General features: G+C 63.9%; 56 protein-coding genes, 1 tRNA gene, 1 other RNA gene and 1 pseudogene (2 of these 59 running past the window's edge). 30 read left to right on the top strand and 29 right to left on the bottom strand.

Features of this window, described 5'->3' with window-relative positions:
- The 6 genes from WG907_RS05580 to WG907_RS05555 form a co-directional block, all read left to right on the top strand.
- Positions 1-494, top strand: the 3' portion of a protein-coding gene (locus WG907_RS05580) for a GH25 family lysozyme (RefSeq protein WP_340231660.1). It extends 154 nt beyond the left edge of the window; the window shows 494 of its 648 coding nt (coding positions 155-648); its start codon lies off the left edge, out of view; it ends in the stop codon at positions 492-494.
- Entirely contained in the window at positions 491-952 is a 462-nt protein-coding gene (locus tag WG907_RS05575; RefSeq protein WP_340231659.1) for a cytidine deaminase, read from the top strand. Before WG907_RS05580 ends, WG907_RS05575 begins: the two co-directional genes overlap by 4 nt.
- 5 nt (positions 953-957) lie before the next feature.
- Positions 958-1,512, top strand: coding sequence for a dCTP deaminase (gene dcd, locus WG907_RS05570; RefSeq protein WP_340231658.1), 555 nt, complete (start codon positions 958-960; stop codon positions 1,510-1,512).
- 34 nt (positions 1,513-1,546) lie between these two features.
- Positions 1,547-2,317: a metallophosphoesterase gene (locus WG907_RS05565; RefSeq protein WP_340231657.1), complete on the top strand. Its 771-nt coding sequence runs from the start codon at positions 1,547-1,549 to the stop codon at positions 2,315-2,317.
- Positions 2,318-2,492: 175 nt separating this feature from the next.
- Positions 2,493-5,351 carry a TonB-dependent receptor plug domain-containing protein gene (locus tag WG907_RS05560; RefSeq protein ID WP_340231656.1) on the top strand — a complete coding sequence of 953 codons (2,859 nt, stop codon included), beginning with the start codon at positions 2,493-2,495 and terminating at the stop codon, positions 5,349-5,351.
- A 19-nt stretch (positions 5,352-5,370) separates the two neighbouring features.
- Positions 5,371-8,520, top strand: a complete 3,150-nt coding sequence (locus WG907_RS05555) for an amidohydrolase family protein (RefSeq protein ID WP_340231655.1) — start codon at positions 5,371-5,373, stop codon at positions 8,518-8,520.
- Between the two features lie 21 nt (positions 8,521-8,541).
- Here the strand turns inward: WG907_RS05555 and WG907_RS05550 are convergent, their stop codons facing one another.
- Together WG907_RS05550 and WG907_RS05545 are read right to left on the bottom strand one after the other, a co-directional pair.
- On the bottom strand, positions 8,542-9,228 hold the full coding sequence (locus WG907_RS05550; protein ID WP_340231654.1) for an anti-sigma factor family protein: 687 nt from the start codon (positions 9,226-9,228) through the stop codon (positions 8,542-8,544).
- Positions 9,225-9,713 (bottom strand): RNA polymerase sigma factor, encoded by a 489-nt coding sequence (locus WG907_RS05545; RefSeq protein WP_340231653.1) that lies wholly within the window; start codon positions 9,711-9,713, stop codon positions 9,225-9,227. The genes WG907_RS05550 and WG907_RS05545 overlap by 4 nt, the downstream gene beginning before the upstream one ends.
- Before the next feature lie 141 nt (positions 9,714-9,854).
- Here WG907_RS05545 and WG907_RS05540 point away from each other — a divergent pair, with 141 nt between their 5' ends.
- Both WG907_RS05540 and WG907_RS05535 read left to right on the top strand, forming a co-directional pair.
- Positions 9,855-11,111, top strand: a complete 1,257-nt coding sequence (locus WG907_RS05540) for a S8 family serine peptidase (RefSeq protein WP_340231652.1) — start codon at positions 9,855-9,857, stop codon at positions 11,109-11,111.
- A 99-nt stretch (positions 11,112-11,210) separates the two neighbouring features.
- Positions 11,211-11,852, top strand: a complete 642-nt coding sequence (locus WG907_RS05535) for a hypothetical protein (RefSeq protein ID WP_340231651.1) — start codon at positions 11,211-11,213, stop codon at positions 11,850-11,852.
- Between the two features lie 105 nt (positions 11,853-11,957).
- Here WG907_RS05535 and ctrA read toward each other — a convergent pair whose 3' ends face one another.
- Together ctrA and WG907_RS05525 are read right to left on the bottom strand one after the other, a co-directional pair.
- Positions 11,958-12,665 (bottom strand): response regulator transcription factor CtrA, encoded by a 708-nt coding sequence (gene ctrA, locus WG907_RS05530; protein WP_340231650.1) that lies wholly within the window; start codon positions 12,663-12,665, stop codon positions 11,958-11,960.
- Between the two features lie 209 nt (positions 12,666-12,874).
- The gene (locus tag WG907_RS05525) at positions 12,875-13,768 is read right to left on the bottom strand and encodes a LysR family transcriptional regulator (protein ID WP_340231648.1); all 894 of its coding nucleotides are present in this window, start codon (positions 13,766-13,768) and stop codon (positions 12,875-12,877) included.
- A gap of 112 nt (positions 13,769-13,880) precedes the next feature.
- Here WG907_RS05525 and WG907_RS05520 point away from each other — a divergent pair, with 112 nt between their 5' ends.
- A complete protein-coding gene (locus WG907_RS05520; protein ID WP_340231646.1) occupies positions 13,881-14,606 on the top strand; it encodes a pirin family protein in 726 nt (241 codons plus the stop codon).
- A 90-nt stretch (positions 14,607-14,696) separates the two neighbouring features.
- Positions 14,697-15,296 (top strand): NAD(P)H:quinone oxidoreductase, encoded by a 600-nt coding sequence (wrbA, locus tag WG907_RS05515; protein ID WP_340231645.1) that lies wholly within the window; start codon positions 14,697-14,699, stop codon positions 15,294-15,296.
- 219 nt (positions 15,297-15,515) lie between these two features.
- Here the strand turns inward: wrbA and WG907_RS05510 are convergent, their stop codons facing one another.
- Positions 15,516-16,067, bottom strand: coding sequence for a nuclear transport factor 2 family protein (locus tag WG907_RS05510; RefSeq protein WP_340231643.1), 552 nt, complete (start codon positions 16,065-16,067; stop codon positions 15,516-15,518).
- 339 nt (positions 16,068-16,406) lie between these two features.
- Between WG907_RS05510 and WG907_RS05505 the strand changes: the two genes are divergently transcribed.
- A complete protein-coding gene (locus WG907_RS05505; RefSeq protein WP_340231642.1) occupies positions 16,407-16,886 on the top strand; it encodes a carboxymuconolactone decarboxylase family protein in 480 nt (159 codons plus the stop codon).
- Positions 16,886-17,746, top strand: a complete 861-nt coding sequence (locus WG907_RS05500; RefSeq protein WP_340231641.1) for a sigma-70 family RNA polymerase sigma factor — start codon at positions 16,886-16,888, stop codon at positions 17,744-17,746. Before WG907_RS05505 ends, WG907_RS05500 begins: the two co-directional genes overlap by 1 nt.
- A gap of 189 nt (positions 17,747-17,935) precedes the next feature.
- On the opposite strand, the gene WG907_RS05495 is transcribed toward WG907_RS05500, so the two are convergent.
- Complete coding sequence (locus WG907_RS05495; RefSeq protein WP_340231640.1) at positions 17,936-18,901, bottom strand: acyltransferase family protein; 966 nt, start codon at positions 18,899-18,901, stop codon at positions 17,936-17,938.
- Positions 18,902-18,970: 69 nt separating this feature from the next.
- Here WG907_RS05495 and WG907_RS05490 point away from each other — a divergent pair, with 69 nt between their 5' ends.
- Genes WG907_RS05490 through WG907_RS05475 form a run of 4 tightly spaced genes read left to right on the top strand, consistent with a single transcriptional unit; the run spans position 18,971 to position 22,978 of the window.
- Positions 18,971-19,651, top strand: a complete 681-nt coding sequence (locus WG907_RS05490) for an RluA family pseudouridine synthase (RefSeq protein ID WP_340231638.1) — start codon at positions 18,971-18,973, stop codon at positions 19,649-19,651.
- Between the two features lie 10 nt (positions 19,652-19,661).
- On the top strand, positions 19,662-20,087 hold the full coding sequence (gene arfB, locus WG907_RS05485; protein WP_340231637.1) for an alternative ribosome rescue aminoacyl-tRNA hydrolase ArfB: 426 nt from the start codon (positions 19,662-19,664) through the stop codon (positions 20,085-20,087).
- A gap of 9 nt (positions 20,088-20,096) precedes the next feature.
- The gene (locus WG907_RS05480) at positions 20,097-21,824 is read left to right on the top strand and encodes a hypothetical protein (RefSeq protein WP_340231636.1); all 1,728 of its coding nucleotides are present in this window, start codon (positions 20,097-20,099) and stop codon (positions 21,822-21,824) included.
- Positions 21,821-22,978: a glycosyltransferase family 4 protein gene (locus tag WG907_RS05475; protein ID WP_340231635.1), complete on the top strand. Its 1,158-nt coding sequence runs from the start codon at positions 21,821-21,823 to the stop codon at positions 22,976-22,978. The genes WG907_RS05480 and WG907_RS05475 overlap by 4 nt, the downstream gene beginning before the upstream one ends.
- A gap of 2 nt (positions 22,979-22,980) precedes the next feature.
- Here the strand turns inward: WG907_RS05475 and WG907_RS05470 are convergent, their stop codons facing one another.
- Genes WG907_RS05470 through WG907_RS05460 form a run of 3 tightly spaced genes read right to left on the bottom strand, consistent with a single transcriptional unit; the run spans position 22,981 to position 25,456 of the window.
- Positions 22,981-23,826, bottom strand: coding sequence for a class I SAM-dependent methyltransferase (locus tag WG907_RS05470; RefSeq protein WP_340231634.1), 846 nt, complete (start codon positions 23,824-23,826; stop codon positions 22,981-22,983).
- A complete protein-coding gene (locus WG907_RS05465; RefSeq protein ID WP_340231633.1) occupies positions 23,823-24,227 on the bottom strand; it encodes a GtrA family protein in 405 nt (134 codons plus the stop codon). Before WG907_RS05465 ends, WG907_RS05470 begins: the two co-directional genes overlap by 4 nt.
- A complete protein-coding gene (locus WG907_RS05460; protein ID WP_340231632.1) occupies positions 24,224-25,456 on the bottom strand; it encodes a glycosyltransferase family 2 protein in 1,233 nt (410 codons plus the stop codon). The genes WG907_RS05465 and WG907_RS05460 overlap by 4 nt, the downstream gene beginning before the upstream one ends.
- Positions 25,457-25,560: 104 nt before the next feature.
- Between WG907_RS05460 and msrC the strand changes: the two genes are divergently transcribed.
- Both msrC and WG907_RS05450 read left to right on the top strand, forming a co-directional pair.
- Positions 25,561-26,046 carry a free L-methionine (R)-S-oxide reductase MsrC gene (msrC, locus tag WG907_RS05455; protein ID WP_340231631.1) on the top strand — a complete coding sequence of 162 codons (486 nt, stop codon included), beginning with the start codon at positions 25,561-25,563 and terminating at the stop codon, positions 26,044-26,046.
- A 173-nt stretch (positions 26,047-26,219) separates the two neighbouring features.
- The gene (locus WG907_RS05450) at positions 26,220-27,329 is read left to right on the top strand and encodes an RcnB family protein (protein WP_340231630.1); all 1,110 of its coding nucleotides are present in this window, start codon (positions 26,220-26,222) and stop codon (positions 27,327-27,329) included.
- A 55-nt stretch (positions 27,330-27,384) separates the two neighbouring features.
- Here WG907_RS05450 and WG907_RS05445 read toward each other — a convergent pair whose 3' ends face one another.
- The 3 genes from WG907_RS05445 to WG907_RS05435 form a co-directional block, all read right to left on the bottom strand.
- Positions 27,385-29,904: a putative bifunctional diguanylate cyclase/phosphodiesterase gene (locus tag WG907_RS05445; protein WP_340231845.1), complete on the bottom strand. Its 2,520-nt coding sequence runs from the start codon at positions 29,902-29,904 to the stop codon at positions 27,385-27,387.
- 268 nt (positions 29,905-30,172) lie between these two features.
- The gene (locus WG907_RS05440; protein ID WP_340231629.1) at positions 30,173-30,985 is read right to left on the bottom strand and encodes an arginyltransferase; all 813 of its coding nucleotides are present in this window, start codon (positions 30,983-30,985) and stop codon (positions 30,173-30,175) included.
- A gap of 112 nt (positions 30,986-31,097) precedes the next feature.
- A complete protein-coding gene (locus WG907_RS05435) occupies positions 31,098-32,345 on the bottom strand; it encodes a threonine ammonia-lyase (RefSeq protein ID WP_340231627.1) in 1,248 nt (415 codons plus the stop codon).
- 96 nt (positions 32,346-32,441) lie between these two features.
- Here WG907_RS05435 and WG907_RS05430 point away from each other — a divergent pair, with 96 nt between their 5' ends.
- Positions 32,442-33,311, top strand: a complete 870-nt coding sequence (locus tag WG907_RS05430) for an NAD(P)-dependent oxidoreductase (protein ID WP_340231844.1) — start codon at positions 32,442-32,444, stop codon at positions 33,309-33,311.
- 143 nt (positions 33,312-33,454) lie between these two features.
- The gene (locus WG907_RS05425; RefSeq protein WP_340231625.1) at positions 33,455-35,125 is read left to right on the top strand and encodes an amidohydrolase; all 1,671 of its coding nucleotides are present in this window, start codon (positions 33,455-33,457) and stop codon (positions 35,123-35,125) included.
- A 445-nt stretch (positions 35,126-35,570) separates the two neighbouring features.
- On the opposite strand, the gene ssrA is transcribed toward WG907_RS05425, so the two are convergent.
- Positions 35,571-35,924, bottom strand: a transfer-messenger RNA (tmRNA) gene (gene ssrA, locus WG907_RS05420).
- 14 nt (positions 35,925-35,938) lie between these two features.
- Complete coding sequence (locus WG907_RS05415; protein ID WP_340231623.1) at positions 35,939-36,451, bottom strand: hemerythrin domain-containing protein; 513 nt, start codon at positions 36,449-36,451, stop codon at positions 35,939-35,941.
- A 115-nt stretch (positions 36,452-36,566) separates the two neighbouring features.
- On the opposite strand from WG907_RS05415, the gene WG907_RS05410 reads away from it, so the two are divergent.
- Entirely contained in the window at positions 36,567-37,157 is a 591-nt protein-coding gene (locus WG907_RS05410) for an anthranilate synthase component II (RefSeq protein WP_340231622.1), read from the top strand.
- A gap of 88 nt (positions 37,158-37,245) precedes the next feature.
- Positions 37,246-38,733 carry a DUF2142 domain-containing protein gene (locus WG907_RS05405; protein WP_340231621.1) on the top strand — a complete coding sequence of 496 codons (1,488 nt, stop codon included), beginning with the start codon at positions 37,246-37,248 and terminating at the stop codon, positions 38,731-38,733.
- A gap of 48 nt (positions 38,734-38,781) precedes the next feature.
- Here WG907_RS05405 and WG907_RS05400 read toward each other — a convergent pair.
- The 4 genes and pseudogenes from WG907_RS05400 to WG907_RS05385 form a co-directional block, all read right to left on the bottom strand.
- Positions 38,782-39,036 (bottom strand): annotated as a pseudogene (locus tag WG907_RS05400) (phosphatase PAP2 family protein); the annotation flags it as partial.
- Positions 39,037-39,450: 414 nt separating this feature from the next.
- Entirely contained in the window at positions 39,451-40,869 is a 1,419-nt protein-coding gene (gene lpdA / locus WG907_RS05395) for a dihydrolipoyl dehydrogenase (RefSeq protein WP_340231620.1), read from the bottom strand.
- 2 nt (positions 40,870-40,871) lie between these two features.
- The gene (locus WG907_RS05390; RefSeq protein ID WP_340231619.1) at positions 40,872-41,306 is read right to left on the bottom strand and encodes an acyl-CoA thioesterase; all 435 of its coding nucleotides are present in this window, start codon (positions 41,304-41,306) and stop codon (positions 40,872-40,874) included.
- Complete coding sequence (locus tag WG907_RS05385) at positions 41,306-42,637, bottom strand: pyruvate dehydrogenase complex dihydrolipoamide acetyltransferase (protein ID WP_340231618.1); 1,332 nt, start codon at positions 42,635-42,637, stop codon at positions 41,306-41,308. Before WG907_RS05385 ends, WG907_RS05390 begins: the two co-directional genes overlap by 1 nt.
- 185 nt (positions 42,638-42,822) lie before the next feature.
- Here WG907_RS05385 and WG907_RS05380 point away from each other — a divergent pair, with 185 nt between their 5' ends.
- On the top strand, positions 42,823-43,278 hold the full coding sequence (locus WG907_RS05380) for a universal stress protein (protein WP_340231617.1): 456 nt from the start codon (positions 42,823-42,825) through the stop codon (positions 43,276-43,278).
- A 163-nt stretch (positions 43,279-43,441) separates the two neighbouring features.
- Here WG907_RS05380 and rnr read toward each other — a convergent pair whose 3' ends face one another.
- Genes rnr through WG907_RS05365 form a run of 3 tightly spaced genes read right to left on the bottom strand, consistent with a single transcriptional unit; the run spans position 43,442 to position 46,753 of the window.
- Positions 43,442-45,769 carry a ribonuclease R gene (gene rnr, locus WG907_RS05375; protein WP_340231616.1) on the bottom strand — a complete coding sequence of 776 codons (2,328 nt, stop codon included), beginning with the start codon at positions 45,767-45,769 and terminating at the stop codon, positions 43,442-43,444.
- 53 nt (positions 45,770-45,822) lie between these two features.
- Positions 45,823-46,476 carry an MOSC domain-containing protein gene (locus WG907_RS05370; protein WP_340231615.1) on the bottom strand — a complete coding sequence of 218 codons (654 nt, stop codon included), beginning with the start codon at positions 46,474-46,476 and terminating at the stop codon, positions 45,823-45,825.
- A 58-nt stretch (positions 46,477-46,534) separates the two neighbouring features.
- The gene (locus WG907_RS05365) at positions 46,535-46,753 is read right to left on the bottom strand and encodes a hypervirulence associated TUDOR domain-containing protein (RefSeq protein ID WP_340231614.1); all 219 of its coding nucleotides are present in this window, start codon (positions 46,751-46,753) and stop codon (positions 46,535-46,537) included.
- 117 nt (positions 46,754-46,870) lie between these two features.
- Between WG907_RS05365 and WG907_RS05360 the strand changes: the two genes are divergently transcribed.
- The 4 genes from WG907_RS05360 (at position 46,871) to WG907_RS05345 (ending at position 50,365) form a co-directional block, all read left to right on the top strand.
- The gene (locus WG907_RS05360; RefSeq protein ID WP_340231613.1) at positions 46,871-48,049 is read left to right on the top strand and encodes a glycosyltransferase family 4 protein; all 1,179 of its coding nucleotides are present in this window, start codon (positions 46,871-46,873) and stop codon (positions 48,047-48,049) included.
- A 42-nt stretch (positions 48,050-48,091) separates the two neighbouring features.
- Entirely contained in the window at positions 48,092-49,405 is a 1,314-nt protein-coding gene (locus WG907_RS05355) for a replication-associated recombination protein A (protein ID WP_340231612.1), read from the top strand.
- The gene (locus WG907_RS05350; protein WP_340231611.1) at positions 49,402-50,262 is read left to right on the top strand and encodes a hypothetical protein; all 861 of its coding nucleotides are present in this window, start codon (positions 49,402-49,404) and stop codon (positions 50,260-50,262) included. Before WG907_RS05355 ends, WG907_RS05350 begins: the two co-directional genes overlap by 4 nt.
- A 28-nt stretch (positions 50,263-50,290) precedes the next feature.
- Positions 50,291-50,365 (top strand) — tRNA-Thr (locus tag WG907_RS05345).
- A gap of 56 nt (positions 50,366-50,421) precedes the next feature.
- Here WG907_RS05345 and WG907_RS05340 read toward each other — a convergent pair.
- From WG907_RS05340 to WG907_RS05325, 4 genes are all read right to left on the bottom strand, one after another.
- The gene (locus tag WG907_RS05340; protein WP_340231610.1) at positions 50,422-51,231 is read right to left on the bottom strand and encodes a tyrosine-type recombinase/integrase; all 810 of its coding nucleotides are present in this window, start codon (positions 51,229-51,231) and stop codon (positions 50,422-50,424) included.
- A gap of 20 nt (positions 51,232-51,251) precedes the next feature.
- Complete coding sequence (locus tag WG907_RS05335) at positions 51,252-51,548, bottom strand: helix-turn-helix domain-containing protein (RefSeq protein WP_340231843.1); 297 nt, start codon at positions 51,546-51,548, stop codon at positions 51,252-51,254.
- A complete protein-coding gene (locus tag WG907_RS05330; protein ID WP_340231445.1) occupies positions 51,548-51,874 on the bottom strand; it encodes a hypothetical protein in 327 nt (108 codons plus the stop codon). Before WG907_RS05330 ends, WG907_RS05335 begins: the two co-directional genes overlap by 1 nt.
- A gap of 380 nt (positions 51,875-52,254) precedes the next feature.
- Positions 52,255-52,401, bottom strand: a complete 147-nt coding sequence (locus tag WG907_RS05325; protein ID WP_340231444.1) for a hypothetical protein — start codon at positions 52,399-52,401, stop codon at positions 52,255-52,257.
- Positions 52,402-52,544: 143 nt separating this feature from the next.
- Between WG907_RS05325 and WG907_RS05320 the strand changes: the two genes are divergently transcribed.
- Positions 52,545-53,429: a hypothetical protein gene (locus WG907_RS05320; protein ID WP_340231609.1), complete on the top strand. Its 885-nt coding sequence runs from the start codon at positions 52,545-52,547 to the stop codon at positions 53,427-53,429.
- Here the strand turns inward: WG907_RS05320 and WG907_RS05315 are convergent.
- Together WG907_RS05315 and WG907_RS05310 are read right to left on the bottom strand one after the other, a co-directional pair.
- The gene (locus WG907_RS05315; RefSeq protein WP_340231608.1) at positions 53,379-53,675 is read right to left on the bottom strand and encodes a hypothetical protein; all 297 of its coding nucleotides are present in this window, start codon (positions 53,673-53,675) and stop codon (positions 53,379-53,381) included. The genes WG907_RS05320 and WG907_RS05315 overlap by 51 nt on opposite strands.
- A gap of 16 nt (positions 53,676-53,691) precedes the next feature.
- On the bottom strand, positions 53,692-53,922 hold the full coding sequence (locus WG907_RS05310; protein WP_340231607.1) for a hypothetical protein: 231 nt from the start codon (positions 53,920-53,922) through the stop codon (positions 53,692-53,694).
- 97 nt (positions 53,923-54,019) lie between these two features.
- Here WG907_RS05310 and WG907_RS05305 point away from each other — a divergent pair, with 97 nt between their 5' ends.
- On the top strand, positions 54,020-54,223 hold the full coding sequence (locus WG907_RS05305) for a hypothetical protein (RefSeq protein ID WP_340231606.1): 204 nt from the start codon (positions 54,020-54,022) through the stop codon (positions 54,221-54,223).
- Here the strand turns inward: WG907_RS05305 and WG907_RS05300 are convergent.
- Positions 54,210-54,518: a hypothetical protein gene (locus WG907_RS05300; protein ID WP_340231605.1), complete on the bottom strand. Its 309-nt coding sequence runs from the start codon at positions 54,516-54,518 to the stop codon at positions 54,210-54,212. The genes WG907_RS05305 and WG907_RS05300 overlap by 14 nt on opposite strands.
- 50 nt (positions 54,519-54,568) lie before the next feature.
- A complete protein-coding gene (locus tag WG907_RS05295) occupies positions 54,569-54,790 on the bottom strand; it encodes a type II toxin-antitoxin system HicB family antitoxin (protein WP_340231604.1) in 222 nt (73 codons plus the stop codon).
- A 19-nt stretch (positions 54,791-54,809) separates the two neighbouring features.
- Here WG907_RS05295 and WG907_RS05290 point away from each other — a divergent pair, with 19 nt between their 5' ends.
- Positions 54,810-54,910: the 5' end (the start) of a phage antirepressor KilAC domain-containing protein gene (locus tag WG907_RS05290; RefSeq protein ID WP_340231603.1), read on the top strand. It continues 142 nt past the right edge of the window; the window shows 101 of its 243 coding nt (coding positions 1-101); it begins with the start codon at positions 54,810-54,812; its stop codon lies beyond the right edge, outside the window.

Below are 54,910 nucleotides of genomic sequence, written 5' to 3'. Positions count from 1 at the left end.
TCGCCTATATCCGCGCGGCCCGTGGCGCGGATATGCGCGACCCCGCTTTTGCGCGCAACTGGGCCGGTGCCCGCTCGGCCGGCATGCGATATGGCGCGGCGCTCGACTTCAGCCTGTGTCGCCTCGCCTCCGATCAGGCGACGCGTTTCGTCACGACCGTTCCGCGCGACAATGCCGCGCTGCCCCCCGTGATCCGGCTCAGCTTCGATCCTGCCTGCCCGTCCAGGCCCGGGCGCGATACCGTGCTGTCGGAACTGAACACGCTGGTCAACCTGGTGGAAGCCCATGCGGAAAAGCCGGTGCTGCTTAATGTCGCGCCGGCATTCGACGCGCGGTACGATGTCGGATCGGGGATCAACCGCACGCTCTGGCTTGATGGCAATTTCTTTCCACCCGACTATGCCAGCCGCAAATGGGTGATGTGGACCGCGTCCGACATGCGCCATGTCGACGGGATCGAGGGTCCGGTCAGATGGGATGTCGTTGCGCCATGACATCCCGCGACCCCGACATCGATCTGCTGATGGCAGCAGCGCGCGCCGCGATGGCCCATGCCCACGCGCCCTATAGCCGCTTTGCGGTTGGCGCTGCCCTGCGCCTGACCGACGGCTCGATCGTGACCGGCTGCAATTTCGAAAATGCGAGCTACGGCCTGTCATTATGTGCAGAGACGGTCGCGCTCGCCAACGCCAACACGCAAGGCCGCCTGGCCGATGTGAGGGCCATTGCCGTCGTCGGCGGCGCGCTGGACGGTAGCGAAAGCGCAACCGTTACACCTTGCGGCCGCTGCCGCCAGATATTGCAGGAGGCAGAACAAATGGCCGGTCGCCCCATTGCCATCTATTGTGCTGGAGCGGTTGGCGGCGCCATAATCGAACATGACCTTGCCACCCTTCTCCCCCACGCTTTTGGTCCGTCGGACCTTGGCATACCGCCCATCAGGAAGAGCTGAAACCCATGTCTATCATGTCCGATAAATGGATTCGCGAGCAGGCGCTGAACCGCGGGATGATCGAACCCTTTGTCGAGAGCCAGCGCCGCGAGAATTGTATTAGCTATGGCTTGTCCTCCTATGGCTATGACGCCCGGGTTGCGGACGAATTCAAGATTTTCACCAATATCGACAGCGCGATCGTCGACCCCAAGGACTTCGCGGCGAACAGTTTCGTCGATCGCCAGACGAGTTGCTGCATCATCCCGCCCAACAGCTTCGCACTCGCCCGCACCGTCGAATATTTCCGGGTGCCGCGCGACGTGCTGGTCATCTGCCTTGGCAAATCGACCTATGCCCGGTGCGGGATCATCGTGAACGTCACCCCGCTCGAACCGGGTTGGGAAGGGCATGTGACGCTCGAATTTTCCAACACCACGCCACTGCCGGCCAAGATCTACGCCAATGAAGGCGCGTGCCAGTTTCTGTTCCTTCAGGGCAACGAACCCTGCGAAGTCAGCTATGCTGATCGCGCGGGTAAATATATGGGGCAGCAGGGCGTGACATTGCCCCGCCTCTGACGGCATGCGATCAAGGGGGCATGAGCGACGCGCCATGCCCTTCAAGCTGAACTTTTCCGGATTCAAAAGGGTTCGGAAGGAAGTAGCCTTGCCCAGCGTCGGGGATGCTCGGGTGTACGCAATCGGCGACATCCACGGCCGTATTGATCTGCTCGACGAATTGCTCGCGATGATCGCGCGGGATGACGCGGCCCGCCCACCGATGACCCGCTACCTCATCCTGATGGGTGATCTGGTCGATCGCGGACCTGATTCCGCAACCGTCGTGCGCCGCGCGATCAACCTGTCTCAATCGGCAAGCAATGTCCGGTTTCTCAAAGGCAATCATGAGGAAGTCTTCGTGCTGGCCGCGCGGGGCGACGTGCAGGCTGCGCGCTTTTTCCGTCGCATCGGGGGGATAGAGACGCTAGCCAGCTATGGCCTCGACGAATCGGAGAGCAGCGCCATGGACGATGACGCCCTCGCCAGTTGGATGCTGACGCATATTCCCCGCGCCGATGTCGATTTTCTCGACGGTTTCCAGACCATGATCGAGATTGGCGACTATCTGTTCGTCCACGCCGGCATCGACCCCAAAAAACCAATCAGCAGGCAGGAGACAGGCGATCTCCTCTGGATTCGGCAGCCTTTTCTCGACCACACTGCCCGGCATGAGCGCATGGTCGTCCACGGGCACAGCATCACCCAGATGCCCGATGTGCGTGAAAATCGCATCGGCATCGACACCGGGGCCTATGCCAGCGGGCGGCTGACTGCCCTCGCACTCGAACACAATCGACGCTGGTTCCTGCACACCGGACTCTGACCGATTATTGTGCTCTGCAACATTGTGTCGTTGAGATGCGCGCTGACCATATCTCATATCCGGTTGAGAAAAGCTCCATATCCCCACCCCGCCTGAGCGCCATAGAGGATTGGCGATTTCGTTTCGTTTTATTGGACAGAACGGCAAACATGTCGTCCAGCAGGGGTAAAAATCGATGCGTATTCGCCATGCTTTAGCCGGGGTCTCGATGGCCGCGTGCCTCCTTTCTCCCGCCGAACTTATCGCAGCCGCGAAGTCGGACATAACGCTCTCGCAACGTCACAATTTCGATATCGAGCCTCAACCGCTCAGCAGCGCCCTACGCGCGCTTTCGACCCAATCTGGCGTGCGCATTCTCTTTCCCTATGACGAGGTTGCCGCCATCCGCAGCCGCCGCATCCAGGGTTGGCTTTCGACCGAAGGCGCGCTTGATCGCCTGCTTGCCGGCACTGCGCTCAAACAATCGGCAGCCGGCGCGGGGGTCATCGCGCTCGCCGTGCCCTTCAATCGCAGCGCCACGCGCCGAAGCCCGACGGCGGTGCAATATGCCCAAGCGTCCGCCGGTAACAGCGCGACGTCGATGTCGCCTGCGCCTGCTGCCGAAGCCGAAGAAATGGCGGCGCCGATCATCGTCACGGGCACGCGTCAGACCACCCGCACAGTCGCCGAAAGCCTCGCGCCGATAGACGTGCTGGGCGCCAAGGATCTGGAATCGAGCGGCAAGCAGTCCGTCCGCGACCTGCTCGGCACGCTGGTCCCCTCGATCAACGTGTCGAACAATGGCGCCGGCGCGAGCTGGGCCGTCCGTACATTGTCGCTGCGCGGCCTCGGCGGCGATCAGTTGCTGGTGCTGGTCAACGGCAAACGTCGCCACAACACCGCTACGCTCTTCATCAACGGTGCGACCCAGAATGGCCAGTCGCCGCCGGATCTCGACCTTATTCCCGGCAACGCCATCCAGCGCATCGAAGTGCTGCGCGACGGTGCATCGGCGCAATATGGCTCGGACGCGATCGCCGGCGTCGTGAACGTCATCCTGAAAAACGATACATCCGGCGGCGCAGCGATGACGCTGGGAAGCACCGCCGACAATGGCGGCTGGCAGGGGCGCTTTCAGGTGGACAAGGGTTTCGCGCTCGGCTCTGACGGTGGCTATATCCACCTGTCGGGCGATGGGGTGTTGCAGGATAATACGATTACGAAGAGCAGTCCCATCACCACGCTCGTTTTCTATCCCGGGCTGGCGACCGACGCGATCAATGTGAACGCCAACCGCATTCGCGCCAAATACGGCCAGCCGCAGGTCATCGGCGGCAATGCCGGCTATGACGCGATGCTGCCGGTCGGCGAGAGCCTCGAACTTTACAGCTTCGGCACATTTTCCAAGCGTCATGCGGCCGGTTGGCTGACCTACCGCAATCCGGCGGCCCTCAACAATATCATCGAAATCTACCCGGAAGGCTATATTCCGCGCATTCAGGTATACGACAAAGATTTCCAGTTCGCCGGTGGGCTGCGCGGTGAAGTGGGCGGCGGCATCCATTTCGACCTGAGCAGCACCTATTCGCAGAATGAGGTCAAATATGGTCAGACGACCTCGCTCAATCCGTCTCTGGGTACGACCAGCCCGACCCGCTTCTATCTAGGCAAGATCAGGGCCGACGAGTGGACTACCAACCTGGACCTTAGCAAGGAGATCGAACTCGGCCTGGCTGAACCGCTCTCTGTCGCGGTAGGCGCTGAATATAAGAAAAACAAATTCCTGATCGCCCCCGGCGACCCCGTTTCCTATATCGACGGGGGGTATAAGTCGCCAGTTGGAAGCTGGCTGGCCGGCCAGACGAGAACGGGCGTCGGCTCGCAGGGCGTGACCGGCTTCCTGCCGTCTGGATCAGGCACATGGAGCCGCAACAACTGGAGCGCCTATATCAACCTCGAGGGCAAGATCATCGAGGGCCTGGAATTCGGCCTCGCCGGTCGGCATGAGGATTATTCCGACTTCGGCACCACCAATACCGGCAAGGCATCGATCCGCATCGAGCCCACACGGGGCATCGCGATCCGTGGCACCGCCAGCACCGGTTTCAGAGCACCCACGCTGCAACAGCAGCATTACGCGTCATCGTCGACGATCACGGTGACTCGGGACGGGGTCAGCCAGTTGCTGCCCGTTCAGGCGCTGCCGGTCGAGGGAGCCGCCGCCAGAGCGCTTGGGGCGGTTCCACTAAAACCGGAAAAATCGACCAACTTCTCGGCCGGTCTGGTGCTGACGCCGATGCACAACCTCAACATTACGGTCGACGCTTACCAGATCAAGATCAAGGATCGCATCCTGCTGAGCGAAACGCTCAGCGGCACGACCGTGCTCAACGTCTTGCAGGCGGCTGGGATCAGAGGCATCGCTGGTGGCCTCATCTTCTCCAACGCCGCCGACACGCGAACGCGAGGTCTGGACATCGTCAGCACCTATCGTGCTCCTCTCGGCAATATGGGCGTCGCGACGTTCAGCCTCTCGGCGAACTTCAACAAGACGGTCTTTACCCATATCGACCCCGTACCGGCCGTGCTGGCCGCCTCCGGGCTTCCCCTTATCGGTCGCGCCAAGATCGGCGATCTGAGCGAAGGAACGCCGCGCAATAAGTTCATTGCCAACGTCCTGTGGGAATGGGACGATTTCAACCTGAACCTGCGCGCGACCCGCTTCGGCAAGATCGTGCAGCGGCAAGCGGGCGAAGTCTGGCATTATGAGAACTTCACTGCTTGCCCTGCACCCGTTGGTGGCGCCGCCCCCCTTCCCGGCTGTTCTCGGGGCTATGTCGACGAAACGCTTAAGCCAAAGACCATCCTCGACCTCGAAGTCGGCTATAAACTGGCCAAGGGCGTCAAGCTATCAATCGGTGCGAATAACCTGCTCAACACCTATCCCAACAAGATCAAGCCGGTGAACCAACTCGCAGGCGGTCTTTATAATCAATATGCTCCCTACGGCATCAGTGGCGGCTTTTACTATGGCCGGTTCAACCTCGAATTCTGACGACAACGGAGAAGATGCGATGACGGGCAGGATTAAGCTCAACCGCCGCGAAGCGATCGCGGCGGGCGGGATCGGGCTGCTCGCTGCGGGTGGCGGCGCGGGTACGATGGCCGCGCCCTACCCCGGTGCTCCGGCGTCGGGCAAGGATAGCATCGTTACCGTCCAAGATTGCACCAATGTGGCCCTTTCGCTGTCGCCCGACGGCAAGAAAATCGCCTTCGACCTACTCGGCATATTATGGACGATGCCGGCAGGCGGTGGCCCCCTTACCCGGCTGAGCGGCGATTTTGACGATCTCGCACAGCCCGACTGGTCGCCCGATGGCGCACGCATCGCCTTCCAATCCTACCGCACCGGTAATTTCCACATCTGGTCGATAGCCGCCGGTGGCGGCGAAATGCGCCAGCATACTGACGGGCTGTTCGACGATCGCGAGCCGCGCTGGTCCCCCGATGGTCGAACCATCGCCTTTGCCAGCGACCGGGCCGATGGCCGCTACGCCATTTATCTGCTGGATGTCGCGAGCGGCGCGGTCACCCAGCTTTCCAGGGGCACGACCAATGACAGCGAGCCAGCCTGGTCGCCTGACGGCAGGCGCATTGCCTATGTCCAGAGTGGCACGAAACTGGTGACGGTCGACATTGCGACAGGTGCTTTGACGGAAGTGATATCGGTCCCGGCTTCCGCAGACCGGTTCAATCCCAACGGCATATTGGCACCCGCCTTCGCGCCAGATGGCGCGCTCGCCTATACGCTGTTGAAACCGGGCGCACTGACGCTGATACTCGGCGACAAGAATGTCGTCGCGGGCGAAGACCTCTATCCCTTCCGGCCCGGCTTCACGAAGGACGGCGCGATCCTCTATGGGTCGGGTGGCAAGCTACGCCGTCTCAAGGGCGACAAGGCATCCATCATCCCGTTCACGGCAAAGGTCCCGGTCACGACACCGGACTATCGCAAAAAGACCCGCGATTTCACCTCTACCGCGCCCAAAGCCGTTGTCGGCTTAGCCGCTCCGATGCTCTCCCCCGACGGGAAGCAGATCGTCTTCGCCGCGCTGAACGATATTTACCTTATGCCCATCGGTGGCAGCCCCGCAAAGCTCGTCGGCGACCCCTTCCATAAATGCGACCCCGCCTGGTCGCCCGATGGCAAGACCATCGCTTATTCGAGCGATCGGGGCGGCACGCTGGACCTGTGGCTGCATGACATTGCCACCGGCAAGGAAAAACAGCTCACCAACATTCCCGACAAGGCCGTAGCGTGGAACAGCTGGTCGCAGGACGGTAAGCTTATCGCCTTTCTCGATCAGGAAGGCGCGCTCCATAGCGTTGAGGTCGCTACTGGCCTGGTGCGCAAGCTGTTCGACGGCATATGGGAGCCCGGCCGTCCGAGCTTCGGCCCCGACGCAAAGACCATCGCCTATGCGGCGTTCAAACCCACGACCGGCCGCTATCGTGAAGGTTCAAGCCAGATCCTGTCAGTCGATCTGGCGACCGGCAAAGGGACTTATCGCCCCGCGATCGAGGGCAAGTCGCTCGGCACGCGCGGTCATGACGGACCTGTCTGGTCACCGGATGGCAAGTCCATGGCCTTCGTGTTCGCCAGCACCTTATGGGTCGCACCGGTCGCGCCGGACGGCGCATTCACGGGACCGCCAAGGCAGATCACCACCGAACTCACCGACGCGCCGAGCTGGAGCGGCGATTCCGGGTCCCTCCTTTATCTGAGCGGTGGCAAGCTGCGCCTCGTATCCGCCGCCGGTGGGACGCCACAGACCATTCCATGCCGCCTCAACTGGGCCAATGCCAGGCCTTCGGGTCGCACCGTCATCAGGGCCGGCAAGCTCTGGGACGCCATGTCACCGGCTTACAAGACCGGCATGGAGGTCGTGATCGACGGCAACGTCATCGCAGCGGTTGCTTCGCACGACGGCAAGGCCCCGTCCGACGCCAACGCGAAACTGATCGACGCGCCGGACCTGACGCTGCTGCCCGGCCTCATCGACATGCACACCCACCGGCAGATGGCAGGCTATGGCTATGGCGACCGGATGGGGCGGCTATGGCTCGCCATGGGCATTACCGCCACTCGCTCGCCCGGTTGCCCCGCCTATCATATGGTCGAGGACCGCGAGGCGATCCAGAGCGGCAAGCGCATCGCGGCGCGGCACTATGCCACGGGCGAGGCAATCGATGGCGGGCGAATCTTCTACAACTTCATGCGGTCGGTAACAGAAAAGGGCCAGATGGCGCTGGAACTGGAGCGTGCCCGCGCGCTCGATTACGACATGGTGAAAACCTATGTCCGCCTACGCCACGATACGCAGAAGGAGGTGGTCGACGCCGCCCACCGCATGGGCATGCACCTGTCGTCCCACTATCATTATCCCGCGCTGCACAGCGGCATGGATTGCATGGAGCATATCGGCGCGACCAATCGCTATGGCTATTCGCGCACCGTCACCTCGCTGGGCGGTGGATATGGAGACGTCAACGACCTGTTCAGCGCCGCCAAGGCAGGCCGCACGCCGACGCTGTTCGCGGCGACCGCCCTGCTCGGCATGGATGACAGCATCGCGCATGATCCCCGCATCACCACGCTCTATCCGGCCTGGGAAATGGCCAAGCTGACGGCGCGGGTGAAGGCGATGAAGGGCGACGGGGGCAAAACGCTTCTCGCGTCGCTCGATCGGCAGGTCGATCAGATCAAGGCGATGCTCGCCGCCGGCTGGCACCCGCTTTCGGGCACCGATGCGCCGATCGACCTCACTGCGATCAGCCTGCACCTCAACCTGCGCGGCATGGTCCATTGCGGCATCTCCCCCCACGATGCGCTGATGATGACCACCCGCTGGTCGGGCGAGTTTCTGGGCGAGCCCGTCGGCCGCATCGAACGCGGCATGCTCGCCGACCTCATTCTGGTCGAGGGCGATCCGCTAAGGGACATTGCGGCGGTCGCCAATGTCAGGCAGGTGATCGCCAATGGCGTCGTGCACACACCAGAGCAACTGATAGCGCCCTTTGTCACCGCAGAACCGCAGGCCGCGTTGACCCCGGTTCTGCCGGCACTGGCGCATAACCACCAGCATTTCTGGTGGCATGACGCGGAGTATGTGGAAGCGAGCCGAGCGGCCTGTTGCGCCGGGCATGCGGTGGCGCACGCCTGACAGGCATAATTGTAGGAACAATCAACGCCACCCTCCAGCCTGCGCCCTTTCTTCTTGCGTCGCGTCGACCGGCTCGCCGTCGCGTAACGCGTCGATCGTCGAGATCAGCCGGGCATCACCCGATGACGCCTGGCGATAGTTCATGCTTTCGGCACTACCGGGCAAAAGTTGCACTACCTGCCAACCACTGCCGCTTCGGCAGGCCACGCCAGAGATAGCAACGCTATCAAAACTGCGGCACCAACCGCCACCTCTGCGCCTGAAGGTGAGACCGACGTGGATCGGCGCGGCCTCCGGCAGACTGGCAAGTTGGGTTTCGAGCGCCCTGGCAAGCTGGCCTTGCGCTATCGGTACGCCACCCCTGACCGTTATCGGTCCTTGATCTTTCATTCCGCCGATCCCCAGACCCAGCGCCAGACTGGCTGCTATCGCCCCACCCGTCGCCCATCCGCGCCAGCGCGGCACCGCCCGAACCAGCGGCACGACCCTTCCCTCGTTACCCAGCATCGACCGCAGCACGTCAGGGATCGGCTCCCGCGCGATTGGTTCATAATGCGCCGCCAATCGCGCCCGCAACCGTCGATGCATGTCCAGCCGGCGCGCCAGCGCGGAATCGTCGGCGATGGCGCTGTCCACCCGCTGCCGCGTAACCTCGTCGAGTTCGCCATCGACCCAGGCGATCAGCGTTGCCTCGTCGATATCGGTCATGCCGCCTCTCCCAATATTTCGATCAGTGCACCCCGCCCACGCACCAGTCGCGACGTTAGCGTGCCCATCGGCACGCCCAGCACCGCTGATGCTTCTTTATACGACAGTCCTTCCACGAGAACGAGTGCGATCGCCTCCCGCTGTTCGTCGGGTAACGCCTGCATGGCACGGTCGACCTCCGACAGCATGACATGCGCCTCTATATCCCGATCGCCCGCATGGCCGACATGTTCGCCTGCTTCTTCCGGCGCGAACGTCTTCATCGCGCGCTGGCGGGCGCGGCTCTCATCGATCCACAGATTGCGCATGATCCTATACATCCAGCTGTCCAGTTTCGTACCCGGCTGCCACTGATCGCGCGCGCGCAATCCCTTTTCCAGCGCGGCCTGGCACAGATCTTCGCCGTCTGCGCGATCATGCGACAGACTTGCGGCGAAACGTCGCAGCCGCGGCAGGATAGCCAGCAGATCGCCTTCGAACGACATCGGATCTCCGTTACTTCATTGGGGATAAAACGACAGCCCCCGCCCGTTTCATCCGTGACAACATATAATGCGGAAATCTTTTGCAAAATGGATCATGAAGCACAGACAGACGCCAGCGTCGGCGCGGTCCACAGGAATGACATGAAAATTGCGCGTAACCTGATCATCGCTAGTCTCGGTCTGGCCACGCCATGCGCCCATGCCCAGTTGTTGCCTTCGTCACGCGGCACACTCGGCCAGATGGATGCTATCTTGCCCGATGCGCTGGCGCGCGCGGCTGATGTACTTGAAAGGGCCCCCATAGACGGACAATCGCCTGCCTTGTTCGAGGATAGTCTGCTAGCGGCGCGCGCCGCGCGCGTCACCGGCCTACTGCGCCGACACGGCGATATCGTGGAATTGGACGACAAACGGGAACCTGCGCGACGCGGCGAAATCCTGCTAACGGGGGCTGACGCGTTTAGCCTCGAAGCGCTGCGAAAGGCCGGCTATGGCGTAAGCAGCGAGACCATCGAGGGCTTGGGCATCGCGATAGCCCGCCTGACCGTGCCGGACGGGGTGGACCTTTCGCAGGCGCTGCGCCGAGTCCGCAAGCTCGCGCCCCTCGCGGTGGCCAGCGCTGACAATCTCTATTTCCCCAGCGGTATGGCGATCGATTCAGAGGGCATGCTCGCAACCAGCACGTCCGTGAACGGTCGTGCTATTGGCATGATAGACGGTGGCGTAGCAAGCCATCCCGCGCTGAGCGGACCGATCGGACAGCGTGGTTTCGCCCAGGGCGCGCCTCGTCCGAGCACCCATGGCACCGCGGTCGCCTCCCTGATCAGCGGCCTCAGGATCGTAAGGGGCGCTGCCCCTGGCGCTCCCCTACTTGCCGCCGATGTCTATGGCACCGACCCGGCCGGTGGTGGAGCCTTTGCTATCGCCCGCGCCCTGGGCTGGATGGTGGCCAGCAAGGTCACGGTGGTCACCATCAGTCTGGTCGGCCCCGACAACCCGCTGCTTGCCGGCGCTATCCGGTTCGCCCGCGACCGGGGCATAACGGTCGTCGCGGCGGTCGGCAATGACGGCCCCGCCGCGCCGCCCGCCTATCCAGCTTCTTATCCCGGCGTCATCGCGGTTACCGGCATCGACGACGAGGGACGCCTGCTGCCCGAAGCCGGCCACACGCTCCATGTCGATTTCGCCGCCCCTGGGGCCGACATGGACGCCGCGCAACCCGATGGCGGGAAAGGTCGCGTGCGTGGCACTTCATTTGCCGCGCCGCTAGTGGCAGGCCGGTTGTTCGCAGCCGGCAGCCTGACAGCCCTGCGCAAGGAGGCGATCCCAGCTCCACGCGGGAGAGGCCGGGCCTATGGATATGGGATCGTCTGTGGGAAATGCCGGAATATCGACTGACTCTCAGCAACATTCCAGTTTTTCGGTAATCGCCGGATGAAATGCGATCCTTGTGACGTTGTCCCTTCATCGCATCGACATTGAACAAGGAGACGATCGATGAAAGCGAAGTTCATTCTGGCCACCGCCTGCATCGCCGCGCTGACCGCCGCGCCCGCTTCGGCCCAGTTGCTCGGCGGCAGCGGGCTCGGTGGCAGCCTTGGCGGGGCATTGGGAGGTGCAGGCGGGTCGCTCGGCGGCACCCTGGGCGGATCGGGCGGTATCGGCCTCGATCATAGTGTCGACCTCGACAATGGCCGGGTCGGCGCTCACGGATCTGGCCGTGGCAACGGCAATGGCTCGCTGGCCGGGTCTCTGAGCCACAATGGCAGAAGCAAAGGCGGGAAGACATCGGGAGCGGCCGGCGGGTCCGCAGATGGCGGTTTGACTGCCAGCACTCTGGGCGCGAACGACGCCCGCGAAGCGATCGGCACCGTCGGCGATCGCGCCAGCAGCACCGCTGATGTTGCCCGCGACCGGGTGGCCGGAGCCTCCGGCAGCGCACAGGACAAGGCCACAAACGCCGTCGCCAACGGGCGCGCGCGCGCTGGCACCGTGGCGGATCAAGGCCGCTCGACGGCGGGAAATGCAGCCGGTTCGGTTGAAAATGCGGCGGGCGGAACTGCGTCGGTCGGGATCAGCGGGCAGCTTTCGGGTCACGGAAATGCCGCAGGATCGAGTTCGGGTCAGGCGGTTAACTGAGCGTAGGAAGCCGCGACAGCTTAGACTTTTACCGGACGTTCACCTTACGAAATAGGCCGGCAACTACGGGGTGCCGGCCTTTTTCTTACCCCGATAAGGAGTGGATCAGGCGACCTTCGCCTCGACCTCCAGCACCTCTTCCGGATCGCGCAGCACATAGCCGCGGCCCCAGACGGTCTCGATATAATTATCCCCGCTGCAGGCCAGCGCCAGTTTCTTGCGGAGCTTGCAGATGAACACGTCGATGATCTTGAGTTCGGGTTCGTCCATGCCGCCATAAAGATGGTTGAGGAACATTTCCTTGGTCAGCGTCGTGCCCTTGCGCAGCGAGAGCAGCTCCAGCATCGCATATTCCTTGCCGGTCAGGTGAACGCGATTGCCGTCCACTTCCACCGTCTTGGCGTCGAGATTGACCGACAACTTGCCGGTGCGGATGACCGACTGCGAATGACCCTTGGAACGACGCACCACGGCGTGGATGCGGGCGATCAGCTCCTCGCGATGGAACGGCTTGGTCACATAATCGTCTGCGCCAAAGCCAAAGGAGCGGACCTTGCTGTCCATCTCGCTGATGCCCGACAGGATGAGGACAGGCGTCTGCACCTTGGCGGCGCGCAGCTTTTTAAGCACGTCATAGCCGTGCATGTCCGGCAGGTTGAGATCGAGGCAAATAATGTCGTAATCATAAAGCTTGCCCAGATCGAGGCCCTCTTCGCCGAGATCCGTAGTGTAGACGTTGAAGCCTTCGGTCGTGAGCATAAGCTCGATCGCCTTGGCGGTGGTCGGTTCGTCCTCGATTAGCAGCACGCGCATGTGAAGCCCCTTTGCGTCGCAGATCCCGTTCACCCCACCAGAACGGCGTCCGGTCCAATTCATTAACTAAAAAACTTCTGAAGGACAAAGGTTAATTTTCCGCTAACCCGCACAAATCCACGAGTCGCTGAAAAATGAATCCGTTTACAAAGGGTTGAGGCCGAAACGATTCTCTATGAGTCAAGATTAAGTCGGCGTTCGAAACGATCTCAGCAGCCATGATGACGCGCGAGGAAGTCCAGCAAGGCGCCGACGCGCGCGGGGCGCAGGCGCGATGGCGGCGTCACCAGATGAAGGCCCAAAGGCTGTGGCCGCCAGTCGATCAGGATTTCCTCCAGCTCTCCCGAAGCCATCGCGTCCGCCACGATGAAGTCGGGCAGGCGCGCAATGCCTACGCCCAACCGGAGAGCGGGCAGCATCGCTTCGCCGCTGTTGACCGTGATGCGTGATCGCACTTGCACCGTAAGACTTTGCTGGCCCGGCCCGCCGAAGCGCCAGACGTCCGGTGGGACGGCGTTGGCGTAGCAAAGGCAGTCATGATCGCCTAGGTCAGCGGGGTGTACCGGTCGCCCCCGTGTCGCGAGATAGGCGGGGGACGCGACCACATGCATGTTGACGTCGGCGAGCCGCCGGGCGCGCAGCGAACTGTCGGGCATGTCCGCGATGCGGATCGTCGCATCCAGGCCCATCTCCACAATATCGATCCGTTCGTCGGACAGATGCAGGTCGACATCGACGAGCGGATATTCCTTCGCGAACTGGGCGATCAGCGGGGCGATGCGCAACAGACCGAAGGTCATCGGCGCCCCGATACGCACGGGCCCCGCCAGTTCCGCCGTCTCGTCCCGCGCCGCCTCTTCCGCCGCCGCGCCTTCCGCCAGGATGCGCGCGGCATGTTCGGCCAGCCTGCGACCGCTCTCGGTCAGCGCGAGGCGGCGGCTCGTGCGCGTGAACAGGCTGGTGTCGAGATGCTGCTCCAGCCGGGTCACGGCCTTGGAGACGGTCGCCTTGGAAACGCTCAACGCCTTGGCCGCGTCCGTGAAGCTGCGATGATCCACGACGGCGGCGAACATCGCCCACGCTTCGAAGTCCGGTAGTCGCATAGGGGAAACAATCCGTTTCAATGCTGCCTGTTTTCGAAACGATGATGCGCATTAGATTGATGGAAAGCAAGCCGGAACCTCCCGGCAGCATCGAACAATGAAGGACAGTTCCATGACCACCACTGTCGACACCGCCGCCCGGATCGAGCGCCGCCCCTTTGCATCGCTCGGCCATGCCGATCATGGCTGGCTGAATGCGCGGCATCATTTTTCCTTCGCCGACTATCATGATCCCGACCGGGTGAGCTGGGGCAAGATCCGCGTGTGGAACGATGACGAGATCGCGGCCCGGCAGGGTTTTCCGCCGCACCCGCATGCGAACATGGAGATCATAACCTATGTCCGCACCGGGGCGATCACCCATCAGGACAGCCTGGGCAACAAGGGCCGGACGGAAGCGGGCGATGTCCAGGTGATGTCGGCCGGCACCGGCATCCGCCATGCCGAATATAATCTGGAGGACGAGACGACCACCTTGTTCCAGATCTGGGTCATCCCCAGGGCGGCAGGCGGCAACCCGAGTTGGGGGGCCAAGCCGTTTCCCAAGGGCGACCGCGCGGGCAAGCTGATCGTGCTGGCGAGCGGCTATGACGAGGACGGCGAAGCGCTGCGCATCCGTGCCGATGCCCGGTTGCTGGGCGGAACGCTCAAATCGGGCGACAGCGTAACCTATGACAGCGTGGCGGGGCGTCACCTGTATCTCGTGCCGGCCACCGGGCGGATCGAGATTAATGGCGAGGCGTTCGAGGCACGAGATGGGGCGGCCATCATAGGCGGCGCGCCCATCACCATCACCGCGATCGAGGACGCCGAGATCGTCCTGGTCGACAGCGAATAAGTCCGTCCTCCCACGGACCTTCGGCCGCCCGCGCCCCCCTCCCCCTCGCGCGGGCGGCCACCCTTTTTCGGACATTCAAGGAGACAGTCGATGGCCAAGGTTCTGGTGCTTTATTATTCGTCCTACGGGCATATCGAAACCATGGCGAAGGCCGTGGCCGAAGGCGCAGCGGCGGCGGGCGCGCTGGTCGACATCCGGCGGGTGCCGGAGACCGCGCCGCTCGAAGTCGCGCGGAACGCGCATTTCAAGCTGGATCAGGACGCGCCGGTCGCGACCGTGGCGGAACTGGCCGATTATGACGCGATCATCATCGGCACCGGCACCCGCTTTGGCCGGATGTCGAGCCAGATGGCGGCGTTCCTCGATCAGGCCGGCGGGCTTTGGGCGCGTGGGGCGCTGAACGGCAAGGTCGGCGGCGCGTTCACCTCGACGGCGAGCCAGCATGGCGGCCAGGAAACCACGCTGTTTTCGATCATCACCAACCTGCTGCATTTCGGCATGGCGATCGTGGGCCTCGACTATGGCTTTGCAGGCCAAATGGGCGTCGACACGGTGCGGGGCGGATCACCCTATGGCGCGACGACGCTGGCCGATAGCGACGGCAGCCGGCAGCCCGGCGAGGAAGAACTGGAAGGCGCGCGCTATCAGGGTCGACGGGTCGCTGAAACGGCGATCAAGTTGCACGGTTAAGGCGGCGAATGCGGGCTTAACTTCGCATATTTCCCGCATATTTCGCCCATTTATTGCGTGAGCGTGAAATTATCGGAAAGTGGGCCGGAGTTTGGCGGACAGTGTGAAAGAGCGGATTGCCGATCCTATCCGATCACTGACGACATAGGACAGCAGAATATGGAGGCGGCGATACGCCCGTGCCTGTCGTCCCAAGGACAGGCGCGGGCGCATCAATTCCTACCAATCCTGATGCGGCGGGCGCGATGTCGGCGGGCTGGAAAACCAGTCCTTGTAGATCGGGTCGTCCGGGAAACGTGCCGCCCATTGTGACAATTGCGGCACGCCGCTGACGCTCCAGTCCGAATTGATCTTCCGCGCATCGGCCCAGTCCCAAACGCACGTGCGCCGAAGGATTTTCCATTCGCCATCGCGCTTTTCGCACAGATCGCGATAGCGCCCACCATGAAAAAAGGCGGTATCCGGTTCTGCAAAGACCACCACGCAAAGAAACATGCTCTCACGTTTCGCGCGATTGCCGTCGATTTCGCACAGGACGTTGCCCATGTGATGGCTGCACGATTTCACCTTGGCGCGCATACTGTCCACGGCGTCGGCCCAGCCATGGCCGTCGCCGATATAGCCGCCATGATCGTCGGTGGAATCGGGCCAGTAGGTCGCCTTGATCCCTTCGATGTCCATACGGTCCGCAGCGCGGCAATAGAGCATCAGATTTTCGTGCAACAATTGCTTATCGTACAGGCTTTCCAGTTGCGAGTCCGTCAGCGGCATATTCCGTCTCCTATGGTTATCATTTGGCGGTCGCGTTAAGCGCTCTCGCTGAAATTTGTATGTAGTACCTAAACCTAGGTCGTCGGCGATTCCGAAGTCAAGGCGGGGTCTGAAAGTGGTTAGGCCGGTTGTCTAAGGCGGGCCGAGGAGCGTGGGGAGAGATGGGTTCCCGCTTTCGCGGGAATGACGTTTGGTTGTTGGGCGGCGTGTTGTGGAGCGGCGGTTTTTGGGGTGGGTTGGCGAATAAAATGCCAGCGCCGCGAAAATTTTCGCGAACCATGTCACAGCCCGCGCGCGCGCCTCGTCATGTCCATGCAACCCCCATCAAGGACTGACCCCATGACGACCAGTTTCGACCCGTTCGCCGTCGCCCCCAAGGAAATCAAGGCCTGGTACGCCGCCGCAACCGCCGCCGATGTGCCGCTCGAATCCAGCCTTGCCGAACTCGTCAAGATGCGCGCGTCGCAGATCAATCAGTGCGCCAATTGCCTCAACATGCACAGCGCCGATGCGCGCGCCGCCGGCGAGACCGAGCAGCGGCTGTTCCTGGTATCGGCGTGGCGCGAGGCGCCCTGTTATACCGACCGGGAACGCGCCGCGCTGGCATGGACCGAAGCCTTGACGCGGCTGTCCGAAGGGCACAGCCATGGCGCGGCGCTGGAAGCGCTCAGAGCCCATTTCACGGAGGCGGAACAGGTGCAGTTGACCCTGTTGATCAACATCATCAACGGGTGGAACCGGCTGGCGGTGGCGTTCGACATGTGGCTGGAAACGCCGGCGACAAAAGCGCGCGACGCCGCGCAGGCAAAGGCCGCCTGATGGAGACGGGGACGCATGAGGACGCGGCGATGGCCTTTGACCCGCTGCGTCCCCGCCTGATCCGCGTCGCCTATCGCATGCTGGCGTCGGTCGCCGATGCCGAGGATGTGGTGCAAGAGGCGTTCATCCGCTGGATGGGGACTGACCGGGCGGCGGTGCGCGAGCCGGAAGCCTTTCTGCGGCGCACGGTGACGCGGCTGTGCCTCGACCAGATCAAATCGGCCCGCCACCGGCGCGAAACCTATGTCGGACAGTGGCTGCCCGAGCCGGTCGTCGCCGAGGAGGAGGAAGAGGAAGACGTCACCCTGCCGCTGATGCTCGCGCTGGAGCGGCTGTCTCCGCTGGAGCGAGCGGCGTTCCTGCTACATGACGTGTTCGGCGTCGGGTTCGACGAGATTGCCGAGACGGTGCGGCGAGACCCCGCCGCCTGCCGCCAGCTTGCCGCGCGCGCCCGATCGCACGTGCGCGAGGCACGGCCACGATATCGGCTGGAGAAGCAGCGGGGCCTCGACATTGCCAGCGCCTTTTTCGCGGCCTCGCGCAGTGGCGACATGACGGCGCTGGGCGCAATGCTGGCGGCGGATGTCAGCATCCATTCGGACGGCGGCGGCAAGCGCATCGCCGCGCCCAAGCCCATAGTGGGCCGCGATCACACGCTCAAGCTGCAACGCGCGCTGGCGGTGCTGTATCGCAAATATGGATCGACGCTGGTGCGGACCTGCCTGATCAACGGGCTGCCGGGCTTTGTCACGCGCGAGGCGGATGGCGAGTTGCAGACGACGGCGCTGGAGATTGCGGACGATCAGATCGTGGCGATCTACATCATGCGCAACCCGGACAAGATGCGGCATTTGAACTGAGGTCGGGGGTCTGGATCGGAACGCTGCGCCTGATGACCCTGGGCCGCGGCGTGCGCCGGGGAACAAGATTATACTAATGTCGTCTTGATGCGATGCTTCGACGTTTGTCGCCCGTGCGGCGGAGGCGCAAGGGGGCGGGATGGAGCCCCGCCTGCGCGGGGACGACGGGGGTGAAGGTGCTGCTTCCGGTTAAAGGAACAGGCGTTTGAGCGGCGTGAGCCGGATGAGGTGGTAGAAGGCGAAGGGCGCGAGCAGCGCTACGGCCAGCAGCCATGGCTTGTCGATATAGGGCGAGAGATAGTGGATCAGCGCGACGTGGCAGTACATGATGACGAGCGAGGCGCGGCCGATCGCCGCCAGTGGTGACGCCATGGGCGCGATCCGCTTCGCCAGCCCGAAGACCAGCAGCGAGGTGGCGATCGCCGATCCGATCGACAGCAGGGGCCAGCCATAATCGCCCACTTTCATATTGAGCGTCGGAAAGAAGCGCGTCAGGCCCGCAAGCGCCAGCGCGCCGAGCAGCGTTATGGTCCACGGCCGCCATGCGATGTCGCGCGATGCCGCCCCGGCCCAGAGCAGGACGATTGCCATCGGCACGGTGAGCAGGCCGAGCGGCGAAATGTCGGTCGCGCGACCCGCCAGATAAGCGAGCGCCAGCAGCGGCAGGATGGCAAGACCCCAACGCCGGTCGCGCGGGTCGGGCCAGCGGGCGAGCGCGATGTTGAACAGGATGCGCGCCGCCATCAGGCAAGGCACGAACCAGAAGATCGTATAGGGGCCGCGCAGCCATGAGCCGCCGATCAGGATGGGCAGCAGGTCATCGGGCCAGCGATGGAAGATCGGCCGGCCGCCCTTGAGCGGCTCGATGACGAGGTCGGCGAGGATCAGCAGGAGCAGGAAGGCGGCATAGGGGCGAAGCTGGCCGGTCAGTTGCCGCCGGGTGAACGCGCCCACCGGCTGCGGTTTGGACAATATGCCCGACAGCAGGAAAAACAGCGGCATGTGAAAACTGTAGACCGCGTCGCGCAATGCGCCCTGCGTCCAGACATGGCCGATGACCACAGCGATAATGCCGATGCCGCGCGCGGTGTCGATCCATTCCAGCCGCGAGTCGGCCCCCTGATCGGGTGCGGTGGATGTCCCCCTGTTCTCCATCGGTCCAACCCCCTATAGGATGGCGCGCTCGCGTCAATCGACGCACCATTTTCCCGAACGGATCCCTGTTTGTCCCTGCTTGCCGATCATGTGCTTTTTATCGATGGCGAGGCCATCATCCTCGACAAGCCCGCCGGCCTGCCGGTCGACGCCCCGCGCGACGGATCGTTGGCGCTGGAGAACCATCTTTCCTCGCTGACCTTCGGCTTCCAGCGCTGGCCGCTGCCCGTTCACCGGCTGGATCGCGACACCAGCGGCTGCCTGTTGCTGGCGCGCAACCCCAAGGCGCACAAGCGTTTTGCCGCCGCGTTCGAGGCGGGGACGGTCGCCAAACGCTATATCGCCGTGGTCGAGGGCCTACCCGAGCAGGAAAGCGGCGTCATCGACCTGGCGCTCAAGAAGATCAGCAGCGCGGAGGAAGGCTGGCGCATGGTCCCGGCCACGGACGGCAAGGCGGCGGTGACGCAATGGCGCGTGGTCGCGCAAAAGGATGGCCGCGCGATGATCGCCTTCACGCCGCAGACCGGGCGGACCCACCAGATCCGCGTCCATGCGCTGCACGGGCTGGGCTTTGGCATCGTCGGGGACCCGGTCTATGGCGACGGAGAGGGCGCGATGCTGCTGCATGGGCGGTTCCTGAGCGTGCCGCGCGGCGGCGACAAACCGCCGGTGGAGGCGACCGCGCCCCTGCCTGCGACCTTCGCGGCGGCGGGATTCGAGGGCGGGCTGCTGGACGATCTCGGGATCTGATCGCGCTGTCATGGCCGCCATCCCCGTCACCCGCTCCCTTTCAATCGACAGTGACGAGATCGAGGAAAGCTATACCCGTGCGTCGGGCGCCGGGGGGCAGCATGTCAATACGACCGACAGCGCGGTATTGCTGCGCTTCGACGTCGCGAACTCGCCGTCCCTGCCCGACGCGGTGAAGCATCGGCTTGCGGCGCTGGCGGGGTCACGGATGACGCGCGAGGGCGTGCTGGTGCTGCGCAGCGAGGGATCGCGCTCGCAACTGCTCAACCGGCAGGAGGTGCGCGAGCGGCTGATCGCGCTGATCGCGGAGGCGACGATCGTGCAGAAGAAACGCCGGCCGACGAAACCGACCAGGGCTTCACAGACGCGGCGGGTCGACGGCAAGGTCAAGCGCGCGTCGATCAAACAAGGGCGCGGCAAGGTGCGGCTGGATTAGGGGGACGACATGGGGGATGAGCGCGTGGACGATGCGGCCGTCGATCGATGGTCCTGTCGGGCGGCGGCATGGCTGCCGATCGGGCTGGGAGTGCTGCTGGCGATCGCCCTCGTCGGCGTGATGATCGATCCGGTGCATGACAAGAGGCAGTTTTCCGCCTTTCTGTTCGTGCGGCAGGATCTTGTCTTCGCGCTGGCCATTGCGCTGCTCATCCGCTTTGGTCTGAAGCCGGGCACGGCGACGCGGGCGGCGTGGATGGACGGCGTGGCGCGGCGACCATGGGTGATAGCGCTGCTGCTGGCGCTGGCGGCGTGGGCGGGGCATTATCTCCTGCTGCAAGGTCATGACCTGACCCGGGACGAGCAGATGGCGACATTCGACGCGGCCATCTACGCCCATGGCCATCTAAGCTGGCCGATCGCCCCTGCGTGGCGACCGGTAGCCGAGGCGCTCAACCAGTTTTTCATCCTGCCGATCGCCGGCCGGCAGGCCTGGGTGTCGTCCTATCTGCCAGTCAACGCCCTTGCCAGGGCGGCGATGGGAACGTTGGGTGATGCCAGCCTTGCCAGCCCGCTGTTCACCGCCATCGGTGCGCTGGCGCTGTGGCGGATCGCATTGCGGCTATGGCCCGATGACTCAGCCGCACGCGCGGTCGCGCTATTGCTCTACGCCGGATCGTCGCAGATCGTCATTCAGGGAATGACCGCGCATGCGATGGCCGGCCATCTGGCGCTCGATCTGGTCTGGCTGGCGCTGTTCCTGCGGGACAGGCGATCGAGCCATGCGGGAGCGATCATTGTCGGCTTTCTCGCGACCGGATTGCACCAGCCGCTGTTCCATCCGCTGTTCGCGCTGCCCTTTCTCATAGGGCTGATCGTGCGACGGCGCTGGTCGCTGGCGCTGGGCTATGGCGCCGCCTATTGCGCGATCGGCCTGTTCTGGCTGGCATGGCCCAATATGATAGCACAGCTGTCCGGCGGGGCACTGGAAACCCTGTCCGAGACCGGCGACCGGCTGGGCTATCTCGATCGCCTGCTCTTTTTGCTGCGCGGTATCGGCCCGGTCAGCCTCTGGCTGATGGCGATGAACCTGCTGCGTTTCGTCGCATGGCAGCATCTGCTCCTGTTGCCGCTCGCCGCGGCGGGCATGAGCCTTGGCTGGCGATCCTGCGCCGTGCGACCATTGGTGGCGGGTATCGTGCTGCATATCGTCGTCGTCGGCCTGCTGCTCGCCTTTCAGGGGCATGGCTGGGGCTATCGCTACCTGCACGGCGTCGTGGGCAGCTTCTGCCTGCTGGGTGCTCAGGGGTGGCACGCGTTGCGCGGACGCTGGCCGGGCGAGCGGCTGTGGGCCTGGGGCAATGGCGTGACCTTCCTGCTGATGCTGCCGGCCCATATGGCGATGACGGCTTGGCTGACGCTGCCCTATGCGCAGGTGTCCGAGCGGATCGATCGCCTGCCCGTGGACGTTGCTATCGTCGACAATGGGGCCGTAGCCTATGGCAGTGACCTGGTGTTCAATCGCCCGGACCTGTCCAACCGGCCGATCCGGCTGCTGGCGGGCAGCCTCACACCGGCGCAGGCGGCCACGCTGTGCCGCACGCACGAGGTTGCGTTTGTGGACTCCACGATGTTGCAGCCAATCCGGCAGATGATCGACGCAAAACCTGGCCCAAAAGGGCCGTTCAACGCACTGCGAGCGGCTTGCGATACGCGTCAACAGGCCACCCGTCCATGAGCCGTTCACTCGATATCTGCATAATCTATGATTGCCTGTTCCCTTGGACGATCGGCGGGGCCGAGCGATGGTATCGCGCACTGGCCGAACGGCTGGCGGCGGACGGACACCGCGTCACCTACCTTACCATGACCCAATGGAGCCATGGCGACCCACCGGACATTGCCGGCGTCACGGTCCTTCCCGTAGCGCCACGCGCGAACCTTTACGACCAGGGCAAGCGACGCATCGTGCCGCCGATGCGCTTCGGGTGGGGTGTATTGCGGCATCTGGCTCGTCACGGACGGCAATATGATGTGGTGCATCTATGCTCCTTTCCCTATTTTGCACTCCTGGCCGCCGGGCTGCTCCGGCGCGTGAGCGGATATCGAATCGTCTGCGACTGGTTCGAGGTGTGGAGCCGCGATTACTGGCGCGATTATCTTGGGCGGCTCGGCTGGCTCGGCTGGATGATCCAGCATGTCTGCGCCAAGGTGCCGCAGCGCGCCCAAGTATTCAGCCGCCTGCACATGGCGCGGCTCAAGGCATTGGGGCTGCGAGGAAATATTTGCTATTTGTCCGGTCTGGCCGAAGCAACTCGGGATGGCATCATGGCTCAGGCACGGACTCCCCCGACCTTGGTCTATGCGGGCCGAATGATCCCTGAGAAAAGGCTGATGCTACTTGTCGAGGCGCTGGCGATTGCACACCGCGCCGTTCCAGACCTTCGCGCTATCCTGTTCGGCAACGGTCCCGAACGAGACCGGATCGCGACCGAAATCGCCCGGAACGGTCTGGATCACGTGATCACCATGCCCGGCTTCGTAGAAGCCCAAATGCTTGAAGACGCCATGCGCGACGCTGTCTGCATCGCGCAGCCATCCGCACGCGAGGGCTATGGGCTGGTCGTGGTCGAAGCCTCGGCGCGCGGCGTGCCAGCCATCATCGTAGCTGCCGATGACAATGCCGCTGTAGAATTGGTGGAACCGGGTGTGAATGGTTTCATCGCCGATCCGGCAACACCGCAGGCGCTTGCTTCAGCTATCATCGCGACCGTGCGGGAGGGTGAGACGTTGCGTCAGCGCACACGCGACTGGTACGCTGCCAATGTCGAACGACTGTCAATCGATTCCTCGCTGCTGACGGTCGTGACGAGTTACGTCATCGAGGGTTGAGATCAGTCGCGTGGCCGATGTCCCGTGACCAAAAGACAGGATTGGATGTCGTCGCTGTCGGGCGCATCGGGGCAAGCGATCATCTTCGCGATGCCCGAAGCCACCGGCGCGGGCAGCGCCATGCGGTTCTGGAGGTCCCTGATCCTGAGCGCGCGCTGAATCTCGATCGGGCGGCTCTTGCCGAAGCTCAGGCTGTGCAGCAGGCCGCCGGTCATGCGTGAGAGATGCTCCCAGCGCCGCGTTTCCTTGCCGTCGAGATAGCCGGTCGCGCTGTCGAGGGCGAGGCCGTGCCGTGCAGACATCGCCCGCCAGTCGGCAGCCGAAAGATAGTGGAAATGCGCGAGCCGCTTGTCGAGATCGGCCAGATAGCGCTCGCGCGAAACACCGGGCAGGATGCTACCCCGCAGGTTCCGATGAAAGCCGGGTGCCGGCACCGTGAAGTAGAACCGGCCGCCGGGTTTCAGCAACCGTCCGACTTCCGCGATCACGCCCTCCAGATCGGGTATATGTTCCAGTACCGAATTGGAGATGACATAATCGATACTGGCGTCGGGTTCGGGAATGGCCTGCGCCGGGATCGTATGGATGCGGTCATAAAAGGAATAGGCGGCGGCCGCCTCGGTTTCGAGCGGATCGATATCTACGCCGATCAGCCGCGGCGTGACGCCGATCCGCTTGAACAATATGTCGGTCAGGATGCCGTCGCCGCAGCCAAGATCAAGCCCGACGCCGTCCGACGCGAAGGCGCGGGCGAGTTGTTCGATCTCGATCCCGCGCCAGAAAGCAGTCGCGGGCTGAGCCGGATAACGAGCGACGAATGTGGCAAGCAGGTCGGTGCTGGCGGTCATTGCAGGGTTCCTTCGGTCGGATGAGGGCTTCGGCGTGCAAGCGCCCAGCTGCTGACGAAATAGGTCCAGAGGAAAAGCAGGACAGTGGCAAGCGGTGCGGCAAGGACCATGTCCAGGCCGGCAAGATCATGGGTCAGAAACAGGACGAGCCAGGATAGCGGCACGTTTAAAGCCAGCGCCGCAGCATAGCGCGAGAACGCCTCGAGATTTGGCCGAATCGCGAAAGTAACCCGAGCCTGGAACAGAAAGCCGACGGGGATCAGAACCACCGCGCTGAGTATCACCACCGCAGCACTGGAGAAGCCGAGGCGGTCGGCGGCAATGAGAATGGCGTTGCTCAGGCCCATGCAGAATAATGACACGAGGACGTAGCGCGGACTGCGGCGCAAATGGGCGTTCATGCAACGCCCTTCGCCGCGATAAACCGCGCATCATGGCCGACGACGATCGCCAGCAGGAAGCCGCCGAATATCGTTTGAGCCCCAGTGGCACCCGACAGGCCGGCCAGCACGAGCGGTAGCGGGTTTGATAATGCGACGAAGCCGTGGTGCGACCAGTACCAGGCCGTTACACCGAAAATAGCCAGCGAAATCATGATCTGGATCGTGCCGATGCACAGCATCGTTTCCAGACTGAGCCGTCCACCGAGCCGGCCGATCACCGGCCGCAATCGACGGTAGCCCAGCGTCACGCCGTGCAAATGTCCGACAATCGCCATCAGCAGTGCCAGATGCCCGGTCGTGAACAGGAAGGCGCTCGCGATCGCCCAACTGATACCAAAAGGCGTCTCTCCCTGGAACAGCCCGATCCAGAAACCTATTGCGACGAGGAGAATAAGCGCGGCAGTCCCCATAGCCATCAGCCCCGGCACGCCGAACACCCAGGTGGGGCTGAGCATCAGTAGATAGCGCAGGTGCCGCCAGCCGTCGCGCCAGGGGCGCAGATGAGGCGCGCGGTCGCGCAGGTCGACGGACAGGGTGGCCGGCACTTCGGTGATGCGGAAATGGCGAAGGCTGGCCTTGATGACCATTTCGCTGGCAAATTCCATGCCGGTGCCCGAAAGGCCGAGCGCCGCGAAACAATCCTTCGTGATCGCGCGCAGGCCGCAATGGGCGTCGCTGATCCCGGGACGGAAAAAGAGGTTGAGCATGCCGGTCAGCACCGGATTGCCGATATAGCGATTCTTCCAGGGCATGGCGCCCCGCGCGATGCCGCCCCTGAAACGCGAACCCATGCACAGATCCGCCCCGGCGAGCAATTCGCCTATCATCGCGACGCCGTCGGTAAAATCATAGCTGCCGTCGGCATCGCCCATGAGCAGGTAGCGGCCATAGCCCCCTTCCCCGCCGCCGATCAGCGCCGCGCCATATCCGCGCCGCGCCACGGGGACCACGCGCGCACCGAGATCTGTCGCGATGTCCTGACTGCCGTCGGTCGATCCATTGTCGGCGATCACGATTTCGCCGAACAGGCCGAACTGCTCCTCAATCATCTCCAGCGCGCGGTGGGCATTGGCGATGCAGTGCGGCAAGCTGATCGCTTCATCGAGACATGGCATCACGATGGACACGTCGATCGTGTGCGCGCCGGTCCGCAACTCGGTCAGCACATGCGTGGTTTCAAGGAACATCGGCACCCTCGGAAGACAGGCTTTCGATGGCGATAGACGCTTTTGGTTAACGGATTCTTGCCGCCGCCCTCGCGGAAGAGCATCCGCATGGCTATATCGTCACCATGTTCGATTTCAACCCAGCCGCCGCGGCCGACAAGGCTGCGCTCTATGCCGAGCTGTCGTCCGCCGCCGACGCCGTGACCCGGGGTGAGCGAGACGGCATCGCCAACATGGCCAATATCGCCGCGATCGTCTGGCAATTTTTGCCCGATCTCAACTGGGCGGGATTTTACCGGCTGGTCGAGGGCGAACTGGTGCTGGGGCCGTTTCAGGGGAAGCCCGCCTGCATCCGCATTCCGATCGGGCGCGGGGTTTGTGGTGTGGCGGCAGCGACGCGGGAAACGCAGCTGGTCGAGGATGTCCATGCGTTTCCGGGGCATATCGCCTGCGACGCGGCGAGCGCATCGGAAATCGTGGTGCCGCTGGTGCATGAGGGACGGTTGATCGGGGTGCTCGATCTCGACAGCCCTTCGCCGGCGCGCTTCGACTCGGCGGATGCGCGGGGGCTGGAAGCGCTGGCCGCATTGATCGCGGCGCGCATCGCCTGATCCGTTAACGACGTTTCCGATCGAAAGTCCCTCTTCTGCCTCGTTTCGGGACAGGATTTCCGCGCCGAATCATAGTCGTGGGCGGATCATCATGCTAAACAGCGCGTTAATATTTCGGCCGTCGCGCAGCTGCGCGCCCGCCCGCCACGAGCGCGCGAACAGGGAGAATAAATATGCGGACCCGCAACCTTCTCATCATCGGCGCGAGCGCCGCCCTAGCCAGCGCCGGTGCGCCGGCGCTGGCCGGCGATGCCGCAAGCGCCCTGCCCGTCATGGGCAAGAGCTTTTCGGGCGGTCATCGGACGGGCGGCGGCTGGCAGGGCGGATCGCATATGGGCCGGCCGCATGCCGGCGGCGCGCAGATGGGCGGCGTTCATCGCTGGGGGCAGCGGCAGAATGGGCGCTGGTTCGCCGGGTGGCGCGCGCCGGGCGGCTGGAATGGCTATCGACGCCCCATTCGCGGCTATGTGCTGCCGCGCTACTGGATCAATCCTGGCTTCTACATCGCCAACTACGGCGTCTATGGCCTGCCCGCGCCGGCCTATGGCTATGGCTGGTCGCGCTATTATGACGATGCCGTGATGACCGACCGCTACGGCCGGGTGCGCGACTATCGCAGCGATATCGACTGGGACCGCTATGATGGCGGCTATGAGGATGATCGCTATGATGACGACACCAGCTATCGCCGGCCGGACAATGGCGTCGGCGGGGCGGCGATCGGCGCGGTGGTCGGCGGCGTCGCGGGCAATCGCATCGCCGGGCGCGGCAACCGCACCGCCGGCACGCTGATCGGCGCGGGCGTCGGCGCGGCGACAGGCTATGCCATCGACAAGGCGGAGGATGCGCCTCGCCGGGGACCGCCGCCGCCCCGCGGCGCGGGCGCCGATTATGGCTATGACGACGATGGCGTGACTTATGACGGCGATTATCAGGGGCGCTGGGTCGGCACCTGGTATGGCAAGGACGGCACCACCTATAGCGGGGATTATGAGGGCCGATTCGAGGGCGATGTGCGCGGCGATCCGCGCGGCGTGGATTATGACGCGCCCCCGCCACCGCATGGCGGGCCGCACTGGTCGCATGGCGCTTCCTATCACGGCTCAAGCGTCACCACCGGCGGCGGCTATGTGGCGGGCGGCTATTATTACCCCGCGCCGACGGTGACCACGGTCACGGTCCAGCCGATGACGACGACCACGACGACCTATGTGACCGAGCGGGTTTCCTATCGCAAGCCGATCGCGCGCAAGCGGGTGCGCCGGGCCTGCGCCTGCAAGTAGGAGCCGCGCTCCGGGCGAGTGTAAAGAGGGCCGGTCGGGGAGACCGGCCCTCTTTTCAGGTTGCGGTCTTCGGCGGGCTGACGAACGGCGCGGGATAGCCCAGCAGATAGCCCTGACCAAAGCGGCAGCCATGGTCGATCAGCAATTCCCTTTGCCGCTGCGTCTCCACGCCCTCGGCGATCACTTCGATGCTCAGGCTCGTGCCCAGCTTGACGATCGCATCGACGATGGCCGCATCCCCGGCATCGCCTTCCAGATGGTTGATGAAGCTGCGGTCGATCTTGAGCACGTCGACGGGATATTGTTTGAGGTGACTGAGCGAAGCGTAGCCGGTGCCGAAATCGTCCAGCGCTACCCGCACACCGGCCTTGGAAAAGCGATGGAGCGCGCGCGCGACATTATCGGCTCCCCGCCCCAGAAACACCGTCTCCGTCACCTCGATCTCGAAATGGCGGGGCGATACGCCCCCCCGCGCGAAGCGGCGCAGCACGGCTTGGGCAAAATCATCATCCATGAAATCGGCAGCCGACGCGTTGAAAGCCACCCGGCCGGGGTCGAAGCCGGCGCGGATCCACCGGCGCACGTCACGCACGATCGCGTCCAGCATCCTGTCGGTCATGGCGACGGCGAGTTCGCAATTTTCGAACGCCGCCGCGATGGTCGCCGGCGTCTGGACGCCGAGGCGCGGATGATGCCAGCGCAACAGTGCTTCGAAGCCCACCGTCTGTCCGCTGTGCAGGTCTACCTTGGGCTGATAATAAGGCGTGATCAGCTTGTCCGACACCGCCTGCCGCGCCATGCGGATCATCGAGCTATGCTGTTGCGCCTGCGCTCGCAGGTCGGAATGGAACAACGTCACCCGGCCGCGCCCCGACGCCTTGGACGCGTAGAGCGCCAGATCGGCCGATTTGAACAACTCACCCGCCTGCCGGCCATGCTCGCCATAGACCGCGCCGCCGATGCTGACCCCGCAATCGAGCGACCGGCCATCATGAACATAGGGACGGCGGATATTTTCAAGGATGGCCGCGCTGATCGCCTGCAACGCATCGCTATCGCGAAGTGACGTCGCGATCAGGCCGAATTCGTCGCCACCCAGGCGGCCGAGCACCGCGCCGGGCGGCGCCATAGCCAGCAGGCGCGCGGCAAATTCGCACAACAGGGCGTCCCCGGCGTCATGACCGAGCGCGTCGTTCGTGCGTTTGAGATCGTCGATGTCGAAAAGCATCAGGCCGAACCGTTCGCCCGTTTCGTCGGCACGCGCCGTCATCTGTTCCAGCGTCGCTTGCCACGCGGCGCGATTGGGCAGGCCGGTCATCGCATCATGGCCCGCCGCCCAGCGAATCCGGGCGTCCGCCTCCTCCTGATCGGTCACATCCTGGAAGGTCACGAGCACGCGCTTGGGACGGCCACCCGCCGACTGGGTGGTCCAGCCCATGCTCCTGATCCATCGCAACGCCCCGTCATCGGCCCGATGGATGCGCAGCGTCGCTTCGAAATGCGTCGTCGCTTCCCGCCGCGCGACCGTGGCCATCATATTCTGCAGGATGGACCGGTCGTCTGGATGAACCAGCGCCATCGCGCATTCCTGGGTGGCGGGTACATCGTCGGCAAGGCCCAGCATGGCCCGTAACTCGGGGGACCAAGTGCGCGCGCCCGTTTCGATATCGAAATCCCAGATCCCGAGGCCCGCAGCCTGCACGGCAAGGCGAAATCGCCCTTCGCTCTCGGCAAGCGCGTCCTGCGCGACTTTCTGATCGTGGATATCTTCCAGCGTGCCGTACCAGCGGATCACCTCCCCCCGTGCGTCGCGCCGCACGGCCGCCTTGGAGCGCATCCAGCGGTAGCCGCCATCGGTCAGGCGAACCCTTTGTTCGACGATGATCGGCTCGCCCGACTGGACGTGATCGTCCCAGCGCGCCATCGTCGCGACCGCATCGTCGGGATGCAGCATATCGTTCCAACGCAGGTGCGATCGGGGGTCCAGACTGATCCCGGTCATCTCGCGCAGTCGCGGGCCGATCTCTTCGAGCGCGCCATCGGCTCGCGCCGTCCAGGGCACCTGCGGATTGAGCTCGACCGACCAGCGATAATGTTCGCGGGCTTCGGCCAACGCCTCGCGCAGGGCGCACACTTCGTCTTGCAGGTCAGGCAGATATTCGATGGTTCCATACCAGCGGGTCCCGCCCCGGCCAGTCGAAACGCAGGTCATGCGCAGGCCCGCCCAGCGCCGTTCGCCATCCGCGCCCATCATGCGGACGCGCAGCGGGCGGGGATTCGCCGAATGCGTGGCGGCTTGCAACAGCGCCTTGCGGTCGACGGGGTCTAAAGCGCGGCGCCAGTCGTAACCGGACCGAATCGCCGGGAACGGATCGGTCGAGGCATGCGGACTTTCGCCACGCACGAGCAGGCGGCCGCGAGCATCGGCGATCCACCGGATGAGCGGCGGGATAAGAGCATCGAAATGCGGCGACGAGAGGGGATCGTCCCTGTCAGGCGCGACTCGCGCGTCGGAGACAACGGGCTCAGCCCCTTCGAAAAAGGCTTCGAATCGCCGATCGGCAAAACGGTCCATCAGCCGCCCCCGATCACGCTGGAGCGGTTTGCGATCCGATTGCATCGGACCACCGCTCTGAATTTATTGTTACGCGATTTGGCTGCGCTGACCTCCGGCTCTCCGTCATCCGAGGATTGGCTCCGCCGAACGGCGTTTCCATCTGATGAGAAATCGCTCTAAAACCACCTCGTCCATGGGCCGGGGCTAGCCGAAAAAGTTAAATAACCTGCACCATGCCTGTCGAATTTCCGACGTTTATTCCGACCGTTCGCCTGAACGAGCACACTTACTTACGGAAAATGCCGGCCAGTTCCACAGGAAGCGGCGATTGCGTGGGCGGGGCACGAAGGGCGTCGGCATGGTAGTCGGGATCGAACCGGACCCAGCCGCCGCGGCTCAGCTTTTCCAGCGGGCGATAGCGGACCTTATATTCCATCCGCCGCGATCCTTCGACCCAATAGCCCAGATAGACATAGGGTAGTTCCGCCGCCGCCGCGCGCAGGATATGATCCATGATGATATAATTGCCCAGACCCTGACGATGCGGCAATTGCGTATCGAAGAAGCTGTAGATCATCGACAGGCCGTCGCCCTGCCGGTCGGTGAGGCAGGCGCCGACCAGTTTGCCCACGCGGCCGTCGACGCCGGGTTCGCGATATTCGACGATATGGCTTTCAACCGGGGTCTGTTCGACCATGTCGGCGAAATCCATCTCGTCCATCTCGGTCATGCCGCCGCCGGGATGCCGCGCCGACAGATAGCGCTGGAGCAGGGCGAACTGCTCTTCGGTCGACCAGGGTTTGCAGGCGGTGACGCTAAGGTCGCTGTTGCGGCGGATCAGCTTGCGCTGGGTCGCGTTGGGGCTGAATTCCTGCGTGACGACCCGCACCGAAACACAGGCGGTGCAATCCACGCAGCTCGGGCGGTAGGCGACATTCTGGCTGCGGCGGAAACCGATACGGCCCAGCGCGTCGTTCAGTTCGGCGGCGTTGTCGCCGCTAAGCTCGGTGAACACCTTCCGCTCGCTCTTGCCCGGCAGATAGGGACATGGCGACGGGTTCGTCACGAAGAATCGGGGAAAACGGAATGGTGCCGTCACGCCACTATCCTCCCACTCATCCTGATCGAGCCCCGATTCATCGCAGGACTATGCCGCTCGCGGGTGCTCGTGAAAAGGGTATTTACCACGAAAAACCGGAGATCCCATCTTATCAGGCAACCTCGATCGGCGCGACCTCATACCCTGCCTCGCCGAGCGCCGCGATGAGCCGCTGGAGATGCGCGCGATCGCGGGTTTCGCACTCGACATCGAGGCTGAGACCCTTGGCCGGCAGATTGGTGAAAATGCGCTGGTGCGCGAGTTCGAGGATGTTGACCGCTTCCTGATCGAAGATCCTCGCGACATGGAACAGCGCACCGGGCCGGTCCTGAAGGATGATTCGCAATCGCGCCAGCCGGCCGGAGCGCGCAAGGTCGCGCAGCAGCACATTGGCGAGCAGCCGCGTATCGATATTGCCCCCGGTCAGCACGAGGCCCACGGTCCGCCCGGCAAATTGTTCGCGGTGGCTGAGCAGCGCCGCGAGGCCGGCCGCGCCGGCGCCCTCGACAACGGTCTTTTCGATCTGGAGCAGCAGACTGACCGCCTCTTCCAGTCGGCGTTCGGTGACGAGCAGCACATCGTCGGCCAGCCGCTCGACGAAGCGGCGGGTCAGTTCGCCGGGTTGCTTGACGGCGATACCTTCCGCCAGCGTATCACCGTCGCACGCCAGGTCGCCGCTGTTTATGAAACTGTACATGGACGGATAAAGCTCGGCCTGCACGCCGACCAGACGGATATCCGGCTTCATCGCCCGCGCCGCCGTGCCCATGCCCGAAAACAGCCCGCCGCCGCCGATCGGAATGATCAGCGTGTCGATATCCGGCGCGTCTTCCAGCATTTCGAGCGCGACCGTCCCCTGGCCTGCGATGATGTCCGGCTCGTCAAACGGATGGATGAAGGTCAGCCCATGTTCGACCTCCAGCAGTCGCGCATGGGCATAGGCGTCGTCGAATTTCTCGCCAAATTGCACCACGGTCGCGCCATGACCCTGCGTCTGCGTGATCTTCACGGTCGGCGTGGTCGTGGGCATGACGATCGTCACCGGCACGCCAAGGCGCTTGCCATGATAGGCAAGGCCCTGCGCATGATTGCCCGCGGACGCCGCGATCACGCCCTTTGCCTTTGCCGCCGCATCGAGCTGAAGCAGACGATTGAGCGCCCCGCGTTCCTTATAGGCGGCGGTAAACTGAAGATTCTCGAATTTCAGATAGACCGTGCAACCCAGCATGTTGGACAAGGTCTGGCTGATCAGCGTCGGCGTCTTGACGATCGACCCGGCAATGCGCGTGCGCGCGGCGAGTATGTCATCGACGGACACGGGCAGCGGCAGCGCCCCCTGGATCTTGGTCAGCGTGTTCATGGGCAGCCCCGTAAAGCAAAATTGGGTCGGAAGAAACTGGCACTGGCGGAAAACTGGCCCTATGGCGAAGGTTCACGCACCAACATTACGGGGCATATGGCTAATATCGCGTTTATCGGCCTGGGCGTCATGGGCGCGCCCATGGCAGGGCATCTGGCGAAAGCCGGTCACGCCGTCACCGTGTACAACCGCTCGATCGCCAAGGCGAAGAGTTGGGCGGAGGCCTATGGCGGCACAGTCGCGATCAGCCCGGCCAAGGCGGCGGAAGAATGCGACATCGTCATCAGTTGCGTCGGCACCGATGACGATCTGTCACAGGTGACGCTGGGGCGCGAAGGCGCTTTTCGCACGATGAAGCCGGGCGGCCTGTTCATCGACCATACGACGGTTTCGGCGCGGATCGCACGGCAATTGTCGGTCGAGGGCGAAAGCCTGGGCATCCATTGCGTCGATGCGCCGGTTTCCGGGGGGCAGACGGGTGCGGAGAACGGCAAGCTGTCGATCATGTGCGGCGGCAGCGAGCCGGCGGTTGCCGCAGCAAGGATCGTGATGCAGGCCTATGCCGCGCGCATCGTCCATGTCGGCGGCGCGGGCGCCGGCCAGACCACCAAGATGGTGAACCAGATCGCGATCGCAGGCGTGCTTCAGGGCCTGTCCGAAGGCTTACGGTTCGCGCAGGCGGCCGAATTGGATCTCGACAAGGTGTTCGAGGCGATTTCGGGCGGCGCGGCGCAAAGCTGGCAAATGGACAATCGATGGGGGTCGATGGCGCAGGACAGTTTCGATTTCGGCTTCGCGGTGGACTGGATGCGCAAGGATCTGGGCCTTGCGCTGGACGAGGCGCGCGCCAATGGCGCGACCCTGCCCGTCACCGCGCTGGTCGACCAATTTTATGCCGACGTGCTGGCCATGGGTGGCGGACGACAGGACACCAGCGCGCTGGTGCGGCGGATCACGCGGGCGTGAGGCATTTGTTGTCGACGTTCGCCCTGATCCCGTCGACGGATGGTGAAGCACCTCGCTCCGCTCGGTCGAGCCCCCTTCGACTGCCAGCCTGCGGCAGGCGCTCAGGACAGGCTTCGACTTCGCTCAGGGCGAACGGCAAGTGGTTGAGCGTGGCCCTGCTCGCCCTTCTCGCCGCCCCCGCGTTCGCCTCAGGCGTCATCGATAACGTCAATGGCATCGCGGTCGATGCGAATGGGCGGGTCGTGCATTTCGGCGCGCTGCTGATCGATGACGAGGGCAAGGTCGCGCAGCTGATCCCCGGCCGGTATCAGGAGCCGCCGCGCAAGAAGCCCAAAAAGGGCGAATCCTGGCCCAAGGGGCTGGACTATAAACTGGATGCGGGCGGCAAGACGCTGATCCCCGGCCTGATCGACGCGCATGGCCATGTCATGGGCTATGGCCTATCGCTGATCACGCTCGACCTGTCGGACACGCGCTCGCTGGCCGAGGCGCAGGCGAAGATCCGCGCTTATGCGCAGGCGGAAACGGGGCGCAAGTGGATCATCGGCACGGGCTGGAACCAGGAACAATGGGGTCTGGGCCGCTTTCCCACCGCCGCCGAACTGGACGCGGCCGTCAGCGACATTCCCGTCTGGCTGGAGCGGGTCGACGGGCATGCCGGCTGGGCGAACAGCGCGGCGATCCGGGCGGCAGGCGTTACCGCCGCGAGCAAGGCGCCGGCCGGGGGGCGCATCGAGATGGCGGGGGGCAGGCCCGCCGGCATATTCGTCGATCAGGCGATGGATCTGGTGACGAAGGTCGTGCCGCCGCCCGCGCCCAAGGATCGCGACATCGCGCTCGAAAAGGCGCAGCAGGCGTTGCTGCGCCAGGGCATCACCGCCATCGCCGACATGGGCACGAGCATCGCGGACTGGCAGGCGTTCCGCCGCTCCGCCGATCGCGGCGCGTTGCGGGTGCGGATCATGTCCTATGCCGCCGGCCTCGACAATATGGTGCTGATCGCCGGACCGGAGCCGACGCCCTGGCTATATGACGACCATTTGCGCATGGGTGGGCTCAAGCTGGTCCTCGACGGCGCGCTGGGTTCGCGGGGCGCATGGCTCAAGGCGGATTATGCCGATGCGCCGGGCCAGCGCGGCCTGTCGATGATCCCCGCCACGTCGCTGCGCAACATGATGAGCCGCGCGGCGATGGACAATTTCCAGATCGCCGTCCATGCGATCGGCGATGCGGCCAACAGCGAATTGCTCGACGCGATCCAGGAACTGTCCGAAACCTACAAGGGCGACCGGCGCTGGCGGGTCGAACATGCGCAGATCGTCGATCCCGCCGAACTGCCGCGTTTCGAGCAATTCGGCATCGTCGCGTCGATGCAGCCGGTGCATGAGGCGTCGGACTGGCGCATGGCGACGGCGCGGATGGGCGCTGCCCGGCTGCGGGGCGCTTATGCGTGGAAATCCATGCTCGACCATCGCGTGCCATTGGCGTTCGGCTCCGATGTGCCGGTGGAGAGTCCCAATCCCTTCCCCGGCATCGCGGTGGCGATGACGCGTGAGGATGCGAAGGGCGACCCGGTCGGCGGCTGGATGCCCGAGCAGCGCGTGTCGTTCGAGGCGGCGCTCGACGGGTTTACGCGGCAGGCGGCTTTTGCGGGATTTGCCGAAAAGCGCTTCGGGAGCCTGATACCGGGCCAGCGCGCGGATTTCCTGCTGATCGATCGCGATATCTCGCTGGCGCGGCCCGCCGATATCCGCACGACGCAGGTGATGGAGACCTGGATCGGCGGCAAGCGGGTATTCATGAAGGGAAAGTAAGGCGCTGACTCTTCTGGGGAGGTCGGCACTAAACACCTAGAGCATCGTGCGTAAAATTTGAGCCGTTCGCCCTGAGCGAAGTCGAAGCCTGTCTTGAGCGCCTGCTGCAAGCAGGCAGTCGAAGGGAGCCCTGCAAGCGCACTTCCCCGGATCAAGTCCGGAGTCAGTGGAAGGCTTCGACTTCGCTCAGCCCGAACGGAGAAAAAGCGATCTCGATTTGAGGCGCGATGCTCTCGCCGGTCCCCGAACCTTCGGCTGCGTGCCTGCGGCAGTCGGTCAGGATAAGCTTCAGCCAACGACTGAAAGCCGGGGTCCAGAGTCCAATCCCGCGCGCTCCCAACCTGGACTCCGGCTTTCGCCGGAGAACAACAGGGGACGGCAATTAGCGGCAGCCCAAAAATACAGAAAGTGGGGAGCTTCTGTTGCCCGGCGCTCCCCGAACCGCTGAATTCCCTTCTGTTGCCCGGTGGGTTCAACCGCGCTATTTTAGAATAATCTCAGACCGTGAGGCCCTCAATTACGCTGCAATGGCGAGTGCTTCGTTATCGTTGGCACTTGTGAGTTTTGCACAGTTTAACGGCTTACACGGGCCGGGTAAAAATATCGCCTTTGAACACACGTCGATCCTAGTTCGGCCCCGTCAAAGATCCCGTCCGCGCGAGCACGAACGGGACTTTTGGTGGAACCGCCGGGTACTGCCCCCGGGTCCGCTGCGTCTATTATACGACACAATTTATCACCATAGCCGGGCGAACCCGGCAGTATCGATATGGGGGATGCGGCGAAACTTTTCAACCGCTTCCTTGGCAATGGTCAGGCAGCCAGCACGTTGACGGCGCGCGGAGTTGCGGGCGGCAGTCCCTCCGCCTTGGCCTGCGCCAGCAATTCCTGCTTGCGCGCCGCCATTTGTTCGCCAAGCGCGACGAGATCGACGTCGGTCTTGCGGCACTGGGCGAACATGCCCTCGCCCCGCGCTTCTTCCTCCTTGACGTGATGCTTGATCTCTTCGGACAGCACTTTGACTTTGGCATCGTAGAAATCATCGTCCGGCGACCCGGCCATGATGTCGTTGATCAGCACCTTGGCCCCGTCATGTTCGACATAGGCTTCGTCCAGCGTGTCATCCTCGATCTTGCCGCGAAAGGCGGGGTAGAAAATTTCTTCCTCGATCGTCGTGTGGACCTTGAGTTCGACACAAATTTTTTGCGCGATCGTCTGCTTCTTCGCCGAAGCGCTTGCCTTTTCGAACTTCTCGAACAGCTCCTCGACCTCGCGATGGTCGGCCTTGAGCAATGCGATCGCGTCTGCGTACACTTCCTTCGCCATGATGTTCCTCCTGCGGAATGGACTTCCATCAAAGCGGCGAAAGAGGCCGGAGTTCCGTGGGTCCCCCGTAATTCCGATTGGCCCGGCGCGCGGGCCGCTCTATAGCCCTGATCCCATGATCCTCGTCATCGACAATTACGACAGCTTCACCTGGAACCTGGTCCATTATCTGATGGAGCTGGGGGCAAAGGTGGAGGTGGTCCGCAACGACGCCATTTCCGCCGGGCAGGCGCTGTCCACGGGGGCGAAGGCGTTCCTGCTCTCGCCTGGCCCCTGTACGCCCAATGAGGCGGGCGTCAGCCTGGACCTCGTCGCCGCATGCGCCGATGCGGGCGCGCCGCTGCTCGGCGTATGCCTTGGCCATCAGGCGATCGGCCAGCATTTCGGCGGCAAGGTGGTGCGCGGGGGCTTGATGCACGGCAAGACATCGCCGGTCGACCATGATGGCACCGGGCTGTTCGCGGGGCTGCCCTCGCCCTTTACCGCGACCCGCTATCATTCGTTGATCGTCGAGGATATTCCGGCCGATCTGATCGTCAACGCAACCAGCGAGGACGGGTCGGTCATGGCGTTTCGCCACGCCAGCCTGCCGATTCATTCGGTCCAGTTCCATCCCGAAAGCATCGCGACGGAATATGGGCATGAGATGCTGGCCAATTTCATGACGATCGCCGGCATCCCCGTGCGCGCCCGCGCCGCCGCGTGATCGCAGAAACGGACGCGAAATGTTAAGGGCCGCGCTGTAGATTGATCGCCTCACTGCCGGGTGTCCGGCGTCGAACAGGCGAGCGGACATGCGGAGCGAAAGGCGGACACTGGCAGGCGCGCGACGCTTCGACATGATGTTCCCCATGCCGTGGACGGGCGTGGAGCGCCTGTTGCTGGCACTCGTCTGCGCGCTTACCCTGTTCTTCGCGATCGTGACGCCGCCCTTTCAGGCGCCCGACGAGAATCAGCATTACATGAAGGCGCTGTGGCTCGCCGAGGGCCATGCGCTGGCGCGGCATCACGGTGCGCTGATCGGCGCGCCCCTGCCCCGAGCCGCGCTCGCCATTCACGCCGTCGATTTTCCGACCGATGTGCCGCCGACGCCGAGACGCTTCGATCACAGCCAACTGACGGCTGCCTGGTCGGCGGATAGCGGCCGAACCGGTCGGGAATTTGCCGATTTTCCCAACGTCGCCAGCTATGCGCCGACGCTATATGCGCCCGGCGTGGTGGGCCTGCGCTTTGGCGAATGGCTCGATCTGCCGCGTCTGGGGGTCTTTTATGCCGGTCGCCTCGTCAACGCGCTGGCGGGCCTTGCCCTGCTGGTGGCGGCATTGCGCCTCATTCCCTTCGGCCGGTCCGCGCTGCTGGGCGTCGCGCTGTTGCCAACCCTTGCCTATCAGACCGGGTCACTTTCGCCCGATGCCGTCATCAACGGCATCGGCTTTCTGGGGCTGGCGCTGGCGCTGCGCGTCGGCTTCATGGATGGCGGCGCTCGCGGCGGGATCGGCCTGCTTCTTACCGCGCCGCTGCTGGCGCTGGCCAAGGGGGTGTATCTGCCGCTGATGGCGGCGGGGCTGCGATGGCCCGAAAGCCGGCGCGACGGGCGCGCCCTGTCGATCCTCATTGCGATGGCGGCAGGGGCTGCCGCTTTCATCCTGTGGATGAAGATGTCGGGCGGCAGCCAGGCGCTTTATCATATCGTCTCGCGCAAGACCGGGGCGGCGGAGATGACCGCGCCGCTGGCCGCGCAACTGGCGGTGATCACCGCCGATCCGGTCGCGTTCGGCCATATCCTTATGTCCAGCGTTACCGAACGCGCGCCGGTCTATGCGCTTCAGATCGTCGGGCGGTTCGGGTGGAACGCCATATTGCTGCCGTTGGTGGCTTATCCACTGGCGGCGGTGATGCTGGGGGCGGCGGTGCTGAGCGGATCGGGCGCGCGTTTTGGCGTGGGGCAGCGGCTGTGGTGGATCGCAGTGGCGATCGGCGTGGCGCTGCTGATCGAAACCGCCATGTATCTGACCGGCACGCCGCTGCATGCGGATTATATTCAGGGGACGCAGGGTCGCTACTTCGTGCCGTTGCTGCCGCTGTTGCTGCTGGCGATCATGCCCGACCGGCCGGTGCGCGGCGCGCGGACGATCTTTGCCGCCAGCGCGATCCTGCTATCGCTGGTCGCCGCCGCGACCGTGGTCGACAGTTTCTGGGTCCACGGCTTCGTCACCAGCGACGGCATGCCGCCTCATTCCAGTGTCGCGCGTGCCCTGCTGCTGCCCTCGCCGCGCTGGTAGCCAGATTGTGCAGAGCGCGATCCAGCCGAGCCCCTCGATCCAACCCGCTGCCACGTCGCTCGCCCAATGGACGCCGAGCCACACGCGGCTGATGCCGATGGGCATGATGATCGCCGCAGCCAGAGCAAGACCGAGCCGCCGTCCGGCGAGCAAGGCCAGCGCACCGAAGAACATCATATTGCCCGCCGCATGGCCGCTCGGGAAGCTGTAGGTCGTCACGATATCGAGATGTTGGAGCAGATCGGGGCGCGGCATGGCGAAGAGCTGCTTGAGGCCAAGGTTGAGCAGTGTGCCGCCCGCCATCATCGCCACCAGCCACAGAGCGGCCCTGCCGCGCCGACGCAGCGTCAGATAGAGGCTGGCAGCGGCGAGCAGTAACAGGCGCGGGATCGTGTCGCCCACGATGGTCGCGAGGCGCAGCATAGGGGTGACATGCCCGCCCCATGCCGAATCGCGGGCGCGACCGGCGGCGAGCATGATGCTGTGGTCGACAGGCGCAAGCCAACCAGCCCGCTGCGCCAGCGCGATCAGCAGGACCGCCAGAAGCGCGAGGCCAAAAAGCGCGGCGCCTTTTACGACGCTGGGCATTGGTTCGCTTCTCATCGGACGCCGCAGGCGAATGCCGACGTCCATCGATTCGGGCGCTGCGGTTTGCGACTCTGGGCCCCGGCCTTCGCCGGGGAACAGTCGCGACCGGTCACGCGGAAAATCCGCCGATCAGATATGGAGCGCGCGTCCATAGGCGGCGAGCACGCTTTCATGCATGGATTCCGAAATGGTCGGATGCGGGAAGACCGTGTGCATCAGGTCCGCCTCGGTCGTCTCCAGCGTCTTGCCGATGGTATAGCCCTGGATCATCTCGGTCACTTCCGCGCCGATCATGTGCGCGCCCAGCAATTCTCCGGTCTTGGCGTCGAACACCGTCTTGGTGAAGCCTTCCTGCTCGCCCAGCGCGATCGCCTTGCCATTGCCGATGAAGGGGAACATGCCGACCTTCACTTCGTAACCGGCTTCCTTGGCCTTCGCCTCGGTCAGGCCGACCGACGCGATCTGCGGATGGCAGTAGGTGCAGCCGGGAATGTTGAGCGGGTCCATGGCGTGGGGATGGACTTCCGTGTTGCCCAGCGCCTGCGCGATGGCTTCGGCGGCGATGACGCCCTCATGGCTCGCCTTATGGGCCAGCCATGGCGGCGCGGTGACGTCGCCGATAGCCCAGATGCCCGCGACATTGGTGCGGCCATAGCCATCGACCTTGATATGATAGCGCTGGTCCGGCTCGACGCCGACATCTTCGAGCCCGAGATTTTCGACATTGGGTACGATGCCGACGGCGACGACGACATGGCTATATTCGCCCGCGATATCCTTGCCGTCCTTGCCCTTGATGGTCGCGGTCACGCCGGCATCGGTCGCCTCGATCTTTTCGATTTTCGCCCCGGTATGGATGGTCATGCCCTGTTTCTTGAGCGCCTTTTCGAGGAAGGCGGAAACGTCCGCATCTTCCACCGGCACAACCCGGTCCATCATCTCGACCACGGTCACGTCCGCGCCCATGTCATTGTAGAAGCTGGCGAATTCGATGCCGATCGCGCCCGATCCGACGACCAGCAATTTGGTCGGCATTTCCGGCGGCGTCATGGCGTGGCGATAGGTCCATACCCGCTTGCCGTCAGCTTTCAGCCTGGGCAGGTCACGCGCGCGCGCGCCCGTGGCGACGATGATGTGCTTGGCTTCGAGTTCCTCGACCTTGCCGTCCGCCGCCGTCACCGACAGCTTGCCCGGCGCGAGCAGCTTGCCCGTGCCCATATGGACCGTGATCTTGTTTTTCTTCATCAGGCCCGTGACGCCCTTGTTGAGCTGCGACGCGACACCGCGCGAACGCTTGACCACCGCCTCGATGTCGGCGCTGATCTTTTCGGCGGCCAGGCCATAATCGGCGGCATGCTGCATATAATGGTAGATTTCCGCCGAACGCAGCAGCGCCTTGGTGGGAATGCAGCCCCAGTTGAGGCAGATGCCGCCCAGATTCTCCCGCTCGACGATCGCGGTCTTGAGGCCAAGCTGCGCTGCGCGGATCGCGGCAACATAACCGCCGGGGCCGGACCCCAGCACGATGACGTCGTAATTTTCAGCCATGGTCAGTCTCTCTTGTCGTCTAAAACGGGATCGGCCGCCGGAACCGGCAGCGGCGGAACGGTGCGGGGCTGGCGATCCTCACCGATCGCCACGAAGGTGAACGTCGCCTGGGTGACGCGATAGGAGCGGTCGTCATGCCGCGTGCGGCGCCAGGCTTCCACAGCGATCTTCATCGACGTGGACCCGACCGAAAGCAGCCTCGCATAAACCGACACTTCGTCGCCCACGACCACGGGGCGCAGAAATTCCATGCCGTTGACCGCGATCGTCACGGCGCGACCGTGGCTGTGGCGGGCCGCGACCGATCCTGCCGCCGAATCCATCAGGCTCATCAGCCAGCCGCCGAATATGTCGCCATAAGGATTGGTATCCGCCGGCATCGCGATGACGCGCACCGCCGGGCTTTCGACCGGCGGCGGCTCGTCCGGGCGTGCCATCAGGCCAGCATGCCCAGCGGGTTTTCCACCAGCGTCTTGAACGCAGCCATCAACCGCGCGCCGTCCGCGCCGTCGATCGCGCGATGGTCGAAACTGCCGGTCGCCGACATGACGGTCGCGATCTGCAAGGAGTCATTCACAACATAGGGTCGCTTGTCGCCCGCGCCGATCGCCATGATCATCGCCTGGGGCGGATTGATCACCGCTTCGAACTGCTTGATGCCGAACATACCCATGTTCGACAGGGACGCGGTGCCGCCCTGATATTCGTCCGGCTTGAGCTTGCCTTCCTTGGCGCGGCCGGCGAGATCCTTCATCTCGGTCGAGATTGCGGCGATGCCCTTGGTATCCGCGCCGGTCACGATCGGGGTGATGAGGCCGCCGGGGATCGACACCGCCACAGCAATATCGGCGCGCTGGAACTTCAGCATGGTGTCGCCGGCGAACTGCACATTGCAGTCGGGCACCTGCATCAGGGCGACGCCCAGCGCCTTGATGAGCAGATCGTTGACCGACAGCTTGACCTTGCGCGCGGCGAACGCCGCATTGAGTTCGCCGCGCAGCGCCAGCAGCTTGTCGAGCTGAATATCGACCGTCAGGTAGATATGCGGCACCTGCTGCTTGGATTCGGTCAGACGGCGGGCGATCGTCTTGCGCATGCCGGACAGTTTGACGACTTCGTTGGGAATGCCGAAATCGACGCCGGTCGAAGGAATAGCCGGGGCGGAAGGCGGAGCCGAAGCGGGGGCTTGGGCGGCGGCAGGCGCGGCCTTTGCAGCGGGAGCCGTCACCACGCCTTCCTTCGCGCCTTCCAGATCAGCCTTGACGATGCGGCCATTGGGGCCTGAGCCGGTCAGGCTCGCGAGATCGACGCCTTTGGTTTCGGCGAGGCGGCGCGCGAGCGGGCTGGCCTTCAACCGGCCGTCCGCGGCGGGCGCGGGAGCCTGTTTCGCGGGCGCAGGCGCGGCGGCTTCCGCCTTCGCAGGTGCCGGCTCGGCCTTGGCGGCGGCAGGTTCCTGCGCCTTCTCGGCCGGCTTGGCAGCCGCAGCAGCCGGCGCGTCGCCCCCTGCGACCGCCGCAACATCTTCGCCTTCCTCGGCGATCATGGCGATGACGGTGCCGACCTTTACCTGATTGCTGCCTTCGGGCACCAATATCTTTGCGATCGTGCCTTCATCGACGGCCTCGAACTCCATGGTCGCCTTGTCGGTCTCGATCTCGGCGATCAGGTCGCCGGCCGCGACCGTGTCGCCTTCCTTGACCAGCCATTTGGCCAGAGTACCCTCCTCCATCGTAGGGGACAGGGCAGGCATCTGGATCGACTTGCTCATGCGTTGGGGGCCTTTTTAGCATGTTCGGCGCGCGTGGCGGAATGCAGTCCGTTTTCACGCTTTGGCCCTGTCGGTCAAGGCCACGGCTTGCGCCAGGGGCGATAATAGCTCACATTTTGACGGTGCCGCCTTTGGATTTGGCGAGGGCGATTGCAGGCGCGAAAGCGCATTTGGGGGAAATGGCGATGCGGACCTATCTGGTAGTGGTGGATGAATCCGCCGAAGCGGAAACCGCGTTGCGGTTCGCCGCGCGCCGCGCCGCCAAGACGGGCGGCGCCGTTCGCATCCTCGCCCTCATCCCTCCGTCCGAATTCGTCCAGTGGGGCGGGGTACAGGCGACGATGGAGGATGAGGCGCTGCAACGCGCCGAAGCGCTGGTGTTCAGCGCGGCGGGCACGCTGAGCGAGGAATCAGGCATCCGCCCCAGCATTACCGTGCGCCAGGGCGATCCCGTGACGGTCGTGCGCGACACGCTGGACGAGATGGACGAGGTCGCGGCGCTGGTGCTGGGCGCGGCGGCGAGCGGCCCGCCAGGTGAACTGGTCTCGCATTTCGCCGGAGCCGACGCGGGGGGCATGCCCTGCCCGATCATGATCATTCCGGGCGGGCTGGATGCGGAGGCGATCGACCGGCTGAGCTGAACGGCCGTGAGCGGATCGTCTTGCCCCCGCAAGCGGGGACCGTATTTGCCTGACGCAGAATAGCCGGCTTTGCGCGCGTCCCATCCGCGCGAAGGCTTATAGCGGCGACATGGGTCCCCGCCCTCGCGGGGACGACGGGGGTGTTTTACGCATAAGTCGGCTTTTACCGCTTCTTGTGCTTGCCGCGCGCGCCGCCGATATGGCGGATGTTGGTCGGCCTGCCACGATGCGCGCCGGGACGAGTCCGGTCCATCTTGCGTGGGCCCGACCGTTCGCCCGCCGGCGCATCGGGCAATTCGAAACGCAGCACGCCGTTGATCGGATCGGCCTCGGCCAGCCGCAGTTCCAGCTTCTGGCCCACGGTGTACCGGTCGCCGCTTTCCACGCCTTGCAACGCCTTGCCCGCCTCGTCGAAGAAAAAGCGTTCCGCGCCGAGCGTCGACACCGGCACCAGCCCGTCACCGCCCAGTCCCTCCACCGTCGCGAAGAAGCCGAAATTCTGCACCCCGGTGATCCGCGCTTTCACGGTTTCGCCGACATGCGCGGCGAGATAGGCGGCGACATAGCGGTCGATCGTATCGCGCTCAGCCTCCATCGCGCGGCGTTCATGCTGGCTGATCAGTTCGCCGACGCGGGCCATATTCTCATGATCCTCGGCGCTCAGCGAGGTTTTGGCCGGGATGTCGCCGCCCTTGGGCGCGGGCAGTTCCAGCCCATAGCCCCCCACAAGAGCGCGGTGAACCAGAAGGTCCGAATAGCGACGAATGGGTGAGGTGAAATGGGCGTAGGAGCCGAGCGCGAGGCCGAAATGGCCCATATTGGCGGGGGCATAATAGGCCTGGGTCTGGCTGCGCAATATCTGCTGCATGATCTGGTCGCGCGCTTCGTTTTCGCCGACCTTTCTGATCAGCTGGTTGAAGGTCGACGGCCGGATCACCTGCCCCAGCGCGAAGTCCATGTCGAAGGTCGCCAGATACTCCTTGAGCGCGACCAGCTTGTCGCGGCTGGGCGGTTCGTGGACGCGGTACATGACGGGGGCTTTCTTGGCCTCCAGCGCCTTGGCCGCCGCGACATTGGCGGCGATCATAAAATCCTCGATCAGCATATGCGCGTCGAGCCGCTCGCGCACGGCGACGCTGACGATCTTGCCCCATTCATCGAGCACCACGCGCCGTTCGGGCAGGTCGAGCGCCAGCGGCTCACGGCTGTCGCGCGCCTGACGCAGCAGCGCCCAGCAGGCCCAGAGCGGCTTGAGCGCGACATCGAGCAGATCATTGTCCTTGGTCCCGTCGATCGCGGCCTGCGCATCTTCATAGGCGAGCACCGCCGCGACGCGGATGACCGCGCGGGTGAAGCGCGACGAGGTAACTTTGCCCTGCGCATCGATGACGAGGTGGCACGCCATCGCCGCTCGGTCCTGCCCGGCGCGCAGCGAACATATGTCGGACGACAGATGATGGGGCAGCATCGGCACGACCAGATCGGGGAAATAAACGCTGTTGCCACGCTTGCGCGCTTCGCGGTCGAGCGCGCTACCGGGGCGCACATAATAGCTGACGTCGGCGATGGCGACGACCGCCCGGAAGCCGCCGGGATTGGCCGGGTCTTCGTCCGGCGCAGCCCAGACCGCATCGTCATGGTCGCGCGCGTCGCTGGGGTCGATCGCGACGATCGGCAGGGTGCGCAGGTCCTCGCGCTTATCCTCATGGAGCGGAAGGGCGGAGGCGGCCACGGCTTCGTCCTCGACGCCCTCGGGGAAGACGTGCGGGATGCCATGTTTGTGGATCGCGATCAGGCTGAAGCTGCGCGGCGCGAACGGATCGCCCAATATGTCGGTGACGCGCGCGCTGACGCGTGGCGGGCGGCCGGTCGGATCGGCGAGGACGAGGTCGCCTTTTTTTGCGGACCCGGCGTCGCTGATCGGCCAGTCGTTGCGGATGCGCTTGTCGACGGGGCGCAGCCACAGCTTGCCGTCTTCGCCCACATGCACGACACCCAGCAGCGTTTCGGTCGCCTTTTCAAGCTTCTTCATCGGATGGGCGAGCCAGCCATTTCCGGCTTCCTCGGTGCGCGCAAGGATGCGGTCGCCGACCGTCAGCGCGCTTCGCTTGCCACGATCGACGATGCGGATGCGCGGTGCGGGATGACCCTCCGCCTCCCACCGTTCGGGCGTCGCGATCAGCGTCGTATCATCGACATCGACGATCCGCAGCACCGTGACCTTGGGCACGCCGCCCATTTTGTGAAAGGCGCGCGCGGGGCCGTGATCGAGCAGGCCCTCATCCGCCATGTCGCGCAACAGCGCCTTGAGCGCGATCTTTTCCTGCCCTTTCAACCCGAACGCTTTAGCGATCTCGCGCTTGCCGGCGGGCTGATCGGACGTGGTGATGAAGTCCATCACCTGATCTCGGGTCGGGAACCCGGCGGGGCGGACCTTGGACCGGGCCGGAGCATGGGTGCGAACGAACTTTTTCTTGGGGGGAGATGCCATGGCCCGACTATAGAGGTGGCCCGCCCCATGCGCCAGTGGCGGCGGGAAAAGCGCTATCCCGCCAGCCTGCGCGCCCGGCCCCGCCAGTCTTCCGCCAGCACCGGCATGTCGGCCAGCGCGCGCACCGCCTGACGATCGTTCCTGTGATCGCCGCCGATCAGCAGGCGGAACAGGCGCGCGATGCTCCAGTCGGGCAGCGGCCGTTCCAGCAGGTCCATGCGCATACCCGCCTCCACCTCGCCTTCGCGCACGACCCGGAAATAGAGGCCGCTGCGCGCCGTGCGAACGATGGTCGACATGATATCGGGCGCACCGAACCGATGGTCGAGCTTCCAGCAGGGCTGGCGGCCATGGCTGACCTCGACGATCGCGCTGCCCAGCGTGAAGCGATCGCCAAGGCAGATGTCTTCGTCGGTCAGCCCTCGCGAGGCGATATTCTCGCCGAACGCGCCGGGCGCGTCGAACAAGGGGTGGCCGGGCTTGACGGTTCGCCACCAGTCATAATGGTCGTGCGGGTAGAGATGGATCGCCTTGTCCCAGCCGCCATGATGGACCGGATCGGCGACCCCGTCCCCGGCAAGGCCGAGCCAGGTGACGGCGACCGGACCTTCAACGGGATGCTTGGCGATGGCGCTATGATCATTGCCCCGAAACGGCATGGGCTTGCCGACCAGCAGAGCTTGGATGGTCATGAACGGGTTGGCCATCCCGAAGCTATGCCATGCCCACATCGAGCTGGCGATAGCATCGCGGCAATATCTTAAGTTAAGACGGGCTGAGTTCCGATGCGAGCTTGAGAACCTCGTCGCCCTTGTCGGTATGCACCAGAAACGCAGGATTGGAAGGTGAACCGTTGCGTCGGATCATCGCTCCTTCGATCGTCCGTTCGACATGCCGTTCGAACCGTTCGGCAATCCGTCCGCGACCGACGCCCTGGCCCCAGTTCCACTTGACGCGCGTTCCCTTGCGAAAGCTTCCGGTCATGACTCGCTCCATCCGCGCGCAGCCGCCAGGGCTGCTCTTTCTATCCACAGTGTAAAAATCCTCGGCGGCAAATCCGGTTCCCTTTGGTTTTCGCCGACCTTGGGTTAAGGGCCCGCTATGGATGTTACCGGCCTGCGCATCGCCCTGTTCAGCGGCAATTATAATTATGTGCGCGATGGCGCTAATCAGGCGCTCAATCGCCTCGTGGGCTATCTGCTGCGACAGGGGGCGGCGGTGCGCGTCTATTCACCGACGACCGGCACGCCCGCGTTCGAACCGACGGGCGATCTTTTCTCGGCGCCGTCCATACCCATTCCGGGACGCGCCGAATATCGCGTGCCCTATCGTTTGTCGGGCAAGATGCGGCGCGATCTCAAGCGCTTTTCGCCCAATCTTGTCCATGTTTCGAGCCCCGATCCGCTTGGTCACCGCGCGGTTACCTGGGCACGGGCGCACGGCCTGCCCGCCGTGGCGTCTGTGCACACGCGCTTCGAAACCTATCCGCGCTATTATGGCCTCGCCTTTCTCGAACCGCTCATCGAATCGGGGCTACGCCGCTTTTACCGCCGTTGCGACGCCATCGTCGCGCCGTCCGAATCGATGGCCCAACTGCTGCGCGAACAGCGGATGAGCTATGATGTCGGCATCTGGACGCGGGGCATCGATCGCGACATCTTCAACCCCGGCCGCCGCGATCCAGCCTGGCGGGAGGCGCTCGGCATCGCGCCTGACGAACCTGCGATCGGCTTTGTCGGCCGGCTGGTGATGGAAAAGGGGCTCGACGTGTTTTCCGACGCGATCGACCAGCTCGAAGCGCGGCAGGTACGGCACAAGGTGCTGGTCGTCGGCGACGGCCCGGCCCGCGACTGGTTTCAGAACCGCCTGCCCAATGCCGTCTTCACCGGGTTCCAGGGCGGACCCGATCTGGGCCGCGCGGTGGCGAGCATGGATATGCTATTCAATCCGTCCGTCACCGAGACTTTCGGCAACGTCACGCTGGAGGCGATGGCCTGCGGCCTGCCGGCCATCGCGGCGCGCGCCACGGGGAGTGAAAGCCTGGTCACCGACGGCGTCACCGGACGCCTGATCCGCCCAGGTGCGATCGGCGCCTTCGCCGACGCTCTCCAGACCTATTGCCATGACACAGCCGCGCGGCAAAGCGCTGGTGCGGCGGCGCGGGCGCGGGCCGAACGCAATGGCTGGGATCAGGTCAACCAAGCGCTGGTCGATACCTATGTCCGCGTGATCCGTCAGCGCGCGCAAGGAACGGTGCCTCGCGCCAGCCCCGTCCCCTAATCACTCGTTTCCTGATGGCGTACTCGTGCCTATATCGGATGGATGGCTGATCTTTTTGCTCCCGACACCATGTCGCCCCCGGAGGCCGCCGAAGGCGCGCCGCTCGCCGACCGGCTGCGCCCGCGCGCGCTGGACGAGGTGGTGGGGCAGGATCATCTGACCGGTGCGGAAGGCGCGATCGGACGAATGGTCGCGGCGGGGCGGCTGTCCTCGATCATCCTGTGGGGGCCGCCTGGCACCGGAAAGACGACCATCGCCCGGTTGCTGGCGGACGCCGTGGGGATGCGGTTCGAGCCGATCTCGGCGGTGTTTTCCGGGGTGGCCGACCTGAAGAAAGTCTTTGCGGCGGCAAAGGACCATGCCCGTACCGGCGCGCGGACATTATTGTTCGTGGACGAAATCCATCGCTTCAACCGCGCGCAGCAGGATGGTTTTCTGCCCTTCGTCGAGAACGGTACGGTCACGCTGGTGGGCGCGACGACCGAAAATCCGAGCTTCGAGCTGAACGCGGCGCTTCTGTCCCGCGCACAGGTGCTTATCTTGCGACGGCTCGACGCTGCGGCGCTGGAATTGCTGATCGACCGCGCCGAGGCGCTGACGGGACGCCCGGTCCCGCTCGACAAGGACGCTCGCGAAGCGCTGGTCGCGAGCGCCGATGGCGATGGTCGCTTCCTGCTCAATCAGGTCGAGACGCTCTATGCGATCGATATCCCGACGCCACTCGACCCGGCCGGACTTTCCGCGCTGCTGCATCGCCGGGTCGCCGTGTACGACAAGGATCGCGAGGGGCATTACAACCTTATCTCGGCGCTCCATAAAGCCTTGCGCGGGTCCGATCCGCAGGCATCGCTCTATTATCTCGCGCGCATGCTGACCGCCGGGGAACAGCCGCTCTATGTGCTGCGCCGCCTCGTCCGCTTCGCCAGCGAGGATATCGGCCTTGCAGACCCGCAGGCGCTGGTCCAGTGCCTCGCGGCCAAGGACAGCTATGACTTTCTGGGGAGCCCCGAGGGAGAACTGGCGATCGTGCAGGCGTGCCTTTATTGCGCGACGGCGCCCAAATCCAACGCCGCCTATGCCGCGATGAAATCGGCCTGGAAATCGGCGCGCGATACGGGGTCGCTGATGCCGCCGCCCAATATACTGAACGCGCCGACCAAGCTGATGAAGGATGTCGGCTATGGCAAGGGCTATCACTATGATCATGATGCCGAAGACGGCTTTTCCGGCGACGATTACTGGCCGCAGGAGATGACGCGCCAGACCTTTTATGCGCCCACCGGACGGGGTTTCGAAGCGCGGATCGCCGAACGCCTCGCCCATTGGGATCGGCTGCGGGCCGAGCGGCAGGCTTGACGCCCGGCTTTACCCGCTTCGTCGCGATCGACTGGTCGGGCGCAAAGGGCAAGCGACATAAGGGAATCGCGATCGCGTTATGCGCGAAGGACGACGCGGTGCCGCGCCTGATCGGCTCGCCCGACGGCCGCCCCTGGTCGCGCACGGCCGTCGCCGACTGGCTGATCGCGCGGGCGGCGGAGGCTCCCACCATGTTCGGCTTCGATTTCACCTTTGCGCCGCCCTTCATTGCGCGCGCGGGCTATCTGCCCGGCGATGATGTGCCGGCCGACGCGCCGTCCTTTTGGGCCTATGTCGACACGATCTGCGACGATGCCGATCTGGGCGCGGCCAGCCTGCTGGAGGTCAGACACCGGCGGCATTTCTATTTCGGCAAGGCGGACGGGGTGAAGGCGGGTTTCCTGCACCGGCGCACCTGCGAAGATCATTATAATGCCGGTGGCGGCGGCAAGCTTTCGACCGTGTTCGACGCGATCGGCGCGGCGCAGGTCGCCAAGGCGAGCTTCGCGGGCATGCGCCTGCTCCACCGCATTCATCCCCATGTGCCGATCTGGCCGTTCGATCCGTTGCCGGGCGAGGGATCGCTGGTGGTCGAAATCTATACCAGCATCGCCGCACGCGCCGCCGGCCGGCCCAAGGGGCGCGCCAAGATGCGCGACATCGCCGCGCTGAACGCTGCGCTTATGGCGCTCGGGTCCATGCCGCATGACGGCGAGATGCCCGACGATCACGGCGCGGATGCCATCGTCACCGCCGCCTGGATGCGGGCAATGGCGGGTCGATCCGCCTTGTGGTCACCCCCATTGCTGGACGCGCAAATTGCCGCAACGGAGGGCTGGACCTTCGGCATCGAGTGAGAGTATGGGGCGTGTCGCCCAACGGCGCGCCGGATTAGCACAGGGGTAGTGCAGCGGTTTTGTAAACCGAAGGTCGCGGGTTCAAATCCTGCATCCGGCACCAGTTTTCCGGGGGTTTTTCGCCTCCAAGCAACGTTGCACTAAGGTGCCTGTGAACCTCTACCATGTCAATGCCTCGGCAGCGCCCGCCAGAAATGACGGACTAAATCTTGAATAAACGCGCTCCGTGATTCGGCTGTCGGTATGGCCAAGAAACTGCGCGATTTGAGAAAACGGCGTGTTTGCTTCGGCCATCCAGACGGCGGCGCTATGACGGAGCATGTGCGGGGTCGCTTTCAGCCCGGCGCGTTTTGCAGCGGCCCGAAAGCCATTTCGGATCGATCCAACCCTTGCTCTACCATGCTCAATCACGAAGTCGGAAAGTGCACCGTCCTTCGCCTCGATCAGCGCCGCGCGAAGCTGCGCATTCATTGGCACTGTCGCGCGATATTTGCTCGTCTGCACCCGCTCATGCGGATTGAGAATGATGATGTTCCGGTCGAAGTCGACGCGATCCCATGTGAGGTCCAGCAGGGCGTTCGTCCGCGCGCCGGTGCCGACGGCCAACTGGAGAAACAGCCGCACATGCAGGGCCTGTGACGCGTCCAGCAGTCGGCGGAACTCGGCCTTGCTCAGATGGCCGACGCTACTCGACGGGAACGATGGCATTTTGATAAACGGCGCTTTGCCGATCAACTTCTTGCGCTCGGCCCAATTCAGGGCGGCGCGAATCACGGCTAGTTCGTTGCGGATCGTGATCGGCTTGCAATGCGACCGGCGCTTGCCATAATCCTGCGGCGTCGTCTCATCGACTCGCGCGATCGGCAGCGCATCCCAGAACGGCGCGGCGGCTTTCCATGCAACGGTAGCCCGCTTGATGGATGCCATGTCGGCCTTGGCTGCCAGATATGCGCGCACTGCTTCGCCCACGGTATGAGCCTCCCCGCCTATTAAGCGCCGCTGCCAGAATGAACGAGCTGCGGCCTCTGCCGATGCTCGATCAGCCGTTCCAAGCGAATGTCGGTGGCGTCGTCCGCCCTCGTTCCAGACGATGGCGAGGACTTTTCGATATCGTTGGAGGGTGTAATCTGGCATTCGAATCGCTCCACTTCGTCCGCCCTGATACGCCACAGTCGGCCACCAAGCCGAAAGGCATTAAGCTCACCGCCGTGAATGAGCGAATAAACGGTATCTGTCCCGCAACCCCAATGCTCGGCAAGGGTCGCTACGCTGTAGACGGTGCCCATCACCCTTCCTCCTGAATAGCGGCGTCGATGGCAGAAATGAAAGCTGCGGCCAAACTCACGGATATGTCGGAATATGGATTGTGCCCGCCGTATAGAAACACGGCTTTCATCGCTTGGGCCATCTCAGGCGTCGGCTCGCGCATGGCGTTTAGGGCGGCGGTGGCCTGCTCTTTGGTCCTAAGAATTTCCGGGCCATGCGTTTTGTCCGCATATTCACGCGCCGTCTCTTCATTATCGCCCTGCCCGATGCAGAAATGATACATTGACTCCCAGCTTTGATACGGCAGAGGATTGATCGCCCGCGCCATCTTCTCAATCATCGTCATTGCGTCACCTCGCGAGGCTCGATCTCGGCTAAATCCGACCGGCAGATGATGCACCCGCAAGCCTCTTTCATGGCAATGTCAGCCGCCCTATGCTCCTCGCACATCAGCCCACGATCAGCAGGCTTGCCGGCGCATTCCTCGGACATGGCACAGGCGTTTCGTGGGGTCATGGCTGGAGGGCCTTCTGGAAGCATGGGCATCGGTGCTCGGCATTTGGTGGCATTAACCCGCCGTTCGCCCTGCGCGGCGCAATCCCCTGCGTGACCGATACAGGCCACTGCTCTCTCGACACCCATCCGCACCTTGCGACGCGATTAGACAGGACGGCTCCGCTAGCGCTCTTGACGCCATCCAGATTGTATAATTTGCAGTCGCGGCATCTAGCCATTGGCCCCGCCTCCCACTCTCTCAAAGCCGTTGCGGGTCTGCTCCCAATGGCCGGGTTTCTTGTCGGGCGACGGCTCGATGCGCCAATCCCTCGACTGGCGATGCTGGCGAGGCTGCTGTTGCTGAGCGGGCGCGTTCATGCTGACGCCGGTTCCGAAAAGCCCGCAGCATTCCGATGGCCCCCGCCCCCAAAAATCGCTGCTACTACCGATACATCCTGTCGATCGTCTCGGCTGCCCGAACGGCGCTTTCTGACCAGCCAACAGTTGGAACGGCGGCGACTATGCCAGGCTACACCACGCAGACGCTCGACTATGTGAAGCGCGGCATGGACGATATTTTGGAGGCGCAGCGCAACCCCGTCACTGGCCGGCTTGATCTGAACGAAGCGGGACGCGCGCAAAATGGAGTCCTTCGCGCGTTATTGGGCGAGGTGGACACACTCAACCCCGCCTATGGGCAGGCGCGCGCGGCCTATCAGGGACCGATGGAACTGCGCGACGCACTGGCGGCGGGCAAGGATGCCGTGCGCCAGCCACCACGCGACGTTCAGGCCATCGTGGCCCGCTCGTCGCCGGCTGAGATGGAGCAGTCACGTCTTGGCTATCGCGTCGGGCTGAATGATCGGGCGAACGACATGCGCCATTCGTCCAATCCGTTCGAGGGGGTTCTGGGCACGCCAGCGGCTGAACAGCGGCTGTCCACCATGTACGGCGACAACTTCCCGGGCGTCACTCGCCTGTTGCGCCAGCGTGACATGGAGCGCGACCTGTCCCGTTCTACCAATGACATCCTGGGCAACAGCAAGACGGCACAGCGCCAGATCGCGGATGAAAGCTTCATGGGCGGCCTGCCCGTCGATATGCTGGATGCGGGGGCTGACGTGCTGTCGGGCAAGCTGCCGGTTCGCACGGCGGTCGGCATGTTCGGCCGCGCAGCGCTGAAAGATAGGGTGCGCCTGGGCGGTCTGCGCAATGCCGACAGGCGGGCGAGCGAGATGGCCCCGACGCTGTTCAACACGGATACGCCCGCCACGCTCGACGCGCTGGATGAACTACTTGGGCGGACGGCGAAATATCGCGGGCAACAGCGGCTTATTCAGCCGATCGCGGGTAATTCAGGAGCGGTCATTGCTGGGCAGTTGCCCGGCTGGCTGTTCGGGCAGTGAAGGTGGCGTCATGGCTCCCCAGAGAAAAGCAAGTATGACACACAGGATGAGATTGGCCCACACCGCAATCTTGGCTCGTCGCTCCCAGCGTTTCAGTACGAGGTCAGGCTCCCAAACGCCTGTCTTGGGGTTGAACTCCAGCGGGATTTCGCGCCTGCGCGCTTTCCACAGCCGGTATTGGGCTATGAGAAACCCGCCAAGCGAGAAGCCGAACAGCGTGGCGACGGTGGAGAAGGTTGGAGACATTGCGACGGGATATACCCTAATCAGCCGGGTTCAACAATTGGCCCACGATAGTGATGAAGGGCGATTCCTTGTTTTGCCCGTCGCCTCCTGCGCTGTGAACAACCCGCGTGACCGTGAGGTGGTTAAATCGACCCGCTCGCAGAAAGATTTCGTCGCCGACGTTGGGGACGCTGACCAGTTGGATTTTACCAGCGTCTATCACCTCCCCACCAGGACTGATCGCGCTGACGTGCACCTCGACGGTCATGCCAGAGCGGCGGCAAAGATGGACCAGACATTAGGCACCCAGGCCTTCTACCCTGCCAGCCCTTTTCGACAAGCCACCTCATGGTAAGGACACACTCATGCTGAAATTCATCGCAGCCGCCGCGACCGCTCTTTACCTTCACGCACGGGTCAGCCGGGCTGAAAAGCGTTGCATCCGCTTCGAAGCGGCACGCCAAGTAGGAGACATGCTTAAGGGGCGGCGATATGACGACTTGCCCGCTAACGAGGCTGATTATGACGCCCTGGTTGAGCAGCGGAGCAAGGCGCTCAGGGCTGCATAAGCACCGACGCGATTGATACGGCCAGCGCGAGGCCTGAAAACGCTAAAGCCCACCTTGCGATGCGATTAGCCTGCGCGGCTGATGCAGCCTGTTTCTCTGCCGCTGAGACAGAGCGCTCGGTCAGGGAATCCTCGCGCGTTGCCCTATCTTTCGCGGCCAACTCATCCTTCTCGGCTAGCCATCCCCGCGCCATCCTTGCCTTGAAGTCAGCGAGCCTTCCCTCGGTCAAAGCGGAGCGAACGGCGTCGACGCCCATAGCTTCAAAATCAGCCCGGTATTGAAGCCGATCGTTCATGCATCCCCTCCCCCGAATCGCCCTTATGCGGGAATCAGAGGTTCAGCAAGCTACGCGTAACGGAGGGCGCGCGCAGGCGCTGGCACATTCCTACCAAGGCGCGCTGCCTCCGCAATCCAACATTCGACGGCATCATAAGCGCCGTTGAGCGCTTCTTCCGGTGTTTCGCCATCGGACATGCAGCCAGGAAGCTCGGGAACGGTTGCGACAAAGCCGCCGCCCAGATCATCCGCCAGCGGGCGGACATCGATTTCATAATCGTGTGCGCTCATAACGGATGCCGCCAAGACGTTGCAGGTCCAGCCCAAGGCGCTATTCGCGTTCCTGCGTTCGCACCACTGGATTTATACCCGCCAGGGCGACAACAGCTACATCGCCTATCAGAGCAAGCT

It is taken from the genome of Sphingobium fluminis (assembly GCF_037723805.1).
Taxonomy (GTDB): domain Bacteria; phylum Pseudomonadota; class Alphaproteobacteria; order Sphingomonadales; family Sphingomonadaceae; genus Sphingobium.
This window is presented reverse-complemented; position numbering and strand designations above follow the sequence as displayed.

Excerpts from the sequence above, each read along its gene's own strand:
- WG907_RS05575 (WP_340231659.1), top strand. The coding sequence starts at position 491 with ATGACATCCCGCGACCCCGACATCGATCTGCTGATGGCAGCAGCGCGC.
- dcd (WP_340231658.1), top strand. The coding sequence starts at position 958 with ATGTCTATCATGTCCGATAAATGGATTCGCGAGCAGGCGCTGAACCGC.
- WG907_RS05565 (WP_340231657.1), top strand. The coding sequence starts at position 1,547 with ATGCCCTTCAAGCTGAACTTTTCCGGATTCAAAAGGGTTCGGAAGGAA.
- WG907_RS05560 (WP_340231656.1), top strand. The coding sequence starts at position 2,493 with ATGCGTATTCGCCATGCTTTAGCCGGGGTCTCGATGGCCGCGTGCCTC.
- WG907_RS05555 (WP_340231655.1), top strand. The coding sequence starts at position 5,371 with ATGACGGGCAGGATTAAGCTCAACCGCCGCGAAGCGATCGCGGCGGGC.
- WG907_RS05550 (WP_340231654.1), bottom strand. The coding sequence starts at position 9,228 with ATGACCGATATCGACGAGGCAACGCTGATCGCCTGGGTCGATGGCGAA.
- WG907_RS05545 (WP_340231653.1), bottom strand. The coding sequence starts at position 9,713 with ATGTCGTTCGAAGGCGATCTGCTGGCTATCCTGCCGCGGCTGCGACGT.
- WG907_RS05540 (WP_340231652.1), top strand. The coding sequence starts at position 9,855 with ATGAAAATTGCGCGTAACCTGATCATCGCTAGTCTCGGTCTGGCCACG.
- WG907_RS05535 (WP_340231651.1), top strand. The coding sequence starts at position 11,211 with ATGAAAGCGAAGTTCATTCTGGCCACCGCCTGCATCGCCGCGCTGACC.
- ctrA (WP_340231650.1), bottom strand. The coding sequence starts at position 12,665 with ATGCGCGTGCTGCTAATCGAGGACGAACCGACCACCGCCAAGGCGATC.
- WG907_RS05525 (WP_340231648.1), bottom strand. The coding sequence starts at position 13,768 with ATGCGACTACCGGACTTCGAAGCGTGGGCGATGTTCGCCGCCGTCGTG.
- WG907_RS05520 (WP_340231646.1), top strand. The coding sequence starts at position 13,881 with ATGACCACCACTGTCGACACCGCCGCCCGGATCGAGCGCCGCCCCTTT.
- wrbA (WP_340231645.1), top strand. The coding sequence starts at position 14,697 with ATGGCCAAGGTTCTGGTGCTTTATTATTCGTCCTACGGGCATATCGAA.
- WG907_RS05510 (WP_340231643.1), bottom strand. The coding sequence starts at position 16,067 with ATGCCGCTGACGGACTCGCAACTGGAAAGCCTGTACGATAAGCAATTG.
- WG907_RS05505 (WP_340231642.1), top strand. The coding sequence starts at position 16,407 with ATGACGACCAGTTTCGACCCGTTCGCCGTCGCCCCCAAGGAAATCAAG.
- WG907_RS05500 (WP_340231641.1), top strand. The coding sequence starts at position 16,886 with ATGGAGACGGGGACGCATGAGGACGCGGCGATGGCCTTTGACCCGCTG.
- WG907_RS05495 (WP_340231640.1), bottom strand. The coding sequence starts at position 18,901 with ATGGAGAACAGGGGGACATCCACCGCACCCGATCAGGGGGCCGACTCG.
- arfB (WP_340231637.1), top strand. The coding sequence starts at position 19,662 with ATGGCCGCCATCCCCGTCACCCGCTCCCTTTCAATCGACAGTGACGAG.
- WG907_RS05480 (WP_340231636.1), top strand. The coding sequence starts at position 20,097 with ATGGGGGATGAGCGCGTGGACGATGCGGCCGTCGATCGATGGTCCTGT.
- WG907_RS05475 (WP_340231635.1), top strand. The coding sequence starts at position 21,821 with ATGAGCCGTTCACTCGATATCTGCATAATCTATGATTGCCTGTTCCCT.
- WG907_RS05470 (WP_340231634.1), bottom strand. The coding sequence starts at position 23,826 with ATGACCGCCAGCACCGACCTGCTTGCCACATTCGTCGCTCGTTATCCG.
- WG907_RS05465 (WP_340231633.1), bottom strand. The coding sequence starts at position 24,227 with ATGAACGCCCATTTGCGCCGCAGTCCGCGCTACGTCCTCGTGTCATTA.
- WG907_RS05460 (WP_340231632.1), bottom strand. The coding sequence starts at position 25,456 with ATGTTCCTTGAAACCACGCATGTGCTGACCGAGTTGCGGACCGGCGCG.
- msrC (WP_340231631.1), top strand. The coding sequence starts at position 25,561 with ATGTTCGATTTCAACCCAGCCGCCGCGGCCGACAAGGCTGCGCTCTAT.
- WG907_RS05450 (WP_340231630.1), top strand. The coding sequence starts at position 26,220 with ATGCGGACCCGCAACCTTCTCATCATCGGCGCGAGCGCCGCCCTAGCC.
- WG907_RS05445 (WP_340231845.1), bottom strand. The coding sequence starts at position 29,904 with ATGGACCGTTTTGCCGATCGGCGATTCGAAGCCTTTTTCGAAGGGGCT.
- WG907_RS05435 (WP_340231627.1), bottom strand. The coding sequence starts at position 32,345 with ATGAACACGCTGACCAAGATCCAGGGGGCGCTGCCGCTGCCCGTGTCC.
- WG907_RS05430 (WP_340231844.1), top strand. The coding sequence starts at position 32,442 with ATGGCTAATATCGCGTTTATCGGCCTGGGCGTCATGGGCGCGCCCATG.
- WG907_RS05415 (WP_340231623.1), bottom strand. The coding sequence starts at position 36,451 with ATGGCGAAGGAAGTGTACGCAGACGCGATCGCATTGCTCAAGGCCGAC.
- WG907_RS05410 (WP_340231622.1), top strand. The coding sequence starts at position 36,567 with ATGATCCTCGTCATCGACAATTACGACAGCTTCACCTGGAACCTGGTC.
- WG907_RS05405 (WP_340231621.1), top strand. The coding sequence starts at position 37,246 with ATGCGGAGCGAAAGGCGGACACTGGCAGGCGCGCGACGCTTCGACATG.
- lpdA (WP_340231620.1), bottom strand. The coding sequence starts at position 40,869 with ATGGCTGAAAATTACGACGTCATCGTGCTGGGGTCCGGCCCCGGCGGT.
- WG907_RS05390 (WP_340231619.1), bottom strand. The coding sequence starts at position 41,306 with ATGGCACGCCCGGACGAGCCGCCGCCGGTCGAAAGCCCGGCGGTGCGC.
- WG907_RS05385 (WP_340231618.1), bottom strand. The coding sequence starts at position 42,637 with ATGAGCAAGTCGATCCAGATGCCTGCCCTGTCCCCTACGATGGAGGAG.
- WG907_RS05380 (WP_340231617.1), top strand. The coding sequence starts at position 42,823 with ATGCGGACCTATCTGGTAGTGGTGGATGAATCCGCCGAAGCGGAAACC.
- rnr (WP_340231616.1), bottom strand. The coding sequence starts at position 45,769 with ATGGCATCTCCCCCCAAGAAAAAGTTCGTTCGCACCCATGCTCCGGCC.
- WG907_RS05370 (WP_340231615.1), bottom strand. The coding sequence starts at position 46,476 with ATGGCCAACCCGTTCATGACCATCCAAGCTCTGCTGGTCGGCAAGCCC.
- WG907_RS05365 (WP_340231614.1), bottom strand. The coding sequence starts at position 46,753 with ATGACCGGAAGCTTTCGCAAGGGAACGCGCGTCAAGTGGAACTGGGGC.
- WG907_RS05360 (WP_340231613.1), top strand. The coding sequence starts at position 46,871 with ATGGATGTTACCGGCCTGCGCATCGCCCTGTTCAGCGGCAATTATAAT.
- WG907_RS05355 (WP_340231612.1), top strand. The coding sequence starts at position 48,092 with ATGGCTGATCTTTTTGCTCCCGACACCATGTCGCCCCCGGAGGCCGCC.
- WG907_RS05335 (WP_340231843.1), bottom strand. The coding sequence starts at position 51,548 with ATGGGCACCGTCTACAGCGTAGCGACCCTTGCCGAGCATTGGGGTTGC.
- WG907_RS05330 (WP_340231445.1), bottom strand. The coding sequence starts at position 51,874 with ATGACGATGATTGAGAAGATGGCGCGGGCGATCAATCCTCTGCCGTAT.
- WG907_RS05325 (WP_340231444.1), bottom strand. The coding sequence starts at position 52,401 with ATGAACGCGCCCGCTCAGCAACAGCAGCCTCGCCAGCATCGCCAGTCG.
- WG907_RS05320 (WP_340231609.1), top strand. The coding sequence starts at position 52,545 with ATGCCAGGCTACACCACGCAGACGCTCGACTATGTGAAGCGCGGCATG.
- WG907_RS05315 (WP_340231608.1), bottom strand. The coding sequence starts at position 53,675 with ATGTCTCCAACCTTCTCCACCGTCGCCACGCTGTTCGGCTTCTCGCTT.
- WG907_RS05310 (WP_340231607.1), bottom strand. The coding sequence starts at position 53,922 with ATGACCGTCGAGGTGCACGTCAGCGCGATCAGTCCTGGTGGGGAGGTG.
- WG907_RS05305 (WP_340231606.1), top strand. The coding sequence starts at position 54,020 with ATGCTGAAATTCATCGCAGCCGCCGCGACCGCTCTTTACCTTCACGCA.
- WG907_RS05300 (WP_340231605.1), bottom strand. The coding sequence starts at position 54,518 with ATGAACGATCGGCTTCAATACCGGGCTGATTTTGAAGCTATGGGCGTC.
- WG907_RS05295 (WP_340231604.1), bottom strand. The coding sequence starts at position 54,790 with ATGAGCGCACACGATTATGAAATCGATGTCCGCCCGCTGGCGGATGAT.